General features: G+C 70.3%; 55 protein-coding genes (2 of these 55 only partly in view). 36 read left to right on the top strand and 19 right to left on the bottom strand.

All coding sequences use genetic code 11. From position 1 onward, the window contains the following. The 4 genes from IEZ27_RS21335 to IEZ27_RS21320 all read left to right on the top strand — a co-directional run. Positions 1 to 349 carry the end of an allantoate amidohydrolase gene (locus tag IEZ27_RS21335; RefSeq protein WP_189648859.1) on the top strand. It extends 821 nt beyond the left edge of the window, so the window shows 349 of its 1,170 coding nt (coding positions 822-1,170); its start codon lies beyond the left edge, outside the window; the stop codon is at positions 347 to 349. Further along, positions 340 to 1,662, top strand: coding sequence for a formimidoylglutamate deiminase (locus IEZ27_RS21330; RefSeq protein ID WP_189648858.1), 1,323 nt, complete (start codon positions 340 to 342; stop codon positions 1,660 to 1,662). Before IEZ27_RS21335 ends, IEZ27_RS21330 begins: the two co-directional genes overlap by 10 nt. Beyond that, a complete protein-coding gene (gene hutI / locus IEZ27_RS21325; protein WP_189648857.1) occupies positions 1,659 to 2,801 on the top strand; it encodes an imidazolonepropionase in 1,143 nt (380 codons plus the stop codon). Before IEZ27_RS21330 ends, hutI begins: the two co-directional genes overlap by 4 nt. Positions 2,802 to 2,907: 106 nt before the next feature. Continuing rightward, positions 2,908 to 3,849, top strand: a complete 942-nt coding sequence (locus tag IEZ27_RS21320; protein ID WP_189648856.1) for a sigma-70 family RNA polymerase sigma factor — start codon at positions 2,908 to 2,910, stop codon at positions 3,847 to 3,849. A gap of 192 nt (positions 3,850 to 4,041) precedes the next feature. Here the strand turns inward: IEZ27_RS21320 and IEZ27_RS21315 are convergent, their stop codons facing one another. Next, positions 4,042 to 4,608, bottom strand: a complete 567-nt coding sequence (locus tag IEZ27_RS21315) for a TetR/AcrR family transcriptional regulator (protein WP_189648855.1) — start codon at positions 4,606 to 4,608, stop codon at positions 4,042 to 4,044. Positions 4,609 to 4,687: 79 nt separating this feature from the next. Here IEZ27_RS21315 and IEZ27_RS21310 point away from each other — a divergent pair, with 79 nt between their 5' ends. Then, positions 4,688 to 5,491 carry an alpha/beta fold hydrolase gene (locus IEZ27_RS21310; protein WP_189648854.1) on the top strand — a complete coding sequence of 268 codons (804 nt, stop codon included), beginning with the start codon at positions 4,688 to 4,690 and terminating at the stop codon, positions 5,489 to 5,491. 10 nt (positions 5,492 to 5,501) lie between these two features. Beyond that, positions 5,502 to 6,266 (top strand): MOSC domain-containing protein, encoded by a 765-nt coding sequence (locus tag IEZ27_RS21305; RefSeq protein ID WP_189648853.1) that lies wholly within the window; start codon positions 5,502 to 5,504, stop codon positions 6,264 to 6,266. Between the two features lie 71 nt (positions 6,267 to 6,337). On the opposite strand, the gene IEZ27_RS21300 is transcribed toward IEZ27_RS21305, so the two are convergent. Further along, positions 6,338 to 7,258 carry an ABC transporter substrate-binding protein gene (locus IEZ27_RS21300; protein WP_189648852.1) on the bottom strand — a complete coding sequence of 307 codons (921 nt, stop codon included), beginning with the start codon at positions 7,256 to 7,258 and terminating at the stop codon, positions 6,338 to 6,340. A 197-nt stretch (positions 7,259 to 7,455) separates the two neighbouring features. On the opposite strand from IEZ27_RS21300, the gene IEZ27_RS21295 reads away from it, so the two are divergent. The 7 genes from IEZ27_RS21295 (at position 7,456) to IEZ27_RS21265 (ending at position 15,747) form a co-directional block, all read left to right on the top strand. Then, positions 7,456 to 8,778: an ammonium transporter gene (locus tag IEZ27_RS21295; protein WP_189648851.1), complete on the top strand. Its 1,323-nt coding sequence runs from the start codon at positions 7,456 to 7,458 to the stop codon at positions 8,776 to 8,778. Beyond that, positions 8,775 to 9,113: a P-II family nitrogen regulator gene (locus IEZ27_RS21290; protein ID WP_189648850.1), complete on the top strand. Its 339-nt coding sequence runs from the start codon at positions 8,775 to 8,777 to the stop codon at positions 9,111 to 9,113. The genes IEZ27_RS21295 and IEZ27_RS21290 overlap by 4 nt, the downstream gene beginning before the upstream one ends. Next, complete coding sequence (locus IEZ27_RS21285; protein ID WP_189648849.1) at positions 9,110 to 11,335, top strand: [protein-PII] uridylyltransferase; 2,226 nt, start codon at positions 9,110 to 9,112, stop codon at positions 11,333 to 11,335. The genes IEZ27_RS21290 and IEZ27_RS21285 overlap by 4 nt, the downstream gene beginning before the upstream one ends. Before the next feature lie 224 nt (positions 11,336 to 11,559). Then, entirely contained in the window at positions 11,560 to 14,355 is a 2,796-nt protein-coding gene (locus IEZ27_RS21280) for a sensor histidine kinase (protein ID WP_189648848.1), read from the top strand. Between the two features lie 21 nt (positions 14,356 to 14,376). Further along, the gene (locus IEZ27_RS21275; protein WP_189648847.1) at positions 14,377 to 14,799 is read left to right on the top strand and encodes a roadblock/LC7 domain-containing protein; all 423 of its coding nucleotides are present in this window, start codon (positions 14,377 to 14,379) and stop codon (positions 14,797 to 14,799) included. Positions 14,800 to 14,825: 26 nt separating this feature from the next. Next, positions 14,826 to 15,188 (top strand): DUF742 domain-containing protein, encoded by a 363-nt coding sequence (locus IEZ27_RS21270; RefSeq protein ID WP_125631446.1) that lies wholly within the window; start codon positions 14,826 to 14,828, stop codon positions 15,186 to 15,188. Continuing rightward, on the top strand, positions 15,169 to 15,747 hold the full coding sequence (locus IEZ27_RS21265; RefSeq protein WP_125631444.1) for a GTP-binding protein: 579 nt from the start codon (positions 15,169 to 15,171) through the stop codon (positions 15,745 to 15,747). The genes IEZ27_RS21270 and IEZ27_RS21265 overlap by 20 nt, the downstream gene beginning before the upstream one ends. On the opposite strand, the gene IEZ27_RS21260 is transcribed toward IEZ27_RS21265, so the two are convergent. Next, a complete protein-coding gene (locus tag IEZ27_RS21260) occupies positions 15,744 to 16,145 on the bottom strand; it encodes a hemerythrin domain-containing protein (protein WP_189648846.1) in 402 nt (133 codons plus the stop codon). The genes IEZ27_RS21265 and IEZ27_RS21260 overlap by 4 nt on opposite strands. A 74-nt stretch (positions 16,146 to 16,219) precedes the next feature. Here IEZ27_RS21260 and IEZ27_RS21255 point away from each other — a divergent pair, with 74 nt between their 5' ends. Continuing rightward, complete coding sequence (locus tag IEZ27_RS21255) at positions 16,220 to 16,672, top strand: MarR family winged helix-turn-helix transcriptional regulator (protein ID WP_125631440.1); 453 nt, start codon at positions 16,220 to 16,222, stop codon at positions 16,670 to 16,672. Here the strand turns inward: IEZ27_RS21255 and IEZ27_RS21250 are convergent. After that, positions 16,661 to 17,428: a TetR/AcrR family transcriptional regulator gene (locus IEZ27_RS21250; RefSeq protein WP_189648845.1), complete on the bottom strand. Its 768-nt coding sequence runs from the start codon at positions 17,426 to 17,428 to the stop codon at positions 16,661 to 16,663. The genes IEZ27_RS21255 and IEZ27_RS21250 overlap by 12 nt on opposite strands. 80 nt (positions 17,429 to 17,508) lie before the next feature. Here IEZ27_RS21250 and IEZ27_RS21245 point away from each other — a divergent pair, with 80 nt between their 5' ends. Then, on the top strand, positions 17,509 to 18,447 hold the full coding sequence (locus tag IEZ27_RS21245; RefSeq protein WP_189648844.1) for an ATP-binding cassette domain-containing protein: 939 nt from the start codon (positions 17,509 to 17,511) through the stop codon (positions 18,445 to 18,447). Further along, the gene (locus IEZ27_RS21240) at positions 18,444 to 19,232 is read left to right on the top strand and encodes an ABC transporter permease (RefSeq protein ID WP_189648843.1); all 789 of its coding nucleotides are present in this window, start codon (positions 18,444 to 18,446) and stop codon (positions 19,230 to 19,232) included. Before IEZ27_RS21245 ends, IEZ27_RS21240 begins: the two co-directional genes overlap by 4 nt. Before the next feature lie 7 nt (positions 19,233 to 19,239). On the opposite strand, the gene betA is transcribed toward IEZ27_RS21240, so the two are convergent. The 5 genes from betA to IEZ27_RS21215 all read right to left on the bottom strand — a co-directional run bounded on the left by betA (position 19,240) and on the right by IEZ27_RS21215 (position 25,805). Continuing rightward, a complete protein-coding gene (gene betA, locus IEZ27_RS21235) occupies positions 19,240 to 20,883 on the bottom strand; it encodes a choline dehydrogenase (protein WP_229824183.1) in 1,644 nt (547 codons plus the stop codon). Continuing rightward, on the bottom strand, positions 20,859 to 21,794 hold the full coding sequence (locus IEZ27_RS21230) for an ABC transporter substrate-binding protein (RefSeq protein WP_189648842.1): 936 nt from the start codon (positions 21,792 to 21,794) through the stop codon (positions 20,859 to 20,861). Before IEZ27_RS21230 ends, betA begins: the two co-directional genes overlap by 25 nt. A gap of 71 nt (positions 21,795 to 21,865) precedes the next feature. Continuing rightward, a complete protein-coding gene (locus IEZ27_RS21225) occupies positions 21,866 to 22,843 on the bottom strand; it encodes an ABC transporter substrate-binding protein (RefSeq protein ID WP_189648841.1) in 978 nt (325 codons plus the stop codon). Next, positions 22,840 to 24,753 carry an ABC transporter permease gene (locus IEZ27_RS21220; RefSeq protein WP_189648840.1) on the bottom strand — a complete coding sequence of 638 codons (1,914 nt, stop codon included), beginning with the start codon at positions 24,751 to 24,753 and terminating at the stop codon, positions 22,840 to 22,842. The genes IEZ27_RS21225 and IEZ27_RS21220 overlap by 4 nt, the downstream gene beginning before the upstream one ends. After that, positions 24,750 to 25,805 (bottom strand): quaternary amine ABC transporter ATP-binding protein, encoded by a 1,056-nt coding sequence (locus IEZ27_RS21215; RefSeq protein ID WP_125631420.1) that lies wholly within the window; start codon positions 25,803 to 25,805, stop codon positions 24,750 to 24,752. Before IEZ27_RS21215 ends, IEZ27_RS21220 begins: the two co-directional genes overlap by 4 nt. 341 nt (positions 25,806 to 26,146) lie before the next feature. Here IEZ27_RS21215 and IEZ27_RS21210 point away from each other — a divergent pair, with 341 nt between their 5' ends. From IEZ27_RS21210 to IEZ27_RS21195, 4 genes are all read left to right on the top strand, one after another. Next, positions 26,147 to 28,924, top strand: coding sequence for a sensor histidine kinase (locus IEZ27_RS21210; protein WP_189648839.1), 2,778 nt, complete (start codon positions 26,147 to 26,149; stop codon positions 28,922 to 28,924). Next, positions 28,924 to 29,346: a roadblock/LC7 domain-containing protein gene (locus IEZ27_RS21205; protein ID WP_189648838.1), complete on the top strand. Its 423-nt coding sequence runs from the start codon at positions 28,924 to 28,926 to the stop codon at positions 29,344 to 29,346. The genes IEZ27_RS21210 and IEZ27_RS21205 overlap by 1 nt, the downstream gene beginning before the upstream one ends. 66 nt (positions 29,347 to 29,412) lie before the next feature. Continuing rightward, entirely contained in the window at positions 29,413 to 29,727 is a 315-nt protein-coding gene (locus IEZ27_RS21200) for a DUF742 domain-containing protein (protein ID WP_229824241.1), read from the top strand. After that, entirely contained in the window at positions 29,708 to 30,277 is a 570-nt protein-coding gene (locus IEZ27_RS21195) for a GTP-binding protein (protein ID WP_189648836.1), read from the top strand. Before IEZ27_RS21200 ends, IEZ27_RS21195 begins: the two co-directional genes overlap by 20 nt. Here the strand turns inward: IEZ27_RS21195 and IEZ27_RS21190 are convergent. Beyond that, on the bottom strand, positions 30,271 to 31,230 hold the full coding sequence (locus tag IEZ27_RS21190; protein ID WP_125631410.1) for an SIS domain-containing protein: 960 nt from the start codon (positions 31,228 to 31,230) through the stop codon (positions 30,271 to 30,273). The genes IEZ27_RS21195 and IEZ27_RS21190 overlap by 7 nt on opposite strands. Beyond that, positions 31,227 to 32,348: an aminoglycoside phosphotransferase gene (locus IEZ27_RS21185; RefSeq protein ID WP_189648835.1), complete on the bottom strand. Its 1,122-nt coding sequence runs from the start codon at positions 32,346 to 32,348 to the stop codon at positions 31,227 to 31,229. The genes IEZ27_RS21190 and IEZ27_RS21185 overlap by 4 nt, the downstream gene beginning before the upstream one ends. A 128-nt stretch (positions 32,349 to 32,476) precedes the next feature. Here IEZ27_RS21185 and IEZ27_RS21180 point away from each other — a divergent pair, with 128 nt between their 5' ends. From IEZ27_RS21180 to IEZ27_RS21160, 5 genes are all read left to right on the top strand, one after another. Next, entirely contained in the window at positions 32,477 to 32,803 is a 327-nt protein-coding gene (locus IEZ27_RS21180) for a hypothetical protein (protein ID WP_189648834.1), read from the top strand. A 310-nt stretch (positions 32,804 to 33,113) separates the two neighbouring features. Next, positions 33,114 to 34,235: a polyamine ABC transporter substrate-binding protein gene (locus IEZ27_RS21175; RefSeq protein ID WP_189648833.1), complete on the top strand. Its 1,122-nt coding sequence runs from the start codon at positions 33,114 to 33,116 to the stop codon at positions 34,233 to 34,235. Positions 34,236 to 34,246: 11 nt separating this feature from the next. Then, positions 34,247 to 35,101 (top strand): ABC transporter permease, encoded by an 855-nt coding sequence (locus tag IEZ27_RS21170; protein WP_229824182.1) that lies wholly within the window; start codon positions 34,247 to 34,249, stop codon positions 35,099 to 35,101. Next, complete coding sequence (locus IEZ27_RS21165) at positions 35,094 to 35,900, top strand: ABC transporter permease (protein WP_189648832.1); 807 nt, start codon at positions 35,094 to 35,096, stop codon at positions 35,898 to 35,900. Before IEZ27_RS21170 ends, IEZ27_RS21165 begins: the two co-directional genes overlap by 8 nt. Next, on the top strand, positions 35,887 to 36,936 hold the full coding sequence (locus tag IEZ27_RS21160; RefSeq protein WP_189648831.1) for an ABC transporter ATP-binding protein: 1,050 nt from the start codon (positions 35,887 to 35,889) through the stop codon (positions 36,934 to 36,936). Before IEZ27_RS21165 ends, IEZ27_RS21160 begins: the two co-directional genes overlap by 14 nt. Here IEZ27_RS21160 and IEZ27_RS21155 read toward each other — a convergent pair. Further along, on the bottom strand, positions 36,930 to 37,535 hold the full coding sequence (locus IEZ27_RS21155) for a TetR/AcrR family transcriptional regulator (RefSeq protein ID WP_229824181.1): 606 nt from the start codon (positions 37,533 to 37,535) through the stop codon (positions 36,930 to 36,932). The two genes, IEZ27_RS21160 and IEZ27_RS21155, sit on opposite strands and share 7 nt — an antisense overlap. A 128-nt stretch (positions 37,536 to 37,663) precedes the next feature. Between IEZ27_RS21155 and IEZ27_RS21150 the strand changes: the two genes are divergently transcribed. The 6 genes from IEZ27_RS21150 (at position 37,664) to IEZ27_RS21125 (ending at position 45,253) form a co-directional block, all read left to right on the top strand. Then, positions 37,664 to 38,935 carry a glycosyltransferase gene (locus IEZ27_RS21150; RefSeq protein ID WP_125631399.1) on the top strand — a complete coding sequence of 424 codons (1,272 nt, stop codon included), beginning with the start codon at positions 37,664 to 37,666 and terminating at the stop codon, positions 38,933 to 38,935. A gap of 17 nt (positions 38,936 to 38,952) precedes the next feature. Further along, positions 38,953 to 40,350: an aminobutyraldehyde dehydrogenase gene (locus IEZ27_RS21145; protein WP_189648830.1), complete on the top strand. Its 1,398-nt coding sequence runs from the start codon at positions 38,953 to 38,955 to the stop codon at positions 40,348 to 40,350. Between the two features lie 252 nt (positions 40,351 to 40,602). Continuing rightward, complete coding sequence (locus tag IEZ27_RS21140; protein WP_189648829.1) at positions 40,603 to 43,851, top strand: sensor histidine kinase; 3,249 nt, start codon at positions 40,603 to 40,605, stop codon at positions 43,849 to 43,851. Next, positions 43,848 to 44,270 carry a roadblock/LC7 domain-containing protein gene (locus tag IEZ27_RS21135; RefSeq protein WP_090935862.1) on the top strand — a complete coding sequence of 141 codons (423 nt, stop codon included), beginning with the start codon at positions 43,848 to 43,850 and terminating at the stop codon, positions 44,268 to 44,270. The genes IEZ27_RS21140 and IEZ27_RS21135 overlap by 4 nt, the downstream gene beginning before the upstream one ends. 19 nt (positions 44,271 to 44,289) lie before the next feature. Next, entirely contained in the window at positions 44,290 to 44,694 is a 405-nt protein-coding gene (locus tag IEZ27_RS21130) for a DUF742 domain-containing protein (RefSeq protein WP_055507219.1), read from the top strand. A gap of 7 nt (positions 44,695 to 44,701) precedes the next feature. Further along, on the top strand, positions 44,702 to 45,253 hold the full coding sequence (locus IEZ27_RS21125; protein WP_125632602.1) for a GTP-binding protein: 552 nt from the start codon (positions 44,702 to 44,704) through the stop codon (positions 45,251 to 45,253). 73 nt (positions 45,254 to 45,326) lie between these two features. On the opposite strand, the gene IEZ27_RS21120 is transcribed toward IEZ27_RS21125, so the two are convergent. Both IEZ27_RS21120 and IEZ27_RS21115 read right to left on the bottom strand, forming a co-directional pair. Then, the gene (locus tag IEZ27_RS21120; RefSeq protein WP_189648828.1) at positions 45,327 to 46,172 is read right to left on the bottom strand and encodes an ABC transporter ATP-binding protein; all 846 of its coding nucleotides are present in this window, start codon (positions 46,170 to 46,172) and stop codon (positions 45,327 to 45,329) included. A gap of 105 nt (positions 46,173 to 46,277) precedes the next feature. Further along, entirely contained in the window at positions 46,278 to 47,510 is a 1,233-nt protein-coding gene (locus IEZ27_RS21115) for a flavin-dependent oxidoreductase (protein WP_189649065.1), read from the bottom strand. Positions 47,511 to 47,650: 140 nt separating this feature from the next. Between IEZ27_RS21115 and IEZ27_RS21110 the strand changes: the two genes are divergently transcribed. Next, on the top strand, positions 47,651 to 48,082 hold the full coding sequence (locus IEZ27_RS21110; protein WP_125631392.1) for a PNPOx family protein: 432 nt from the start codon (positions 47,651 to 47,653) through the stop codon (positions 48,080 to 48,082). Here IEZ27_RS21110 and IEZ27_RS21105 read toward each other — a convergent pair. Genes IEZ27_RS21105 through IEZ27_RS21095 form a run of 3 tightly spaced genes read right to left on the bottom strand, consistent with a single transcriptional unit; the run spans position 48,069 to position 50,589 of the window. Continuing rightward, positions 48,069 to 48,899, bottom strand: a complete 831-nt coding sequence (locus tag IEZ27_RS21105; protein WP_229824180.1) for an ABC transporter permease — start codon at positions 48,897 to 48,899, stop codon at positions 48,069 to 48,071. The two genes, IEZ27_RS21110 and IEZ27_RS21105, sit on opposite strands and share 14 nt — an antisense overlap. Beyond that, the gene (locus IEZ27_RS21100; RefSeq protein WP_189648827.1) at positions 48,896 to 49,717 is read right to left on the bottom strand and encodes an ABC transporter permease; all 822 of its coding nucleotides are present in this window, start codon (positions 49,715 to 49,717) and stop codon (positions 48,896 to 48,898) included. Before IEZ27_RS21100 ends, IEZ27_RS21105 begins: the two co-directional genes overlap by 4 nt. Then, a complete protein-coding gene (locus tag IEZ27_RS21095) occupies positions 49,714 to 50,589 on the bottom strand; it encodes an ABC transporter substrate-binding protein (protein ID WP_185844482.1) in 876 nt (291 codons plus the stop codon). Before IEZ27_RS21095 ends, IEZ27_RS21100 begins: the two co-directional genes overlap by 4 nt. Positions 50,590 to 51,350: 761 nt before the next feature. Between IEZ27_RS21095 and IEZ27_RS21090 the strand changes: the two genes are divergently transcribed. The 4 genes from IEZ27_RS21090 (at position 51,351) to IEZ27_RS21075 (ending at position 55,579) form a co-directional block, all read left to right on the top strand. After that, on the top strand, positions 51,351 to 54,167 hold the full coding sequence (locus tag IEZ27_RS21090) for a sensor histidine kinase (protein ID WP_189648826.1): 2,817 nt from the start codon (positions 51,351 to 51,353) through the stop codon (positions 54,165 to 54,167). Further along, the gene (locus IEZ27_RS21085) at positions 54,164 to 54,586 is read left to right on the top strand and encodes a roadblock/LC7 domain-containing protein (protein WP_020546542.1); all 423 of its coding nucleotides are present in this window, start codon (positions 54,164 to 54,166) and stop codon (positions 54,584 to 54,586) included. Before IEZ27_RS21090 ends, IEZ27_RS21085 begins: the two co-directional genes overlap by 4 nt. Positions 54,587 to 54,657: 71 nt before the next feature. Beyond that, positions 54,658 to 55,005 (top strand): DUF742 domain-containing protein, encoded by a 348-nt coding sequence (locus IEZ27_RS21080; RefSeq protein WP_125632598.1) that lies wholly within the window; start codon positions 54,658 to 54,660, stop codon positions 55,003 to 55,005. 7 nt (positions 55,006 to 55,012) lie between these two features. Next, positions 55,013 to 55,579, top strand: coding sequence for a GTP-binding protein (locus IEZ27_RS21075; protein WP_125632596.1), 567 nt, complete (start codon positions 55,013 to 55,015; stop codon positions 55,577 to 55,579). A gap of 34 nt (positions 55,580 to 55,613) precedes the next feature. Here the strand turns inward: IEZ27_RS21075 and IEZ27_RS21070 are convergent, their stop codons facing one another. Together IEZ27_RS21070 and IEZ27_RS21065 are read right to left on the bottom strand one after the other, a co-directional pair. Next, entirely contained in the window at positions 55,614 to 56,618 is a 1,005-nt protein-coding gene (locus tag IEZ27_RS21070; RefSeq protein ID WP_189648825.1) for a methyltransferase, read from the bottom strand. Positions 56,619 to 56,633: 15 nt separating this feature from the next. Continuing rightward, on the bottom strand, positions 56,634 to 56,669 hold the end of the coding sequence (locus IEZ27_RS21065) for an ABC transporter permease (RefSeq protein ID WP_189648824.1). The gene runs 756 nt beyond the window's last position; the window shows 36 of its 792 coding nt (coding positions 757-792); its start codon lies off the right edge, out of view; the stop codon is at positions 56,634 to 56,636.

The following is a 56,669-nucleotide window of genomic DNA, read 5'->3' as shown; positions in this document are numbered from 1 at the left end:
CGACGCCCGGGGTCCGGCCGAGCCCGCGGTCCGCGCCCTGGTCGAGGAGCTGACCGCGGCGGCCGGGGCGGGCGTGCGCGAGGAGTCGTGGACGCCCGAGGTCGGCTTCGAGACCACGCTCAGGGACCGGGTGGCGCGCGTCGCGGGCGGCGACACGCCCGCGCCGATCCTGCCCACGGGAGCCGGTCACGACGCCGGAATCCTCGCCACGGCGGGCATCCCGAGCACGATGTTGTTCGTACGCAACCCCACCGGCGTCTCCCATTCTCCCGAGGAGCACGCCGACCAGGCAGACTGCCATGCGGGAGTGGTGGCACTCGCGGACGTGCTGGAGGATCTGTGTCGCTGACCTACTGGTGCGAGCAGGCCTGGTTGCCCGACGGGGTCGTCCACGGCGTCCTGATCGAGGTCGAGGGCGCCAGGATCGCCAGGATCGAGCGGGGCGAGCCGGGCTCGGCCGAGCGGCTGGCCGGCCTGACCATCCCCGGCCTGGCCAACGCCCACTCCCACGCCTTCCACCGGGCCCTGCGCGGCGCCACCCAGCGCGGCAAGGGCGACTTCTGGACCTGGCGCGACCAGATGTACGAGGTGGCCGCCAGGCTCGACCCCGACACCTACTACCAGCTCGCCAAGGCCGTCTACTCCGAGATGGCGCTGGCAGGGGTGACCTGCGTGGGCGAGTTCCACTACCTCCACCACGCCCCCGACGGCCGCCCGTACGAGGACCGGAACGTGATGGGCCACGCGCTCGTCCAGGCGGCGCGCGAGGCGGGGCTGCGCATCACGCTGCTCGACACCTGTTACATGTCCGGCGGCATCGGCGTGCCGCTGGCGGGCACCCAGCTCCGGTTCAGCGACGGCAACGCCGAGGGCTGGGCCGTCCGGGCCGACGACCTGGCCGCGGCGTACGAGGGGCAGCCCGACGTGGAGATCGGGGCCGCCATCCACTCCGTGCGCGCGGTGCCGCCCGACCAGATGCCGGTGGTGGCCGAGTTCTCCCACCGGCACGCCGCGCCCCTGCACGTACACGTCTCCGAGCAGCGCGCCGAGAACGCGGCCTGCGCCGAGACGTACGCCGCCACGCCGGTCCAGATCCTGCACGAGCGCGGCGTGCTCGGCCCGCGTTCGACCGCGGTCCACGCCACCCACCTGACCGAATCCGACGTGGAGCTGCTCGGTCAGTCGGGCACGTACATCTGCATGTGCCCCACCACCGAGCGCGACCTCGCCGACGGCGTCGGCCCGGCCAGGGCGGCGGCCGACCGGGGCACGCCGATCACGCTCGGCTCCGACGGCCACGCGGTGATCGACCTGTTCGAGGAGGCCCGCTCGGTCGAGATGGACGAGCGGCTGACCAGCGAGCGGCGCGGCCACTGGAGCGCCGCCGACCTGCTCACCGCCGCCACCGGCGCCGGCCACACCTCGCTCGGCTTCGCCGACGCCGGCCGGCTCATCCCCGGCGCGTGGGCCGACCTGGTGTCGGTCCGCCTCGACTCGGTGCGTACGGCGGGCATCGGCGGGCTGGAGGCCGTGGTGTTCGCGGCCACGGCGAGCGACGTGCACTCGGTGGTCTCGGGCGGCCGCAGGGTGGTCGCGCAGGGCCGCCACCAACTGGGCGATGTCGGATCCATGCTCTCCGAGGCGATTGGAAAAGTGCGATGACCACGCTGATCGACGGGATCGGCCTGCTCTACACCGGCGACCCCGAGTGCGAGGAGATCACCGACGCGGCGCTGGTGATCGAGGACGGCCTGGTGGCCTGGACCGGCCCCGCCGCCCAGGCGCCCGACGCCGACGAACGGGTGCACGTCGGTGGCCGGGCCGTGCTGCCCGGGTTCGTGGACAGCCACGCCCACCTGATCTTCGCCGGCGACCGTACGGCCGAGTTCCAGGCCCGTATGTCGGGGGAGTCGTACACCGGCGGCGGCATCAGGACGACCGTCGCCGCCACCCGCGCCGCGAGCGACGCCGACCTCGCCACACGGGCCCGCTCCCTGGTGGAGGAGATGCTCGCCCAGGGCACCACCACCGTGGAGATCAAGAGCGGCTACGGCCTGTCCACCGAGCACGAACGCCGCTCGCTGGAGATCGCCACCACCCTCACCGACGAGACCACCTACCTGGGCGCGCACGTCGTCCCCGCGGGCGTGGACGCCGACGACTACGTCCGCCTGGTGGCAGGGGAGATGCTCGAAGCCTGCGCGCCCTACGCCAAATGGGTGGACGTCTTCTGCGAGCGCGGCGCGTTCGACGGCGACCAGACCAGGGAGATCCTGAACGCCGGGATCAAGGCCGGGTTGCAGGCCCGGGTGCACGCCAACCAGCTCACCGAGGGGCCCGGCGTGCGCATCGCCTGCGAACTGGGCGCGGCCTCGGCCGACCACTGCACCCACCTGTCGGCGGCCGACGTCGACGCGCTCGCCGGCGGCGAGACGGTGGCGACGCTGCTGCCGGGGGCCGAGTTCTCCACGCGGTCGCCGTACCCGGACGCGCGGCGGCTCATCGACGCGGGCGCCACGGTCGCGCTGGCCACCGACTGCAACCCGGGCTCGTCGTTCACCTCGTCGATGCCGTTCTGCGTGGCGCTGGCCGTACGGGAGATGGGCATGACGCCGCTGGAGGCGGTACGTGCGGCCACGTACGGCGGGGCCCGCGCGCTGCGCCGTACGGACGTAGGCTGGTTGCGGCGGGGAGCGCGGGCGGACCTGGTCGTGCTCGACGCCCCTTCCTATGTCCACCTGGCGTACCGACCCGGTGTTCCCCTTGTCCACCAGGTGTTTCAGGCCGGTCTCCTCCTTTAGGAGGACGTCCAAGACCCTCCCTCGGGCGTAGCTGTTTAGGGAATCTTTGCTTCCGGCCGGACGTTGGCCGGATATAGGACGCAGCTGCGGAACGAGGTGCCAGGGGATGGCAAGGCCTACGGGGAGTCGCACGCAGGAGCAGCACGTCGCCGAGCGCGACCTGCTGGGGACATATTTGGCCGAGATCGGCCGGGTCCCGCTGCTCACGGCGGAGGAAGAGGTGGAGCTCGCCAAGCGGATCGAGGCGGGCCTGTTCGCCGAGCAGCTTCTTGACAGCGGAGGCTCCGAGCCGCGGATCGGGGACGCGGCCGACGAGGAGCTGGAGCGTCTGGCCGTCTCGGGCAGGCGGGCGAAGGACGAGTTCATCCAGGCCAACCTGCGCCTGGTGGTCGCGGTGGCCCGGAAGTACTCCGGGCGGGGGATGCCGCTCATCGACCTGGTCCAGGAGGGGAACCTGGGCCTGGTGCGGGCGGTCGAGAAGTTCGACTACCGGCGGGGGTACAAGTTCTCCACGTACGCCACGTGGTGGATCAGGCAGTCGGTCGGACGGGCCATCCACGAGCAGGCCCGTCCGGTCCGGCTGCCGACGCACGCCGGCGAGCAGATGACCCGGCTGATGCGGGTGCGCCGGGACATGCTGGCCGAGTACGACACCGAGCCGACCGACAACGATCTCGCCGAGATCCTCGACCTGCCGATCGAGCGGGTGCGTGAGCTGCGCCGCTGGGCCTCCGACCCGGTGTCGCTGCAGCTCGGCGTGGGTGACGAGGACGAGACCGAGCTGGGCGACATGATCGCCGACGAGACGTGGGCCGATCCCGAGCAGCAGGCCATCGACATCCTGGAGCGCGAGCGGCTCGACCAGTGGCTCACCGGCCTGGAGGGTGACACCAGCGAGATGCTGCGGTGGCGCTACGGGCTGGTCGACGGGCGCGAGCACACACTGACCGAGGTGGGGGAGCGCTACGGCATCGGCCGCGACCGCGCCCGCCGCATCGAACGCGACGCCCTGGCCCGCCTCCGCCGCATGGCCAACGCCGCCGCCTGACCCGCCCGTACTGCGCCGCATGGCCGGCGCGGCCGTCTGACCCCCTCCCGCCATCGCCGCCACCCGCCTTCGGGGGGCGGCGTGGCGCGTTCTGAGGGCCTCCAGAGGCTTGGGGTGCGTTTTGGGTGGGTCTTCAGGGGGGCGGGGGGTTCTAGGGGGCCAGGGGGTTTCTGCGGGGTTTCCAGAGGGTTTCTACGGGGTGAGGACGCGGCGCAGGAACTCCTCCACGGCCGCCTCCGCCGTCGCCGTGTCGCCGCCCCTGGCCACCAGCAGGGCGCTCTCGTTGATCGCGGCCAGCAACATGTGGGCGTGCAGGTCGACGAAGCCCTCGGGCACCGCCCCGGTCGCCTCCAGGGCCGCCTTGAGCATGCCGAACGAATACCGCTCCTCCACCGCCCGCCACTGCTCCCACCCCAGCACCGAGGGTGCGTCGATGAGCACGATACGGCGGATCACCGGGTCGCCCGCGAGCCTGATCCAGGCCAGCGCCCCCGCCCGTAGCGCCGCCGCCGGATCGGCGATGCCGCGCACGGCCCGCGCGATCTTGACGCCGATGGCCGACTCCGTGGCCTCCAGCACCGCCTCGAACAGCGCGTCCTTGCCCGCGTAGTGGTGGTAGAGCGCCCCGCGGCTCAGCCCCGACTCCTGCAGCACGGTCTCGATCGAGGTGTCGTCGTAGCCCCGCTCGGCGAACAGCCGCGTGGCGATGGCCAGGACCTTGTCGCGGGTGGCCGCGCCGCGCTCCGCCTTGAGGTTCATGCTCCCACTCTAGACAGACCGACCGACGGTCGGTAATTTCATAGACCGACAGTCGGTCTGTAATCGGGGAGGAGCCCCCATGGACGGCATCACCTACGTGGACGTGGGCCAGGGCCCGGCGACCTTGTTCGTGCACGGTGTGGGCACCAGCTCGTACCTGTGGCGCAACGTCATCGCCGAGCTGCGCGACGAGCGCCGCTGCGTGGCCCTCGACCTGCCCCTGCACGGCGGCAGCGAGCCGCGGGCGGACCTGTCGATCCCCGCGCTGGCCGAGGCCGTGGAGGAGCTGTGCGCCGGGCTCGGCCTGGACGAGGTGGACCTCGTGGCCAACGACACCGGCGGCGCCGTGGCCCAGGTCTTCGCCGTACGCCATCCGGAGCGGCTGCGTTCGCTCACCCTCACCAATTGCGACGTGCACACCAACACCCCGCCCGAGGCGTTCGCGGACACGGTCGAACTGGCCGTCAGAGGCGAGCTGGCCGGGCTCGTGGCGGCCGTGCTGGACCATCCCGAGCTGCTGGCCAGGACCGCGCTCGGCGCCGGCTACGAGCGCATCGACGACCACGCCGAGTTGGTCGACGCCTATCTGCGCCCGATCCTGGCCAAGCCCGGGGGCGGGCGCGCCTTCGAGCGCCTGCTGGCCTCGATCGACGCCAAGGACATGGTCGCCATCGAGCCCCGGCTCACCGTGCTCACCGTGCCGACGCTGGTTGTGTGGGGCACCGGCGACGTGTTCTTCGACGTGAGCTGGGCCCACTGGCTGCGTGACACGATCCCCGGCGTCAGGGAGGTCGTCGAGATCGAGGGCGGCCGGCTGTTCTTCCCCGACGAGCGGGCCGCCGAACTGGTCCCCCATCTGCGTCGTTTCTGGGGCCGGCCGTAAGCTCTCGATCATGTACGTCGAGACGCTGCGCCGCTACCCGGTCAAGTCCATGCTGGGCGAGGAGGTCGCCGGGAGCGAGGTGACCGAACGCGGCCTGGCGGGCGACCGGGTCCGGGCGGTGCTCGACGTCGCGACCGGGAAGATCGCCAGCGCCAAGAACCCGAGGCTCTGGCGTGACCTGCTGACCGTCGAGGGCGCCCGCGTGCCGGGGGACGAGGAGCTGTCGAAGCTGCTCGGCCGCGAGGTGCGGCTGATCGACGTGCCGCCGGAGGGGGCCCAGCTGGAGCGTTCGGTGCCCGAACGGGTGCTGGCCGAGGGCATCGAGGCGGAGGTGCCCTACACGGTCGGCACGCTCGGCGGCGCCTCACCCGAGGGCACGTTCTTCGACTTCGCGCCCCTTCACCTGATCTCGACGGCGACACTCGACCGGATCGGCGAGCTCAGTCCCCGGGGGCACGTCGAAGCCCTCCGCTACCGGCCCAACCTGGTGATCAGGACGGCCGCGGAGGGCTTCGCCGACAACGACTGGGTGGGGCGCGAGCTGCACGTCGGGGACGAGGTCGTGCTCCAGGTCATCGTGCCGAGCCCGCGTTGTGCCATACCGACGCTCGCCCACGGCTCGCTCGGCCGCGACACCGAGGCGCTGCGCGTGGTGGCCCGGCACAACCGCGTCCAGGTGATGGACGCGGGGCTCCAGGCGTGCGCGGGCGTCTACGCCAGGGTCCTGCGCCCCGGCCGGATCGCCCAGGGCGACCCGGTCGAAGTGGCGGGTTGAGGCGCTTCCGGGGAACGGCCGGGGTCGGTGCGGTGGGCTGAGGCGCTTCTTCGCTGAGCGGGGCGGGGTGGTCAGGCCAGCGGGGTGAGGTACTTCTCCAGGTCGTCGAGGATCTTGCCGGCGGCGGTGACGCCGATGCCGGTCATCCAGACCTCGTCGTCCACGTTGTGCGCGTGCTCGGCCTTGACCGCGGCGAGGTTCTTCCACAGCGGGCCGCCGGTCACCGTGGCCTGCGACTTGGCGGCGGCGTCGCCGTACGCGCTGTAGAAGATCGCGTCGCCGTCGGCCTTGGCGATGTTCTCCTGGCTCAGCTTGCCGAAGCGCTTGTCCTGCTGGTCGGCCAGCCGCTGCGCCTCGGGCCGCTGGATGCCGGCGTCGCCGACGACGATGCCGCTGAACGACTCGGGGCCGTACATGCGGATCTCGGTGGGCATGAAGCGCACGATGCTGACCGACAGCTTGGAGAACCGGCCGCCGACCTCCTTGGCCCGCTTCTCGTAGCCCGACAGCAGCCCGGACGCCTGCTCCTTCTTGCCCAGGGCCTCGGCGTCCAGCAGGAAGTTCTCCTTCCAGGTGACACCCACCTTCTCGGTGAAGACGGTCGGGGCGATCTTGCTGAGCTTGTCGTAGAAGGCGGCCTGGCGGAACTTCGAGCCGAGGATGAGGTCGGGCTTGAGCGCCATGATCGCCTCGATGTTGGGCTGCTGGAGCGTGCCGACCGGCTTGGTGGCCGACAGCGCCGAGCCCAGGTACTCGGGCCAGGTCTGGTTCTCGCCCGCCTGGGCGGCGCCCACGGGGGCCAGTCCGAGGGAGATCATCGTGTCCAGCTTGTCGGTGTCGAGTACGACGACCCGCTTGGGGGTCATCGGCACCTTGGTCTCACCCATGGCGTGCTTGACGGTCCGGGTGGGGCCGGCGTCCTCCGTGCCGGTCGAGGTGCCGCAGGCGGCGAGGGCGAGGACGGGAAGCAGGGCCAAAAGCCGGAGACGCATGAGGGAATCCTTGATCTATTAGGTAAGGCAACCCTAAGTATGGCATGTCATGGCCGGAACGAAACGTGTGAAGGGCCCGAAACGTACCCGAAACACCGCGCCAGCGAGATTCACGAACGCGAAACACCCCTGGTCGAGCCACGAAACCCCGGCCGAAGACGCTGTGGCGACACGTCACATGTAAGGAGGGTCGCGTCGTGAAGATCGATAGCGGCACCACAGCCTGGATGCTCGCGGCCACCGCGCTGGTGTTGCTGATGACTCCGGGGCTCGCGTTCTTCTACGGAGGCATGACCAGGGCCAAGAGCGTCCTGAACATGATGATGATGTCGTTCGGCGCCATCATCACGGTCACCGTGGCCTGGGTGCTGTTCGGCCACTCGATCGCCTTCACCGACAACGGCAGCTCGGTGCTCAACAACATCGTCGGCGGCTTCGACGCCCTCGGCCTGCAGAGCCTGGTGGACACGGCCACCAAGGACGACGGCACCGGCATGCCGAGCCTGGTCTTCTCGGCCTTCCAGCTGACGTTCGCCATCATCACCGTGGCCCTGATCAGCGGCGCGATCGCGGACCGGGCGAAGTTCGGGGCCTGGATCCTGTTCACCGTCATCTGGGCGACCGTCGTCTACTTCCCGGTCGCCCACTGGGTGTGGGGCACCGGCTGGCTGAACACCATGGGCATCGAGGACTTCGCGGGCGGAACCGTCGTCCACATCAACGCCGGCGCCGCGGCGCTGGCCCTGGCCCTCGTGATCGGCAAGCGCCACGGCTGGCGCAAGGAGCCGATGAGGCCGCACAACCTCACCCTGGTCCTGCTCGGGGCGGGCCTGCTGTGGTTCGGCTGGTTCGGCTTCAACGCGGGCTCGGAGCTGGCCGTGGACGGCACCGCCGGGCTGGCGTTCATGAACACCCAGATCGCCACCGCGGTCGCCGCCGGCGCCTGGCTCGTCGTGGAGAAGCTGCGCGACGGCCACGCCACCAGCCTCGGCGTCGCCTCCGGGGCGGTCGCCGGGCTGGTCGCCATCACGCCGGCCTGCGGGTTCGTCGACCCGTGGGCCGCGATGCTCATCGGCCTGGTCGCGGGCGCCGTCTGCGCCTACGCCGTGGGCCTGAAGTACCGGCTGGGCTTCGACGACTCGCTCGACGTGGTCGGCGTGCACCTGGTCGGCGGCGTCATCGGCGCCGTCTCGCTCGGCTTCCTGGCCGCCTACCCCTTCCTCGAACAGCAGAGCAAGGGCCTGTTCTACGGCGGCGGCATCGGCCAGCTCGGCCTTCAGGTGCTCGGCCCGGTCGCGGTCGGCGGCTACTCGTTCATCGCCACCTGGATCATCGGGAAGATCATCGACAGGACGATGGGCTTCCGCGTCTCCACCGAGAACGAGATCACCGGCATCGACGTCACCACGCACGCCGAGACCGGGTACGACCTCGGCACGGTCTACGCCTCCGGCATGACCACCCCGAACGGTCCCCTCACCCCGGCTCCGGCCCCGGCTCCCAAGAAGGTGGAGGCATGAGGCTCATCACCGCGATCATCAAGCCGTTCAAGCTCGACGACGTCAAGGCCGCGCTGGAGCAGTTCGGCATCAAGGGCATGACGGTCAGCGAGGCCAGCGGCTACGGTCGCCAGCGCGGCCACACCGAGGTGTACCGCGGCGCCGAGTACCAGGTGGACCTGGTGCCGAAGGTACGTCTTGAGGTGCTGGCCGAGGAGGACGACGCCGACGACGTCGTCGAGGTCATCGTCAAGGCGGCCCACACCGGCAAGATCGGCGACGGCAAGGTGTGGTCCGTCCCGGTCGACACCGTCGTGCGCGTACGCACCGGGGAGCGAGGGCCGGAGGCCCTGTGAGGGGAGAGGCGCGTTCGTACGCCGCGGCCCGCAAGGAGCGGACCGCGGACACCGACCGCTGGCTCAAGGACCTCTTCAGGACGGCGAGCGACGGCGACCAGGTCTCCCTGGTCGCCGTCGGGAGCCTCGGCCGCGGCGAGCCGGCCCCCGGCAGCGACCTGGACCTGGTCCTGCTGCACGCCGGCCGGCCCGACGTGGCGCGGATCGCCGACCGCGTCTGGTACCCCATCTGGGACTCCGCCGTCGGCCTCGACCACTCGGTGCGCACGGTGGCCGAGGCCGTGGCCGTGGCCCGGCAGGACCTCAAGGCCGTGCTCGGGCTCATCCAGGCCAGGCACGTCGCCGGCGACCCCGAGCTGACCAGGAGGACCAGGGAGGCGGTGCTGGCCGACTGGCGGGCCGACTCGCGGCGCAGGCTGGGCGAGCTGCGCGCCGCCGCCGACCACCGGGCGCAGGTCAGTGGCGAGCTGGCCTTCCTCCTCGAACCCGATCTCAAGGACGGCCGCGGCGGGCTGCGCGACGTCCAGGCCATGCAGGCCGTGGCGGCGGCCTGGGTCGCCTCGGCGCCGGGACCGAGGGCGCGCGAGGCGTACGAGTTCATCCTCGACGTCCGGCACGCGCTGCACGTGGTCACCGCGCGCGGCACCGACCGGCTCGTGCTCCAGGAGCAGGACGCGGTGGCCGGGCTGCTCGGCCTGCTCGACGCCGAAGCGCTCATGCGCAGGCTCGCCGAGGCGGGCCGGACCGTCTCCCACGCCTTCGACGCCACCTGGCGCACCGTTGACAGACTCCTGTCAGGACCGGCCCCGAGGGGGCGCCGCCCGCTGGCCGACGGCGTGGTCGAGCACGGCGGCGAGGTCGTGCTGGCCAGGGGCGCCGACCCGCGCAAGGACCCCGCCCTGGTGTTGCGGGCCGCCGCCGCTGCGGCCGAGGCCGGGCTGCCGCTGGCGCCCGCCACGGTGTCCGTCCTGGCTGCTCAGACGCCTTCCATGCCGGTGCCGTGGCCGGAGAAGGCACGGGATGCGCTGGTGTCGATCCTCGGGGCCGGACGGGCCGCCGTGCCCGTGTGGGAGGAGCTCGACCAGGCGGGTGTCATTGTCAAGCTGCTTCCTGACTGGGAACGCGTACGGCATCGTCCGCAGCGCAACCCCATCCACCGCTTCACCGTCGACCGGCACCTGATCGAGGCCGCCGCGAACGCGGCCGGCCACACCCGTGAGGTCTCCCGTCCCGACCTGCTGCTGATCGGCGCGCTCCTGCACGACATCGGCAAGGGCTGGCCGGGCGACCATTCGGCGACCGGGGAGGTCGTGGTCCGCGACATCGCCACCCGTATCGGGCTGCCCGCCCGTGACGTCGAGACGCTGGCCACCGTCGTACGCCACCACCTGCTGCTGCCCGAGACCGCCACCCGCAGGGACCTGGACGACCCGGTCACGATCGAGAAGGTCGCCGCCACGGTCGGCTCGCGCGAGGTGCTCGACCTGCTGGCCGCGCTGGCCGTGGCCGACGGCAACGCGACCGGCCCCGCCGCCTGGAACGCCTGGAAGGCCGGGCTGGTCGCCGACCTCGTCCGCCGGGTGAGGTCCGTGTTGTCGGGCTCGCCCCCGCCGAAGGCGCCCTCGATCTCGCCCGAGCAGGCCGCGCTGGCCCGGCACGGCGGCGGGGCGGTCCGCGTCAACGGGGGAGCGGTCACGGTCGTCGCGCCGGACCGGGCCGGGTTGTTGTGGAGCGCCGCCGGCGTGCTGGCCGCCCACCGGATGGTCGTGCGCTCGGCGTCGGCCGCCTCCGCGGGCGGTACGGCGGTGATCGAGTTCGCCGTCGTCCCCGAGTACGGCTCTCCGCCCGACCCCGCCACGCTGGAGGCCGACCTGCGTCTCGTCCTTGCCGGCCGTCTTGACATCGAGCAGCGGCTGGCCCGCCGGGGCAGGTCCGTGCGGCCGTCCCGGGTACCTGTGGCTCCACCTCGGGTGACACTGGTCGACGACGCCTCCGCGACGGCCACGGTGGTGGAAGTCAGGGCCCATGACAGGCCGGGGCTCCTGTGGCGCATTGGACGGGCGTTCGGTGAGTGCGCTCTTGACGTGAGAGCCGCCCGCGTGGAGACTCTCGGCGCGGAGGCGGTGGACGTCTTCTACGTCGTGGACCGCGCCGGTCGCCCCCTCAGCGACAGCGCGCAGCGAGTTCAAGTCCGCGATCAGGTGCTGGCCGCACTGCGATAACCAACAGTGAACAACTGTCGGTCACATATGTAACGATTGTGTCCGAAATGCCTGTTAAGTCGGATACTGCGGATACCTTGTGGACGGCTTGGACACCCGTCGTTGAACGGGACGATTGAGGGGTAGCGAAAGCAGTGACAACGGGGAATTCCGACAGCGGCCATGCCGCGAGGCGGGACCGCGGGAAGCGGTCGCTGCCTCGTCTAGGCCTACGCAACTGGCGCGTGAGATGGCGTCTGACGGCGCTCATCCTCGTGCCCACCATCGCCGGCGTCGTGCTCGGGGGAGCGCGTGTCGTCGGTTCGGTCCAGAGCATCGGCGACTACGACCGCACGGCCACCGCGGCCGAGCAGGCGGGCCGGATCCGCGACCTGGTGCAGGCACTCGGCCTGGAGCGTGACACGGGGGGCTGGATCGGCGCCTATCCCAAGCTGCGCAAATCGAAGGCCGCCGAACTCAACGAGTACAAGACCGCCGTCGACAAGCTGGTCAAGGGCGTCCGCGAGGACCTCGACACGATGGACGAGTCCTACGGCGAACGCGTCGTCAAGGCCGCCGGCCAGGCCAAGTACGACCTCAACCGGCTGGCGAAGATCCGGGTCGAGGGCCAGGCCGACACCATCCGCTACGACTTCCTGACCGACACCCTGCTCAAGCTGCACGACGAGCTGGCCCTGCTGTCGGACGACTCCCAGATCATCGGCCACTTCCGCGCCCTGAGCGCGCTCGCGCAGGCCAAGGAGGAGATCTCCCGCCAGCGCGTGCAACTGCTGAAGAACTCCTACAACGTCGACCGCGTCGACGCCAAGGAGGTCGAGCGGTTCATCGCCTCCAACGCCCGCGAGCAGAGCGACATCGCCACTGTGGGCGCCGAGGCCGGAGCCGAGATCGGCCTGCAGCTGTCCAAGCTGCTGACCGGCAAGAACGAGTACGTCAACGTCCAGCTCACCAAGGCCCGCGCGGTCACGCTGGCCAGCGGCCGGGCCCCGGGCGTACGGATCGCCGACAACCTGATCTCCTCCCGGTCCAACGCCCGCGAGCAGTGGTTCAACGACAACAAGGTCGCGGTCGGCGTCCTGCACGAGATCGAGAAGGACCTCGCCGACAAGGTGAACCTGCGCAGCCAGGAGCTGCGCGAGTCCGAGATCCGCAACGCCATCATCGCCGGCGCCCTGATCCTGGCGCTGCTGCTGATCGTCCTGCTGCTCACCGTGGCGATCGCCCGTTCGATGGTCGGCCCGCTGCGCCGGCTGCGCACCGAGGCTCTGGAGATCGCCGGCTTCCGGCTGCCCGACGTGGTGCGCCAGCTCCGCGTCTCGGGCGAGACCAGCACCGAGGTGCGCCCGATCGAGGTCGAGGGCCAGGACGAGATCGGTGAGGTCGCGCGGGCCTTCGACCAGGTCCACCGCCAGGCCGTACGCCTGGCGGGCGAGGAAGCCGACCTGCGCAGCAACATCAGCTCGATGTTCGTCAACCTCTCGCGCCGCACCCAGACGCTGGTCGAGCGGCAGATCTCGCTGATCGACGGCCTGGAGAAGGGCGAGCAGGACGGCGGCCGCCTGGCCGACCTGTTCAAGCTCGACCACCTGGCCACCCGCATGCGCCGCAACTCCGAGAACCTCCTGGTCCTCGCCGGCCACGAGGCCACCCGCCGCCGCAGCCAGCCCGCCAAGCTGGTGGACGTCGTCCGTGCCGCGCTGTCGGAGGTCGAGGGCTACGAACGCGTCCAGGTCAAGGTCCACCGAGCCACGTCCGTCCAGGGCAGCGCCGCCAACGACCTCGTCCACCTGGTGGCCGAGCTGGTCGAGAACGCCATCCAGTTCTCCCCGAGCAACTCCCAGGTCCTGGTCTCCAGCAGCCTCATCGAGGGCGGCGGCGCGCTGCTGTCGGTGAGCGACTCCGGCATCAGCATGACCGAGGAGGAGCTGGCCGAGGCCAACCGCCGCCTGGCCGAGCCGCCCGTCGTGGACGTGTCGGTCTCCCGGCGCATGGGCCTGTTCGTGGTCGGCCGCCTGGCACTGCGCCACGGCATCCGCGTCCAGCTCAGGAAGGGCGAGGGCGCCGGCCTGATCGCCATGGTGCTGCTGCCGCCCACGCTGATCGCCGACGGCATGCAGCAGCCGCTGCCGCAGCGCCCGGCGTTCGGCGGCGGGACCGTGACCCCGCCCCCGCAGAACGGCTCGTTCCGGTCGTTCGGCAGCTTCGACTCCATCGAGGCCAACGGGACGCGGCCGGGCTCCGGCGACTCTGCCAGGTTCGGCACCGGGCCCGCGAGTCCCTTCGGCGGCGCCCCCTCCGGGCCGTCCTCCTTCGACAGCCCGCCGCCGCAGCCCAGGCAGGGGCTCGGGGCGTTCAACTCCGATCCGGGCCGGCCGGTCAACGGGTTCACCGCCGACACCGACGGTGGTTCCTACCGGCGGCAGCCGTCCTCGTTCGACTCCGGGGCCTACCCGTCGTTGTCGTCGGGCACCGGCTCGTTCCCCCCGTACCCGGCGAACGGCGGGAGCGCGTTCCCGACGCCGCCGCCGTACGGGACGAACGAGGTGCGCCGGCCGGATCCTACGCCGTCGGTGGATGTCTCGCCGATGGAGCCGGAGCAGGAAGAGTTTCTGCCGATCTTCGCGTCGGTGGAGTCCGCGTGGTTCCGCAGGCCGCCGGGGGAGTCCGCGCCCGAGGCGCCCTCCTCCGGGAAGCCCGGCGGTGAGGCCGGGCCCGTGCAAGCCGTACCCTCTGGGGAGGAAGCGTGGCAGACAGCCGCGGACGCCGGTTGGCGTGCGGCGGCCAAAGCCAGCGAGCCCAGCCTCGGCGGCGTGACCGCCGCGGGGCTCCCCAAGCGCACCCCCAAGGCCAACCTGGTTCCGGGCACGGCGAGCCAGCCCGCTCAGCAGCAGGCGCAGCAGCCGCAGCCGCCGGTTCCTCCGGTCTCAGCCGACCGGATACGCAGCCGGATGGCCGGCTTCCAGCAGGGTGTGCGACGGGGCCGCCAGGAAGTACGTGGACAGGAGGAACAGAGTGAGTAAGCGTCCCGCTGGGGAGGATGCGTGACAACGCTGAGCCATGAGGCACACCGCTTCGACTGGCTGATCACCGATTTCGTGCGCAACACGCCGGGGGTGGCGCACGCCGTGGTCGTCTCGGCGGACGGCTTGTGCCTGGCCGCCTCGGAGGGCTTCCCACCGGACCGCGCCGACCAGCTCGCCGCCGTCTCGGCTGGTCTGCTGAGCCTGACCGTGGGCGCGTCGCGGGTGTTCGAGGGCGGCGCGGTGTCGCAGACCGTCGTCGAGATGCAGCGCGGGCTGCTCCTGGTCATGGCGATCAGCGACGGTTCCGTGCTCACGGTGCTGGCGGGTCCCGATTGTGACATGGGGCTGGTGGCGTACCAGATGACGCTGCTGGTAGACAGGGCGGGACAGGCGCTCACGCCGTCCCTGCGCGCGGAGCTCCAGGCCGCGAGGACCCGGTGATGTGATGGAACTGATGGGAGAGGGCCGTGTACGGAAGTGACGGGACCGGGGACGACGAGCCCCTGTTCCGTCCTTACGCGGTGACCGGCGGTCGTTCCGAGCCGCGGTATCACCTCGCGATGGAAACGCTGATCTCGTCGATGTCGATCCCGGACGACGAGATGGCCATGCTCACCCCCGAGCAGGAGGCCATCATGCAGCTCTGCAGGACGTTCCGGTCGGTCGCCGAGATCTCGGCCCTGCTCCGCGTCCCGCTGGGCGTGGCGAGGGTGCTCGTGGCGGACATGTCAGACGAAGGACTTGTCCGCCTGCACCAGCCGCGCCTCAGCCAGGGACAGCCAGACCTCAACATGCTCGAAAGGGTGCTCAGTGGACTTCGCAGGCTCTAGCCCCGGCCTCACGTCGACGAAGATCGTCGTCGCCGGTGGCTTCGGCGTCGGCAAGACGACGTTCGTGGGGGCGGTGTCCGAGATCCTCCCGCTCACCACGGAAGCGGTGATGACCGACGCGTCCGCGGGCATCGACGACCTCGGGTTGACGCCGAACAAGCAGACCACGACGGTCGCCATGGACTTCGGCCGCCTCTCGCTCGACCGCGACCTGATCCTCTACCTGTTCGGCACGCCCGGACAGCACCGGTTCTGGTTCATGTGGGACGACCTGGTACGCGGCGCGATCGGCGCGGTCGTGCTGCTCGACACCCGCCGCCTGGCCGACAGCTTCCCCGCGATCGACTACTTCGAAGAGGCCAAGCTGCCGTTCGTGGTGGGCATCAACGGCTGGGACGGGCAGTTCATGCACACCGACGACGAGGTGCGCGAGGCGCTGGCCCTGGGGGCGCACGTGCCGATCGTGCGCACCGACGCGCGTAACCGCGAGTCGGTCAAGTCGACGCTGATCTCGCTCGTCGAGCACGTCGTACGCCTGCGCGCGGCCCCCGTCCGCTAGCCGCCGACCGCCCACGGGACGCTCTCCAGCGAGTTGAGCACGGGCACCAGCACCTTCTCCTCGTAGTCGAGATGGGCCTCCAGCTCGGCGGCGACGCGTTCGACCGCCGCCGGGCCGGTGGCCGCGCGCAGCTCCCCGACCAGCGCCGCGATCACCTCGTGCTCCTCGCGCAGCCGGTCGAGGGGCTCTTTCAGTTCCGGACGCAGCCGCTCCAGGTACGGGAACGCCACCCGGTCCTCCCCCGAGTGGTGGAAGTTCAGCGCGTCGCAGAACGTCAGGCAGTGTGCCCGAAGGTCGTCGGCGACCTCCCCGCCCGCCCGCAGTTTCGCCAGCTCGCCTCTGAACCAGTCGTGCACCTTGACCAGTTCGTCCCCGAAAGCCCGTACCCGCTCGTCCATGTCACTATCCTTTGCTCAGACGACGACGTATTTGCTTTGCAAGCAAAGCTAATTTAGACAGCAAGGTATTGGTGATGTCAACCGACGGCTTGAGCGTGGACGAAGGCATCAGGACGCTGCTGCTCCTGATGCCGCGCATGGTGGGCCGGGCCAAGCGGCTGAAGGTGCCCGAGGCGCTGCGGTCGTTGTCGCTGGCACCCCGGCACCTGTCGTTGCTGGCCTACCTGCTGTTCGACGGCCCGACCACGGTCAACGAGCTGGCCGGGCGCCTTGAGGTGGCGCCGGCGACGGTGAGCCTGATGGTGGGCGAGCTGAGCAGGAAGGGCGTCCTGGAACGCCGCGAGGACGACGCCGACCGGCGCCGTACGATCGTCAGCATCGCCCCCGACCACCAGGAGGCGATCACCGAATGGCTCGGCTACGGCGCCACGGCATGGCGGACCGCGCTGGAGCCGCTGACACCGGGGGAACGGCACACGTTCGTGCGCACCCTGCTGGCCTACGAGCAGGCGTTGTCAGGCCGATGACCGGCTGTTGACCAGCACCTCGACGCCGTCGAGCACCCGCTGGAGGCCGAACTCGAAGGCGTGCTCGGGGCTGTAGGCGGCCTGCAGCGCCTCCCCGGCCGCCTGGCCGACCCGCGAGGCCGTCGGGAACCTCGCGGGGTCGCTGATCCGGCTGAGGAAGGGCGCGTGCGCGGCCCACCACTGCATGTCCGTCATGCCGGTCTCGCTCTCGGCCTGGGCGGCCTCGACCGCGCCCCTTGCCGTGCCGTGCACGAAGCCGGTGATCAGCGTGATCACCGAGTCCATCTCCAGGTCGGTCAGGCCGATGCCGTCGATGGCGCGCAGCTCGTAGTCGTACTTGGCGGTGACGTTGGGGCCGAGGGGCGGGCGGCTCACCGCCACCTGGAGCATCCACGGGTGGCGCAGGTAGAGCGCCCAGTTCTCCCTGGCGATCAGATCGAGCCGGGCCCGCCAGCCGCCGGGCACGTCGTCGGGACGGGCGGTCTCGCCGTAGACCGTGTCGAGCATGACGTCGAGCAGCTCGGGCTTGCCCGGCACGTACGTGTAGAGCGACATCGTGCCGACGCCCAGTTTCTCCGCCACCCGGCGCATGGACAGGGCCTGCAGCCCTTCGGCGTCGGCCACCTCGATGGCGGCCCGGACGATGCGGTCGACGCTCAGCTCGGGCTTGCCCTTGCGGCTGGCCCGCTCGCTCGTCCGCCACAACAACGCCAGGCTGCGCGCCGGGTCGCCTTTACCAGGGTACTCAACAGTCACTCTCGTACGGTACACCGTACGGTTGCCAACTCTAATCGTATGTTGTACGGTACGCCGTACGATTCGACTGGGAGGTGGCCATGTCCGCAGTGCTCGCCAAGGGCCTGCGTAAGACGTACGGCTCGAAGAAAGCCCTGGACGGCATCGATCTCGACGTGCCCGCCGGCACGGTCTGCGGCCTGCTCGGTCCCAACGGCGCGGGGAAGACCACGGCCGTCCGCATCCTCACCACGCTGTTGCGGCCGTCGGAGGGCCGGGCGGAGGTGGCCGGGTTCGACGTGGTGGCCGAGCCCCGGCGTGTGCGCGCCGCCATCGGCCTGGTCGGCCAGCAGACGGCCGTGGACGAGATCCTGACCTGCGCGCAGAACCTGGAGCTGTTCGGCCGGCTCCACCACCTGAGCGCGTCCGCCGCCCGCGCCAGGGCCGCCGAGCTGCTGGAACGCTTCGGCCTGGACGGGCACGACGGCCCAGCCAAGGATCTGTCCGGCGGCCTGCGCCGCAGGCTCGACCTGGCCGCGAGCATGATCCTGGCGCCGCCGGTGCTCTTCCTCGACGAGCCCACCACGGGCCTCGACCCGCGCAGCCGCGCCGGGATCTGGAGCGCCGTGCGGGAGCTGGTGGCGGGCGGCACGACCGTGTTGCTGACCACCCAGTACCTGGAGGAGGCCGACCGGCTCGCCGACCGGATCGCGGTGATCGACGCGGGCCGGGTGGTGGCCGAGGGCACGCCGGACGAGCTGAAGTCCACGCTCGGCGGCGACCGGCTCGACGTGGTCGTGCACGACGCGGCCAGGCTCGACGAGGCGGCCGTGATCGTCTCGGCCACGGCCTCGGGGCCCGCCGAGGTCGACCGGGACACCCGGCACGTGAGCGTGCCCGTGGGCGACCGCGTGACGGCGCTCACGCGGGTCCTGCCCGCGCTGGCGGCGGCCGGCATCGAGGCCGAGGACGTCGCGCTGCGCCGTCCGACCCTCGACGAGGTCTTCCTGAACCTGACGACCGCGGGAGGCGATCGATGACCGCACTCAGATGGGCGCTGGCCGACGGCTGGACCGTCGCCCGCCGCGACCTGATCCACTGGGCCAACCAGCCCATGACGGTGCTCTTCGGGGTGCTCTTCCCCGTGGTGATCACCCTGGCGTTCGGCTACCTGTTCGGCGGCGCGGTCGAGGTGCCCGCGGGGGCGGACTACTTCGCCTTCCTCATGCCCGGCATGTACGGCATGACGATGCTCTTCGGCCTGAGCTCCACCATGATCGCCGTGTCCACGGACGTCTCCAAGGGCGTCACCGACCGCTTCCGCTCGATGCCCATGGCGCCGTCGGGCGTGCTGATCGGCCGGGCGGTCGCCGACCTGCTCAACTCGGTCCTGATCCTGGGCGGCCTGCTGCTCTGCGGCCTGGCGGTGGGCTGGCGGCCGGCGACGGCCCAGGGCGCGCTGGGCGCGGTGGCGTTGCTCCTGCTGCTGCGCTTCGCCCTGCTGTGGGCGGGCGTCTACCTCGGCCTGCTCGCCCGGGACCCGGGCGCGGCGGTCGCGATCCAGACGATGGAGTTCCCGATCGGCTTCCTGTCCAACGCCTTCGTCGCGCCCGCCACCATGCCCGGCTGGCTGGGCGCGATCTCGGAGTGGAACCCGCTCTCCTCCACGGTCGCCGCCGCCCGCGAGCTGTTCGGCAACCCGGGCTGGGGCGGCGGGTCGTGGGTGGCCCAGCACGCCGTGCCGATGGCCGTCCTGTGGCCCGTCGTGCTCACCGCCGTCTTCTTCGTCCTGTCCGTACGCCGGTACCGGCATCTGGACCGGTGAGACCGGGTCAGGCGCGGTGGAAGTCCACCGGGTCGGGCGGGAGGGGGGTGTTGCCGAGGACGAGGTCGGCGGACTTCTCGGCGAGCATCATGACCGGGGCGTAGATGTTGCCGTTGGTGACGTACGGCATGGCGGAGGCGTCCACGACGCGCAGGCCGTCCAGGCCGTGCACGCGCATGGTGGCGGGGTCCACGACGGCCGTCTCGTCCACGCCCATCTTGCAGGTGCACGACGGATGGAGTGCCGTCTCGCCGTCCTTGGCGACCCAGGCCAGGATCTCCTCGTCAGTCTGGACGTCCGGGCCGGGGGACAGCTCGCCGCCGTCGAGGCCGGACCAGGCGGGCTGGGACAGGATGGCGCGGGCGTGCCTGATGGCCTCCACCCACTCGCGGCGGTCCTGCTCGGTCGAGAGGTAGTTGAAGCGGAGGGCGGGCTTGTCGCGGGGGTCGGCCGACGTGATACGCACCGAGCCCCGGGCGTCGGAGTACATCGGGCCGATGTGCACCTGGTAGCCGTGGCCGCCGGCCGGGGCCGAGCCGTCGTAGCGCACGGCGATCGGCAGGAAGTGGAACATCAGGTTCGGGTAGGCCACCTCGTCGTTCGAGCGGATGAACCCGCCCGCCTCGAAGTGGTTGGTGGCCCCTGGACCGCGGCGCAGGAACAGCCAGTCGGCGCCGATGAACGGCCGCCGCCACATCGCCAGCGAGGGCTGCTGCGAGACCGGCCGGGTGCAGGCGTGCTGGACGTAGACCTCCAGGTGGTCCTGGAGGTTCTCGCCGACGCCCGGCAGGTCGTGCACCACCTTGACGCCCGCCGATTCCAGCACCGCCTTCGGGCCGACGCCGGAGAGCTGGAGGAGCTGGGGGCTGTTGATCGCGCCGCCGCACAGGATGACCTCGCGGGCCTCGATGCGCTCGCCGCCGCACTGCACGCCCACCGCCCGCGTGCCCTCGAAGAGCACCTTCTCCACGTGGGCCCGCGTCCTGACCGTGAGGTTGGGACGGCGGCGTACGGGATGCAGGTAGGCGCGGGCGGCGCTGAGCCGGCGGCCCCGGTGGATGTTGCGGTCGAAGGCCGCGAATCCCTCCTGGCGGTAGCCGTTCACGTCGTCGGTGAGGGGGTGGCCGGCCTGCTGGACGGCCTCGAAGAACGCCTCGAACAGCGGGCCGCGGGCCGGGCCGCGTTCCAGCTTCAGCGGGCCGTCGTCGCCGCGGAAGGGCGAGCCCGGGTCGGCCAGGCAGTTCTCCATGCGCCGGAAGTACGGCAGGCAGTGCGCGTAGTCCCAGTGCTCCATGCCGGGGTCGGCGGCCCAGCGTTCGTAGTCGAGGGGGTTGCCGCGCTGGAAGATCATCCCGTTGATGCTGCTGGAGCCGCCCAGGACCTTGCCGCGCGCGTGGTAGATGCGCCGGCCGTTCATGTGCGGCTCGGGCTCGGACTCGTACTTCCAGTCGTAGAAGCGGCTGCCGATGGGGAACATCAGCGCGGCCGGCATGTGGATGAAGACGTCCCAGAGGTGGTCAGGGCGGCCCGCCTCCAGCACCAGCACGGACACCGACGGATCGGCGCTCAGCCGGTTGGCCAGGGCACAGCCGGCCGAGCCGCCGCCCACGATGACGAAGTCGAAGCTCAACGCGGAATCCAGTCCTTCCACACGATCTTGTTCTCCTCCACCCACTGCCGGGCGGCCTGCTCGGCGGACTTCTTCCCGTTGATCATGTTGCTGGCCACGGCGTTCTGGTTGTCATTGGTCCAGGTGAAGTTGCGCACCAGCTCGTACGCCTTCCCGCCGCGCTCGGCGAACCGCCGGCTGACGATCTTGTCCAGCAGGTACGGCGGGTAGTCGCAGGCGACCTTGGCGGGCACGTTGTCGCACCCGATCGCGTACGCGGGCAGGTTGACCTTGACCAGCTTGACCCTGGTGAACAACCATTGCGGCTCGTAGAAATACATGAGCAGGGGCGTACGGTTCTTCGTCGCGGACTGTGCGGCCCTGATCAGCGCGTCCTCGCTGCCCGAGTAGACGACCTTGTAATCGAGGCCGAGATTCTTGATGAGAACCTCGTCGTTGGTGACGAATGTCGGGTCGCCGTCGAGCACCTGACCCAAATTTCCGGTTTTGGCTGTCCTAAAGAGGGGCGCGTACTTATTCAGGTTCCGATAGTCGGTTATGTCGGGATATTTCTTGGCCATCCACTCGGGGACGTACCAACCGATCACCCCTTTGTTGCCGGTGAGACCGGCCGACAGCGCCACCTTCTTCTGCTCGATGTACTCCTTCTTCAGATCGTTGTGTCCCCAGTTCTCGACGATCACATCGACCTTGCCGCTTTCGAAATCGCGCCAGGAATCGCTCTCGTTGTTCTTGCGTGTGCTGACCTTGTATCCCAGCTCGTGTTCGAGCAGGTAGGCCAGCACGGCGGCCTGGGCCTCGTAGCCGACCCAGGCGTGCACGTCGATGTTGACCGTGCCCTTGCCCGCGGCGCCGCTCTCGGGGGTGCCGCCGGAGCAGGCCGTCAGGAGCAGGGCCGCGAGCAGCGGCCCGATGAGCTTCTTGGTTCGCATGAGAGGTCTCCGCGACCGCGTCTCCCCCGCCCCCTCCGGCGGGCGGCCGGAGGGGGCGCGGTCAAGAGGGGTCACTTGGGGATCCAGGCCTGCCACTTGGCGGTGTTCGCCTCGACCCACTTCTTGGCGGCCTGCTCGCCGGTCAGGCCGTTGTTGGTCATGTCGTTGGCGACCGCGTTCTGGTCCTCGTTGGTCCAGCTGAAGTTCTTGACCAGCTCGTACGCCTTGCCGCCGGTGTCGGCGAACTTCTTGCTGACGATCTTGTCGAGGTCCAGCTCGGCGTAGTCGCAGGCGACCTTCTTGGCGTCGGCGTCACAACCCTCGCTGTACGCGGGCAGGTTCACCCGGGTCAGCTCGACCTTGTCGAACAGCCAGTGGGGCGTCCAGAAGTAGAACAACAACGCCTTCTTCTGCGCCTGCGCCTGCTCGGCGGCCTTGAGCAGGGCCGCCTCGCTGCCGCCGGTCACCACCTTGTAGTTCAGCTTGAGGTTCTTGACCAGGGCCTCGTCGTTGGTGACGTAGCTGGGGTCGCCGTCGAGCAGCTGGCCCTTGCCCCCGGACTCCGACGTCTTGAACAGGTCGGCGTACTTGTTCAGGTTCTTGGAGTCGGTGATGTCCGGGTACTTGTCGGACATCCACTTGGGGACGTACCAGCCGATGACACCCTTGTTGCCGGTTGAGCCCGCCGAGAGCGCGACCTTCTTCTCGTCGATGAACTTCTTCTTCAGGTCCGGGTGGCCCCAGTTCTCGATGATGACGTCCACGTCGCCGGTCTCGAAGCCCTCCCAGGCGACCTGCTCCTTGATCTCGGGCAGCTCGACGGTGTACTTGAGCTCGTTCTTCAGCAGGTAGGCGACGACGTTCGCGCTGGCCTCGTACCCGACCCACGGGTTGATCGCGATCTTGACGGTGCCCGTCGCCGGCGCGCCGGAGCCGGTGCCGGCCGCCGGGGCGGCGGCGCTGGGGGAGGTCTCCACCTTGGCGCCACCGCCGCAACCCACGGCGGTGAGGCCGAGAACGAGCAGGCCTGCGAGCAGGCGAATCTTCATGTGCGCTTCCTCTTTCGGGGGGAAGGGCGCCTGTCGGCGCCCTGCGTGATGCGGTCGAGCATGACTCCGAGCAGGACGGTCGCGATGCCCGCCACGAAGCCCATGCCGAAATCCGTGCGCTGGGAGAAGCCGACGACCACGTCGTACCCGAGCGCGCCCGCCCCGACCAGGCCGCCGACGACGACCATGGCCAGCGTCATCACGATGCCCTGGTTGGCCGCGAGCAGGATGGCCCGCCGCGCCATCGGGAGTTGTACCTTCCACAGGAGCTGGCCCGGAGTCGAGCCCGCCGAGGCGGCCGCCTCGACGACCGTGGCGGGCACGCCTCTGATGCCGTCCTCGACCAGGCGCACCACGGGTGGCACCGCGTAGATGACCGAGGCGAAGATGGCGGTGAACCGGGTGGTCTCGAACAGGGCCAGCGCCGGCAGCAGGTACACGAAGGCGGGCATGGTCTGGGCGGCGTCCAGCAGCGGGCGCTGGATCGCCGAGTAACGCGGCGAGCGCGCCGCGGCCACGCCCAGCAGCAGGCCGATGACCAGGGTGACGAGCACCGCCACCGCGACCGTGGTCATCGTCTGCATGGCGTGCTCCCACACGCCGAGCAGCGCGATCGCCAGCAGGCAGCCGAGCGCGGTCAGCGCCGGGCGTACGCCGCTCACCCACCAGGCCAGGGTCAGCACCGCGAGGGCGATCAGCCACCACGGGGCGGAGGTGAGCAGGCCCTCCAGCGGGTTGAGCAGGAAGGCCGAGGTCAGATCCTTGACGAACGTCGTGACCGGGTACCAGGTCGTCTCGGCCCAGCGGACCGCGTCGTTCACCGCGCCGGCGAAGGTGACCGTCAGGCCGTCCGGCCAGCCCACGGGCAACACGAACCCGGCCACGAGCCCCACGCCGGCCAGCGCCGCAGCGACCACCAGGTCGAGCCGTCCGACCGTGGCGTGCGCCTCGCGGCGGGCCATCGACATGAGCGTGCGGTCGAGCACCACGGCCATGACGACGATCGCGAGGCCCGCCGGGAGCATGATGCCGACCTGCGCCCGCGACAGGCCGCGGATGATGTCGCCGCCCAGGCCGGGGGCCGAGATCAGGTTCGCGATCACGACCATGGACAGCGCCATCATGATGGTCTGGTTCACCGCCAGCGCCATCGTCGGGCGGGCCAGCGGCAGGTGGACCTTGAACAGCGTCTGCCGGCGGGTCGCGCCCAGCGACGCCGACGCCTCGACGGCCGTGGGGGAGACCCCCTCGACGGCCAGCGCGGTGATGCGGATCGCGGGCGGGATCGAGTAGATCATCGTCGCGATCGCCCCGGCCGGCGCGCCGATGTGGAAGAACAGCACGAGCGGCGCCAGGTACGCGAACGTCGGCATGATCTGCATGACGTCGAGCACCGGCGTCAGCACCCGGCGCACCCGCGCCGACAACCCGGCCCACACGCCCAGCGGCACGCCGATCACCAGCGACAGCAGCACCGAGGCCGCGACCAGGGCCAGCGTGTCCACGCTCGACTGCCACAACCCGAGCACCCCGAACGCGCTCACACCCGCCGCCGCGAGCAGCGCGATGCGCCAGCCGCCGGCCAGCCAGGCCAGCGCGCCGAGGACGCCGATGAGACCGGGCCAGTTCAGGGCGTTCAGGACGGACTGGAAGAAGGTGTAGACCCCGTCGACGAACAGGCGGACGTAGTTGAGGAAGTACAGGAAGAGCGGGCTCTCGTTGCGGTTGTCGTCGATCCATTCGCGCAGGTCGGTGACCGCCAGGAACTGCGGCGCCTCCTTGTCGTGCGGCAGCGTGCCCGTGCCGCGGAAGACCAGGTACGCCGCGGCGAACACGATCGCGACCCCGGCGGGCGCGGCCCATCTCGGGATCCTGAGCTTGGTGGGGGCGCTGACCGCGGTGGTGCTCACGCGCCTGCCCTTGCCGCCGTGTCCTGCCCGGCGAGGAAGGACAGCAGGTCGACGCGGTCCACGACCCCGGCCAGCTCGTCGCCGTCCATCACCCGGATCGGGCGGGAGGAGGCCGAGGCCGCGGCGATGGCGTCCTTGATCAGGGTGGTGACGGGGAGCTGGGGGCCGTCCAGAGGCTCACCGGGCTCGGGGGAGCGGAGGATCCAGCGCAACGTCAGCACGTGGCTGCGCGGCACGTCGCGGACGAAGTCGGCCACGTAGTCGTCGGCCGGCGCGCCCACCAGCTCCTCGGCCGTGCCGAGCTGCACGATCGAGCCGTCCCGCATGATGGCGATCCGCTCGCCCAGCTTGAGCGCCTCGGACAGGTCGTGCGTGATGAACACCATGGTCTTGCCGACCTCGCGGTGGAGCCGGATCACCTCGGCCTGCATGTCGCGGCGGATCAGCGGGTCGAGCGCGCTGAACGGCTCGTCGAACAACATCACCTGGGGATCGACGGCCAGCGCGCGGGCCAGGCCGACACGCTGCTGCATGCCGCCGGAGAGCTGGTCGGGGTAGGCGTCGGCGTGTCCGTCGAGGCCCACGAGTGACAGGATCTCGGCGGCCCGCGCGTGCCGGGCGGCCTTGGCGGTGCCCTGGATCTCCAGACCGTAGGCAACGTTGTCAACGACCTTACGGTGCGGCAACAACCCGAAATGCTGGAAGACCATGCTCACCTGGTGGCGGCGCAGCTCGCGCAGCCGGGCGGGGGAGGCGCGGCCGACGTCCTCGCCGCCGATCCTGATCTCGCCGGCGCTGGGCTCGACGAGTCTGGTCAGGCAGCGTACGAGGGTGGACTTGCCGCTTCCCGACAGGCCCATGACGACGAAGACCTCGCCGGGGCGTACCTCGAAGCTCACGTCGCGGACGGCGGCGGTGCAGCCGGTCCTCTCTCGCAGCGCGGCCGGTTCGAGGTGCCTGTCCTCGCTGTCCAGCACCTTTTGTGCCCTCGACCCGAAGATCTTCCAAAGGCCCTCGACGCTGATAGCCGCGCTGTCGGGGGAATCCCGCACCCTCGCCTCCTCGTTTGCCGGGGCTCAACATATGCGGTGAATAACGCAAATCTCAACGCTGTGACCTGTGAGAGATCCGGCTGCTCCTCGCGTGTTATGTGGTTGGAACGCGCTAATCGCCCATACGTGGACATATAAACATATGAGGGATTATTTCTGGCTAGGTGAACGCCGGGATGGAGCTCCAGCTCGTTGTCTCACCGGACGCAGAAGTTGAATTTCGCCCCGTTATGCGCGGGTGGCCACGCCCGCTTAGGATGTGTTCCAATTACCCGCACTTGCTGATTTCTCTCAAGGGGCGCAGACCCCACAAATACGCCGATTCGGGCGAGGTGCGTTCGGTGACAACACAGCTGGGCGAAAGGCAGGCCAGCGAGGGCAACTGGCGCCTGCGCAATTGGCGCGTGCGCGCGCGGCTGGTCGCCCTCATCCTGGTGCCGACGGCCGCCGCCGTGCTGCTGGGCGGCGTCCAAGTGCTGTCCTCCACGGGCGCCGCCGCCGACTACGACCGTACGAACCGACTGGCCGCGCTGTCCGAGCAGGTGGGCGACCTGACCCACCAGCTCGCCGGCGAACGCGCCAAGACCGCCTGGTACATCGCCAGGAACCGGCCGGTGACCGGGATCGGCGGCGTCCAGGCCCAGATGGACCAGGTGGACGTCGCCATCAGACAGGTACGCGGCACCGCGCAGCAGATCCTCGCCGACATCGAGGGCCGCACCGCCGACCAGATCGAGAACATGCTCAGCCGCCTGGACGACCTGACCTCCCTGCGCCAGCAGGCGCTGGACGCCAACCTGCTCCCCGGCCCCGCCGTCGACCTCTACACGACGGTCGTCAACGAACTGCTCTCCATCCACACCGAACTGATCAAGGGCAGCTCCGACGACGAGCTGTTCCGCCAGACCCGCATGCTGGACGGCCTGGCCAGGGCCAAGGAGAGCGTCTCGTACCAGCAGGCGCTGCTCACCACGGTCCTCGTCGAGGGCGCGTTCGGCCAGGACCAGCTCAAACGTTTCCTGGGAGAGCTGTCCAGCGAGACCGCCGAGCGCAAGGGCTTCGCCGCCGAGGCCACCGCCGACGAGCGCCGCTTCTTCGACGAGACCGTGAACGGCCGCAGCGCCGACCGCATGCTCTTCCTGCGCGAACTCGTGCTCATCAGGGCCTCGGCCTCGCTGCCGCTGCGCGGGCTGGACCTGGCCAAACGCGACGACGCCAAGGAATGGTTCGAGGCGTCCAACGTGGTCGTGGACTCCATGCGCACGGTCGAGCAGCGGCAGTCCGCCGGGATCGTGGCGCGCAGCCGTACACTCGCCGCCGAGGAGCGGCAGCGTGCCATGGTCATCGCGGGCGCGGTGCTCGCGCTGCTGGTCGCCGTCCTGCTGATCACCACCGGCGTGGCCAGGTCGCTGGTCCGGCCGCTGCGCAGGCTGCGCGGCGAGGCGCTGGAGATCGCCGGGCACCGGCTGCCCGACTTCGTCCAGCACCTGCGCGAGTCGCGCGACGGCGCGGTCGACGCCGAGGTGCCGCCCATCGGCATCTTCTCCAGGGACGAGGTGGGCGAGGTCGCCCGCGCCTTCGACGAGGTGCACCGCGAGGCCGTACGGCTGGCGGGCGACGAGGCGCGGCTGCGCTCCAACGTCAACGCCATGTTCGTCAACCTGTCGCGGCGCAGCCAGACCCTGGTCGAACGGCAGCTCACGCTGATCGAACGCCTGGAGCGCGGCGAGCGCGACGACGAGCGCCTGGGCGACCTGTTCAAGCTCGACCACCTGGCCACCCGTATGCGCCGCAACAGCGAGAACCTGCTGGTCCTGGCCGGTCAGGAGGCCGCGCGCAAGTGGAGCGAGCCGATCGAGCTCATGGACATCGTGCGGGCGGCGCTCGGCGAGGTCGAGAGCTACGACCGGGTCAGCGTCCAGGTGCAGTCGGACGTCGCCATCGCCGGGCAGGCCGTCACCGACGTCGTGCATCTGCTGGCCGAGCTGGTCGAGAACTCGGTGTCGTTCTCCTCCAAGGACACCAAGGTGATCATCTCCAGCAGCCGCATCGACGGCGGCGGGCTGATGGTGTCGGTCACCGACAACGGGATCGGCATGACCCCCGAGGAACTGGCGGAGGCGAACTGGCGGCTGGCCAACCCGCCGGTCGTGGACGTGTCCGTGTCGCGGCGGATGGGATTGTTCGTGGTCGGGCGGCTGGCGTTGCGGCACACCATCAAGGTGCAGCTCCGCCGCCAGGACATCGGCGGGCTGACCGCGATGGTGCTGGTCCCGGAGATGTTGCTCACCGCGATCCCCGGCACAGGCCCGCTGGCGGGCTCGATGGCCGGTTCGATGGCCGGTTCGATGGCCGAACCCATGACCGGGCCTCTGGCGGGGTCCATGGCCGGGTCCGGGCACGCCCAGGCCACCGGCGCGGCCCGCCTGGACCAGGGCCGCCGCACCGGCTCCTTCCCCACCGCCGACCCGTTCTCCCCGAACCTGAGTGCGGAGCCGTTCCCCCCGAACCCGGCCGCGGATCCGTTCGGGCCGCCGCACGCGGGTGGCGAGCCGTTCGGGGCGGGGGGCGAGCCGTTCGCGCCGCCCACGGCGCCGATGCCCGCCTACGGGCATCCGTCGTTCGACGCCATGCAGGCGGAGTCCGAGGCGTCGTCGTGGTTCACCTCGACCTCCACACACTCGGTCGAGCTGCCGCAACCGGGCCCGGCCGGTCCGCCCGGCGCGCCGGACTCGTACCCGTCGTTCGCGACCGGGCCCGGGCCGGCCGCGAACGACCCGGCGGCCACGAACGAGTTCCTGCCGATCTTCGCCTCGGTCGAGGACAGCAGCTGGTTCAGCAAGTCGACGCCGACCGCCGACCGCCGGGATCCGGCCTGGACGTCGCCCGCCGACCAGGGCTGGGAGGCCGCGACCACGGCCGCCGAGCCCGCCAAGAACGGCACCACGAGCTCCGGCCTGCCCAAACGCACGCCGCGAGCGAACCTGGTACCGGGTACCGCGGTCCCACAGCCGCCGCCCCCGCCCGTTCCTCCGCTGTCCCCCGACCGGCTGCGTAACAGGCTGGCCAGCTACCAGCAGGGCGTGCGCAAGGGCCGGGCCGAGCTAGAGGAGGACTGATGAAGGAGCTGAGCCAGGGAGCCAGAGACATCAACTGGCTGGTCAGCGGGTTCGTCGAGGAGGTGCCCGGCGTGGCCCACGCCGTGGTCGTCTCCGCCGACGGCCTGCCGATGGCCTTCTCCCGCGGCTTCCCGAAGGACCGCGCCGACCAGCTCGCCGCCGTCGCGGCCGGGCTGGTCAGCCTCACGCAGGGGTCCGCGCGGGTCTTCGAGGGCGGCAGCGTCACGCAGACCCTGGTGGAGATGGAACACGGCCTGCTGCTGGTCATGTCGATCAGCGACGGGTCGTGCCTGGCTGTGCTGGCCGCGCCCGACTGTGACATGGGCCTGGTGGCGTACCAGATGACGATTCTGGTGGAGCGTACGGGGCAGGTGCTGACCCCTGCCGTACGGGCGGAGTTGTCATCCGCGCGCCCTTGGTGATGGGAGTGGACGTTGGCATCGTGGCATGACCGGGAGCCGGAACCCGAGCGCAGCTCGCTGGTACGCATGTACGCCGTCACCGGCGGCAGGACGGCACCGCGTACCGGCCTGGCCATGGAGGCGCTGGTCTCGTCGGCGACCTCGGCGCGACTCGGCATGACCTACACCCGCGAGTACCGCGCGATCAGCGAGCTGTGCCGTCAGGTGCGGTCGGTGGCGGAGATCTCCGCGCTGCTGGCCGTCCCGCTCGGCGTCGCGCGGGTGCTGGTCGCCGACATGGAGGCCGACGGGCTGGTCAAGGTCTACCAGCCGCAGCTCGAGGCGGGCCTCCCGGACCGGAGACTGCTCGAAAGGGTCCTGAGTGGACTTCGCCGGCTCTAGCACAGCGCTCACCTCGACGAAGATCGTCGTGGCGGGCGGGTTCGGCGTCGGGAAGACGACCTTCGTCGGCGCCGTGTCGGAGATCGTGCCGCTGACGACCGAGGCCGTCATGACGGACGCCTCCGAGGGCATCGACAACCTCTCGCACACGCCGGACAAGGCCACCACGACCGTCGCCATGGACTTCGGCCGCGTCTCGCTCGACCGCGAGCTGATCCTCTATCTGTTCGGCACGCCGGGCCAGCACCGGTTCTGGTTCATGTGGGACGACCTCGTACGCGGGGCCATCGGCGCGGTCGTGCTGGTGGACACCCGCCGCCTGGCCGACAGCTTCCCGGCGGTCGACTACTTCGAGGACGCCCGGCTGCCGTTCGTCGTCGGCCTGAACGGCTGGGACGGGCACTTCCCGCACGTGGAGAGCGAGGTGCGGGAGGCGCTGACGCTCTCGCCGCAGGTGCCCATCGTGCGCACGGACGCCCGTGCCCGCCAGTCGGTCAAGAACACCCTGATCACGCTGGTCGAGCACGTCCTCAGCGCCCGCTCCTACTGAGCGTTCCACCAGTAGGCGGCGACCAGTTCGGCCACCAGCGTCTCGGTGAGCAGCGCCACGTCGGGATCGTCGTCGTGGGCGTAGCGGACCGCCGCCGCGGCGTCCTTCACCTCGCCGCCCACGGAGATCACCGTGGAGCCGCGTTCGCGTACCCAGTCCATGGCCTGGGCGTCGTAGGCGGAGCCGGGGAAGAGCAGCGCGCGGTAGTCGAGCGTCTTGGTGAGGTAGACGTCCACGTGCGACCAGTCGCCCGCCTCGCAGGCGTCGGCCGCGCGGCGCGGGCCCTCGCGGAACATCAGCGCCGACTGCTCGGCCGACGACAGCCGTTCGGCGGGGGCGATCGTGTAGACGCCGTGTGGGCCGTCGAGGAGTTCGATGGTGAGCGGGAGCCAGTCGTCCCGGCGGTCCAGGAGGTCGCGGGTGGCCTCGGCGGCCCGCGTGAGCAGCGCGGGCAGGTCGCGTCCCGTTCCGGTGAGGCGGGCTTCGAGCGCCAGGAGCAGGGCCAGCGTGTGCTGGAACGTCCGGCAGGCCACGCCGCCGCGCTCCTCGCCCGCGTTCATGGGGACGACCAGGTCGGCCGCCTCGGTGACGGGCGAGCCGGGCACGTTGGTGATCGCGGCCACGTACGACGGGCCTCCCGCGTAGCGGGCGAGGGCGTCGAGGGTCTCGCGGCTGCCGCCGGTGGCCGAGATCGGCACGACCAGCGTGTCCGGACCGGCCGGGTACGTCGCCGCGGCCGAGGCGTAGTCGGCGTAGGCGTCCACGCCGGCCGCGCGCAGGCGCAGGGCCGCCACCCCGGCGGCGTACCGGGAGCTGCCCATGCCGAGGAACAGCACCCTGCGGACGCCCTCGGGCAGCCCGGCGAAGGGGTCGGCCGCGCGCAGCCCGTCGGCCAGGCCGGCCAGGGCGGCGGGTTTGGCCTCCAGGTCGGCCAGGTAGAGCTCGGAATTCACGGAACGATCTCCTCGGGGTACCAGGTGCGCAGCACGCCCATGGGGGCGTAGCGCCAGCGGGGCAGATGGCGGGCGGCGTAGATCAGCTCCCGGCACTCCTGCTCGACCTCGAACGGGCGGATCAGGGTCTCGTCCAGGAGGTCGGGCCTGCCCTGCTCGGACAGGCGGCGCCGGTAGGCGGCCAGCAGACCCGTACGGGCCGCGCCCGCCCAGGCCGCGGCGTCGGCGGGCGGCGTGCCCCGGCGTCTGATCGCGACCTGGGCCACGTGCTCCAGGCTCGTGGTGAGCTGGGCGACGTCCCTGGCCGCCGGCTGGCGGACGCCGGTGTCGGCGACCGTGGGGTTGCCGTCGAAGTCGATCACGGCGTAGCCGTCGCGCCAGCTGAGGATCTGGCCCACGTGCAGATCGCCGTGGATCCTGATCGCCGGGCTCGCGATGCCCGCCCGCAGCGGCTCCAGCTCGCGGGCCAGGGCGCCGGCCCTGGCGGCCAGCCACTCGCCGTCGGCGTCGCCGGTGAGGTCGAGCGCCTCGGCCAGCGCCCGCGCGGCCCGCGCCGCCGGGTCGGCCGACCGCGCGGACGAGCCGCCCGGCAGGGTGGACAGCGCCACGTGCAGGTCGGCGGCCAGGCGGCCGAGCTCGCCGGCGAACTCCGTGCGGCCCGACTCGGCCTCGTCCACGCACCACTCCCAGCCGTCGCGCGCCTCGGGCAGGTAGCCCGTCACCAGCGCCAGCAGCTCCTCGCCGGCGTCCGTGGCCCGCGTCAGGGCCAGGTACGGGGGCGCGGTGTCCGCGAAGCCGACCTCGACGAGGTGGGCGAAGATCTCGGGCGTCGGGTGGGGGAGCGGGACCGGCGGGGTCAGCCACTTCACGACCACCCGTTCGTCCACGACGACCGAGTGGTTGGTCTGGTCGACGTGCGGTCCGAAGCCGCGCTCGGCGGCCGTCGCACTCAGCGCGGGAAGGGGGTGGAAGCGGCGGATCCCGAAGGGGGCCGGCGGATCGCCCGCGAGGGCCCGCAGCAGGCTCGTGGACAGGCCGTGATCCCGGTCGGACACCGGCTCATCCGCCAGGGCGGCGAGCCTGCGCTCAATTGAATCCCAGTTCAGCAGATTGACCATGGTTCCCGTCCGACGTGTGGAAGGAAGTCTCGCTCATGTTGATATCCCCTGCAACTCCGCGATTCCGCCGGTAATGCGGGCGTACCGGGAAATGCCGCGGCGCCGGACAGGAGGGTACTGTCCGAACCGTGGTGGATCGCCCGGAGAAGCCCGAGCCGACAGGTGATGGCCGGCTCGCCGCCGTCACCGTGCCGGCGGTGATCGTCGTGCCGGCGGTGGCCGGTGTGGCGGTGGGCGTGTGGTGGTCGCTGAGGGCGAACGCGGAGGAGGTCCGGAGGGTGCAGGCCGCCAACCTGCGCGAGATGTCCGTGGTGATCGCGGGACGCCCGTACCGCGGCCAGGGACGGCTCGCTCTCCGACGCGGAGATCGACGACGTGGGTGTTCGGTGTCCGCGCCGCGGGAGAGCGGGAGCTGTCCGGAGGTGACTGCTCATCCCTGGCTGCGTGAATCCTGACTTGTCGCCTGTTTCCGGTGTACCCAACAGGGATCGCACGCTCCTGAGCCGCTAGATTACGGCTAGGAGAGATGGCGCTAAGAGCGCGGCCCAAAGGCGGTCCGGACGCGAGGTGGAGGTCCCTCACGGACCGGGATGAGGCGCATCCGTTATTGAATCCCGATTCAACACTGTGATCAAACTTCCAGGTAGCAATGTCGGGAAAAGTCTTGCTCATGTTGATTTCTGCTGCAACACTCCTGCTCTGGTCTGCCGTGTCCAGTAAGGTCGCGCGACCCCTCAACCCTCAGCACCAGAAGGAGTAGCGGCCGTGTCCCGTACCCGGTTCACCCGTCGACTTCCGGCCGCCGTGGCGGTGGCCGGCCTCGCGCTAGCCGTCGCGGCGTGCGGCGGTGAGTCGTCGAACAGCTCAGACGGCACGACCGCGGCCAAGGCCGAACAGCTCCAGCCCAACGCCGACCTGTCCAAGCAGTCGCTCCAGGTGACGGTCTGGGACGGTTACACGCCCAAGGAGCTGCCCGAGAAGGTCAAGTCGCAGCTCAAGGTCAAGGACATGAAGGTCGGCCTGCACGCGACCAACGAAGAGGCGATGGCCAAGCTGACCGCCTCCGGCGACAGCGGCATCGACGTGGCGTTCGTCTCCGGCCAGTACGCCCAGGCGCTCAACGCCCAGGGCCTGCTGGAGCCCATCCACGCCGAGCTGATCCCCAACCTGGCCAATCTCTACCCCGAGGCCACTCAGCTCTCCTACGACAAGGGCAACAAGTACTCGGTGCCCTACACCTGGGGCACCACCGGCATCTGCTACCGCAGCGACCTGGTGAAGACGCCGCCGACGAGCTGGAACGACATCCTCAAGCCCCCGTCCTGGGCCGAGAAGAAGGTCACCATGATGACCACCGAGCGCTGGCTGGTCCTGCCCGCGCTCAAGGCGCTCGGCTACTCGGTCAACACCGACAAGGACGAGGAGATCGCCAAGGCCAAGGAACTGCTGGTCTCCCAGAAGCCGCACCTGCTCGCCTACGACGACACCACCTTCGGCGACAAGCTAAAGTCCGGCGAGGCGCTGATGGTCGAGGCGTGGGACGGCTGGTGCCCGACCACGGACGAGAAGCAGAACATCAAGTTCGTGGTGCCGAAGGAGGGCAGCGACCTCTGGGTGGACACCATGGTGATCATGAAGTCCTCCAAGAACAAGGAGGCGGCCCACGCCTTCATCAACATGATCCTCGACCCGGAGACCCACCGCTGGGCGGCCGAGAACATCAACTACAAGGTCCCCAACAAGGCCGCCATGGACAAGGTGACCATCGCCAAGGGCTCGCTGCTCGACATCAAGCCGGCGGAGCTGCTCAACGGTGAGTCGATCATCGACCTGGGGCAGGCGTCGACCAAGTTCAGCCGCCTGTCGCAGGAAGTCACGGCCGGATAGTCGTTGGTGCAGTGAGATCCGAGGTCAAGGCCCGGCCGGTGTCCCGTACGCGGGGGCGCCGGCTGGGCGCGTTCGTTTTCCTGTCGCCAGGTCTGACGTACCTGGTCGTGCTGCTGCTGGTGCCGCTGGCGCTGGTGCTCAGCTACACGGTCTTCCAGCGGGGCCGCTTCGGCGGCGTGGTCTACGAGTTCACGCTGGAGAACTTCCAGCGCCTGGCCGACTCGCTCTACCTGGGCGTGGTCGGCGACTCGTTGAAGATCGCGGCGATCACGACGGTGATCGCGTTGCTGCTCGGCTACCCGACGGCGTACCTGATCGCCCAGCTCCCGGCGAAGTGGAAGACGATCGCCCTGGTGGCGATCGTGTTGCCCTTCTGGACGAACTTCATCATCCGCGTCTACGCGTGGATCATCATGCTCAGCGGCCCCGGGCTGATCAACTCGCTGCTGGGCACGAAGCTGGAGCTGCTCTACAACCAGGGCACGATCGTCACAGGCCTGCTCTACTCCTATCTGCCGCTCATGGTGCTGCCGCTGTACTCCACGATCGAGAAGCTCGACCCGCAGTTGCGCGAGGCGTCGGCGAACCTGGGGGCCTCGGCGTTCACCACGTTCAGGAAGGTGACGCTGCCGCTCACGCTGCCCGGCGTGCTGACCGGCGCGATGTTCGTGTTCGTGCCGAGCTTCGGCAACTTCGTCATCCCCGAGATGCTCGGGGGCAGCAAGTCGATCATGGTGGGGAACCTGGTCCGCAACCAGTTCCTGACCGCGCGCGACTGGCCGTTCGGCTCGGCGCTGGTGCTGGCGCTGATCGCGGTGCTGATCGTGTTGCTGCTCGTGCAGGCGTGGGCGGCCCGCCGTGCGTAGATCCAAGCTGCTGTACGTGCCCTTCTGGGCCACCTACGTCTTCCTGTACGTGCCGATCCTCGTCCTGGTCGCCATGTCGTTCAACTCCGGCAAGTCGGCCTACACCTACGAGGGCTTCAGCCTCAAGTGGTACGGCGAGCTGGCCGCCGACGAGAAGATCAGGGACGGCCTGGTCAACACGCTGATCGTGGCCCTGGGCTCGACGGCGATCGCCACCGTGCTCGGCACGCTGCTGGCCGTGGGCCTGGCCAGGTACACCAAGTCCAAGATCCTCGACGCGCTCTCGCTCATGCCCGCCGTGCTGCCCGACCTGGTGCTCGCGATCGGCCTGCTGCTCCTGTACGCGCTGATCAACCAGTTCCTGGCCCAGTGGGACGCCCAGTTCGCGCTCGGCCTGCCCACGGTGACGATCGCGCACGCCCTGTTCTCGATGGCGTTCGTCGCGGCCGTGGTGCGCACCCGGCTCACCAACGCCGACACCTCGCTGGAGGAGGCCTCGCGCGACCTCGGGGCCGGGCCGGTGGTCACGTTCATGAAGATCACGCTGCCGCAGCTCGTGCCCGGGATCGTGGCCGGGGCGCTGCTGGCGTTCACGTTGTCGCTGGACGAGTTCGTGATCGCCTTCTTCACGATCGGCAACGCGGAGCCGACGCTGCCGATCGTCATCTACTCAATGGTTCGTTTCGGGGTGACCCCGAAGATCAACGCGCTGGCCGCGATCCTGCTCCTCGTGAGCTTCACGGCGGTGATCGCCGGGCAGCGGATGACCAAGATCGGGGAGTCACGTGCTCAGGATTGACGGGATCACCCGCAGGTTCGGCGACGTCACCGCGCTCGACGGCGTGTCACTGGAGATCGAGCAGGGCGAGTTCTTCGCCCTGCTCGGGCCCTCCGGCTGCGGCAAGACCACGCTGCTGCGGATCATCGCCGGGTTCGAGTCGCCGGACGCCGGCACGGTCACGCTCGACGGCGAGGACCTGCTGGGCAAGCAGCCCAACCGGCGGCCGATCAGCCTCATGTTCCAGTCGTACGCGCTGTTCCCGCACATGACCGTGGCCAAGAACGTGGCGTACGGCCTGGAACGGGAGAAGTTGCCCCGGCAGGAGGTCAAGCAGCGCGTCGGCGAGGTGCTGGAGACGGTCGGCCTGTCGGCGCACGCCTCGCGCAAGCCCGCGCAGCTCTCCGGCGGGCAGCGGCAGCGGGTCGCGCTGGCCCGTTCCATCGTCAAGCGCCCGCGCCTGCTGCTGCTCGACGAGCCGCTGTCGGCCCTGGACAAGAAGGTCCGCGCCGACATGCAGCTTGAGCTCAAGCGGCTGCAGCACGAGGTCGGCATCACCTTCGTGGTCGTCACGCACGACCAGGAGGAGGCGATGTCGCTGGCCGACCGCATCGCGGTCTTCGACAGCGGCACCGTACGCCAGGTGGACGCCCCCGTGGCCCTGTACGAGCGCCCGCGCTCGCCGTTCGTGGCCGACTTCGTCGGTGCGAACAACCTCTTCGAGGGCGTCTTCACCGGCCTGGACGGGATCAAGAGCGACGAGTTCGGCATGCTGGCCGGCACGCCGCTCGGCGAACCGGCCGCCGACACCAAGGCGCTGCTCGCGGTGCGTCCCGAGAAGATCGAGCTGGCCGACGAGAGCGCGGCCAGGGGCCTGAAGGGCAGCGTCCTGGACGTGAGCTTCTACGGCGGCGTCTCGCACGTCTCCGTGGACGTGCCGGGCCGGGCCAAGCCCGTGCTCGCCGCGGTGCAGGGGGCGAGCACGGTGCAGCCCGGCGCGAAGGTCAAGGTGCGCTGGGAGGCCCAGGACGCCGTCATCATGACGGTCGATCAATGAGCCAGGTCGTTGCCCGTCGCCGCCCGCGCGTACGACAGGATCAGCTCGGCCGCCTCGTCGGGGCCGATCAGCGGGTGCCTGGCGGTGATGCGGTAGCCGTAGGCGTCCTCCAGCGCCACCAGGTTGCGCGAGACGGTCAGGGAGTCGGCCGTCAGCCGGAACACCCCCAACGCGGCCCCGGTGTCCAGGATCGCCTGGTACATCGACACCTGGCGGTCGTACAGCGAGGTGAGCAGCACGCCGTAGACCCGGTTGCGGCCGGCGGCGCCGCCCAGCTCGTTGAGCAGGCGCACGTCGGGGTCGAGCGGCCCGGTCGGCAATCCCGACCGGATCGTGACGACCAGCTTCTCGACCGGGTCGGTGAAGTCGGCCAGGCGGCGCATGCGCAGCTCGTAGAAACGTTCCATGCCCGCGTGCTGGGCCTCGACGAGCAGTTCCCCGAGGTCGGGGTAGTGGTACAGCACGGCTCCGGAGGTCAGACCGGCCTCCTCGGCCACGTGCGAAAGCTGTACACCGTCGATGCCGTGCCGGATGATGGCTCGGCGCGCAGCCTCGATCAAGTCGATGCGCCGGTCACTACGGCTTTTTCTCTGGGCCACGACCACCACCCCCCGTGCGTTTGGTCACCATTCAGATCGGCCGTGACCATAGTGCACTTAACTTGCGCTTCACGCTAGATGAGTATTTGAATTCCTCTTCAATTTGACGAGTTCCCCCGGAGTTCACGATGTCCCTCACCATCCTGTTCATGCCAGAGAGCGCGTACGGCCCCACGAACAACAGCATCGGCATCGGCGACATTCTCCGTCGCCGCGGGCACCGCGTCGTCTTCGCCGCCGAATCCTCCTGGAAGGGCAAGCTCGAAGCGCTCGGCTTCGAGGAGGACCTCGTCGACCTCGCCCCGCCGGCCGAGAACGCCGAGGAGCAGGACGCCGGCCAGTTCTGGAAGGACTTCATCCGCGAGACCGCGCCGGAGTACCGCAAGAGCACGCTGGAGCAGCTCGACACCGTCACCAAGCCCATCTGGGACTCCCTCATCGACGGCGCCAAGTACTGCGAGCCGCAGCTCAAGGCCATCATCGAGCGCGTGAACCCGGACGTGATCGTCGAGGACAACGTGATCACGTTCCCGGCGCTGCTCACGGCGGGCAAGAAGTTCGTCCGCATCGTCTCGTGCAACCCGCTGGAGGCGCGCGGCGAGAACGTCGCGCCGGTCTTCTCCGGCCTGCCCGCCGACGACCGCTCCGGCTGGGACGCCTTCCGCGCCGAGTACGACCGCACCCACCGCGAGATCTGGACCGCCTTCAACGAGTGGTGCGTCGAGCAGGGCACCGCCCCGCTGCCCGACCTGGACTTCATCCACGAGGGCGACCTCAACCTCTACGTCTTCCCCGAGATCCTCGACTACACCGACGCCCGCCCGCTCGGCCCGTCCTGGCACCGGCTGGACTCCTCGGTGCGCGAGACCGACGAGGACTTCACGCTGCCCTTCGAGCGCAACGACGGTTCGCTGGTCTACTTCTCGCTCGGCTCGCTCGGCTCCTCCGACGTGGAGCTCATGCAGCGCGTGATCGACATCCTGGCCGGCACGCGGCACCAGTACATCGTCTCCAAGGGCCCGCTGCACGAGGAGATCAAGCTCGCCGACAACATGTACGGCGCCGAGTTCCTGCCGCAGACGAAGATCATCCCGCTGTGCGACCTGGTCATCACGCACGGCGGCAACAACACCACCACCGAGGCGGCGCACTTCGGCAAGCCGATGATCCTGCTGCCGCTCTTCTGGGACCAGTACGACAACGCCCAGCGGGTGGACGAACTCGGCTACGGTGTCAGGCTTTCGACCTACACCTTCACCGACGAGGAACTGACCGGCGCGGTGGAGCGCCTGCTCGGCGACACCGAGATGCGCGCCAGGCTGGCCGCCGCGGGCGAGGAGATCCGCCGCCGCGACGGACTGCGCAAGGCCGCCGACCTGATCGAACAGCTCGGCCAGTAGGGATTTCGAGGACTTCCATGCGTGAACTGATCAACCCCGCCACCGGCCTCCCGTGCGCCGAGATCCCGGACACGCCGGTGGCGGACGTGGCGGCGGCCGTCCGGACCGCCCGGGGCGCGTTCGAGGAGTGGGGGCAGACCACCCCCGCCGAGCGGCAGCGGCTGCTGCTGCGCCTCGCCGACCTGGTGGAGGCCGACGCCGAGGAGCTGACCAGGCTGGAGGTGGAGGAGACCGGCAAGCCGGCGGCCGTGTTCAGGGACGGCGAGCTGCCGTTCGCCGTCGACAACCTGCGCTTCTTCGCCGGGGCCGCCCGCTCCCTGGAGGGCTCGGGCGCCGGGGTGTTCAGCCCCGGCTACACCTCGGTGCTGCTGCGCCGTCCCGTCGGGGTGGTGGGGTCGATCGCGCCGTGGAACTTCCCGTTCGTCATGGCGGTGTGGAAGGTGGGCCCGGCCGTGGCCGCCGGCAACGCCGTGGTGATCAAGCCGGCGCCGCAGACGCCGCGTACGACGCTGCGCCTGGCCGAGCTGTTCGCCGCGGCGGGCGCGCCCGAAGGGCTCGTCCAGGCCGTCACCGGCGACGCCGAGGTCGGCCAGGCGCTGGTGACCGACCCGGGCGTGGACATGGTCAGCGTCACCGGCTCGACCGGCACCGGCCGGGCGGTGATGAGCGGCGCGGCGGCCACGCTCAAGCGGGTGCACCTCGAACTCGGCGGCAAGGCGCCGGCGCTGGTGTTCGAGGACGCCGACCTGGCCGAGACGGCCCGCGGCGTGGCCATGGGGGCCACGTACAACACCGGACAGGACTGCACCGCGGCCACCCGCGTGTACGTCGCCCGCGAGGTCCACGACGACGCCGTCGAGGCCATCCGGGAGACGCTCGCCGGCATCACCGTGGGCGACCCCTGGGACCCGGCGACGGACATCGGCCCGCTGATCTCGGCCGCCCACCGCGAGCGCGTGCACGGCTTCGTCGCGCGCTCCGGCGGGCGGATCGTGCACGGCGGAGCGCCGGTCGAGGGGCCCGGGTTCTTCTACCCGCCCACGCTTGTGACCGATGTCGCACAGGAGAGCGAGATCGTCCAAGGTGAACTTTTCGGACCGGTCCTTGTGGTGCTCCCGTTCGACGGCGAGGACGAGGCGGTCCGGCTGGCCAACGACACTCCGTACGGGCTGGCCTCGTCGGTGTGGTCGCGGGACGTGGCACGGGCGATGCGCGTGGCGCACCGGCTCGACGTGGGTGTGACCTGGGTGAACGATCACCTGCCGATCGCCAGCGAGGCGCCGCACGGCGGCGTGAAGGGCAGCGGGTTCGGCAAGGACATGAGCCAGGAGGCGGTGCAGGAGTATTCGGTGACGCGGCACCTGATGGTCAAGCACGCGGCGCCCGCGGAACGGGATTCGTTCCGGCCTGCCTGAAAACGTGTACGGCGATATGTCGCCCAAAGCTTAGCTTTGGGCGCATTTAGTGGGAAATGTACGGTTGGCCGTCTGGTACGGACTGTGTTCCAATTACCCAGCCGGACAGAATCCCATGCGCCACACGCGTGTCTGATTTTCTTTCGAGCACGTACCGGCGAGAGGTTGCGAGAGTCAGTGAGGACGGAAAACCCCAGGCACACGAGGTCAGGGGAGTACACAGGCGGAAGGTTCCGGCTGGGGAACTGGCGTGTGCGCTCGAGGTTGATCGCGCTGATCCTCATCCCCACCATCGTGGGCGTGCTCCTCGCGGGCGTGCAGCTCGCCAACGCCATCGGGACGAGCTCCGAGTACCGCCGGCTGACCCAGGTCGCCGAGCTGGTGCAGCGCATCGGCGGGCTCAACCACGAGCTGGCCAAGGAGCGCACGCTCACCGCGTGGTACGTCACCGACCAGTCGAAGGCGGGGCGTTTCGTCCAGCTCAAGACCCAGCGCGCGGCCGTCGACGCGGCCAAGAAGAAGGTCCTGGCCTCGGCGAACGCCATCGACGCCGCGCACGCGGCCCGTATCCGCGACGGCGTGGAGAACATGCGCCGCTGGCTCAGCGGCCTCGACAGCCTCCGTACCTCGATGGTCGCCGAGGGCGTGCCCCCGCGAGCCGCGATCACCACGTACACGACGATGATCGGCGTCTTCTCCGCGATCCAGGGCGACCTGGGCGACGGCGTGAACGACGACGACCTCCAGGGTGACGTGGCCGCCCTCGGCTCGCTGCAGCGGGTCAAGGAAGAGGTCTCCAGGCAGCAGGCCATTCTCATGATCGCGCTCATCGAGCGTGAGCTGGACTACGACGACCTGTCGGAGTTCCTGGGCTCGTGGAGCCGCCAGCAGGCCGAACTGGCCGCCTTCGAGCAGGCGGCCGACCCGGCGGACCTGAAGGCGTACCAGAAGGGCATGCGCGGGCCGGACATCGACCGCGCCGACGCCATGCGCCAGCGCGCCCTGGCCCAGGTACGCGAGTACAACCGGATCAGGGACCTCGACGTCACCTCCGCGCGTGACCTGAGCCGCTGGTACGACAGCACCACCCTGGCCGGCAACGCCATGCGCAAGGTCGAGGACGGCCTGGCCACCAAGATCGTGACCAGGGCCCGCGAGCTGAGCGACACCGAGCAGCGCAACGCCATCATCAGCGGCGCGACCATCCTCGTCCTGCTGCTGCTCGTCCTGATCATCACCACCCGCGTGGCCGGTTCGCTGGTCCGCCCGCTGCGCCGGCTGCGTGCCGAGGCGCTCCAGGTGGCCACCACCCGGCTGCCCGAGACCGTCCGCATCCTGCGCGAGTCCGGTGAGGGCGCGCAGGTGCCCGAGGTGCCCTCGGTCGGCGTCAACACCCGTGACGAGATCGGTGAAGTGGCGCGGGCGTTCGACGAGGTCCACCGCGAGGCGCTCCGGCTGGCCGGCGACGAGGCCAAGCTGCGCGCCAACGTCAACTCCATGTTCGTCAACCTCTCCCGCCGCAGCCAGACGCTGGTCGAACGGCAGCTCCAGCTCATCGAGGGCCTGGAGCAGGGCGAGGAGGACGAGCAGCGGCTCGCCAACCTCTTCCGCCTCGACCACCTGGCCACCCGCATGCGCCGCAACAGCGAGAACCTCCTGGTCCTCGCCGGCCAGGAGGCCGCGCGCAAGTGGAGCGAGCCGGTGCCGCTGGTCGACATCGCCCGCGCCTCGCTGTCGGAGGTCGAGAACTACGAGCGGGTCCAGATCAAGATCCCGTCCGGGACGCTGATCGTCGGCCCGGCCGTCACCGACGCCGTCCACCTGCTCGCCGAGCTGATCGAGAACGCGATCTCCTTCTCGCCCCGCGAGAGCAAGGTCGAGGTCGCCAGCGTGGCCGCCGACGGCGGCGTCATGATCTCCATCAACGACCTGGGCATCGGCATGAGCCCCGAGGAGCTCTCCGAGGCCAACTGGCGCCTGGCCAACCCGCCCGTCGTGGACGTCGGCGTCTCCCGCCGCATGGGCCTGTTCGTGGTCGGCCGCCTGGCGCTGCGCCACGGCATCCGCGTCCAGCTCAGCATGCGGGAGAACGGCGGCCTGAGCGCGCTGGTGATGATGCCCGACATGCTCATCAGCGGCGGCGCCGGCATGCCGCAGCAGCCCGGCAGCCAGTACGAGGCGTTCACCACGTTCGACCCGAGCCAGTTCGGCGCCCCCGCCCAGCCTGCCCAGTCGAGCCAGAACGGCGGCGGCGCCTACGTCTCCGCGCCGGACTCGCCGGACCGGGTGATGGACACGCAGTGGCCGGGCTCGCTGCCCGCGCCGGGCACCGGCAACTGGCCGTCCTTCGCCGACGAGTCCGCCCAGGAGGAGACCCGCTGGGGCTCCTTCGCCGAGGAGCCGGCCAAGGACGAGCCGCGCTGGCCGTCGTTCGCCGAGGACCCCAACCCGTCGTCCTTCGGCGAGGACCCGAAGCCGTTCTTCGGTGACGAGCCCAAGCCGTTCTTCGGCGAGGAGCCCAAGCCGTTCTTCGCCGAGGAGCCGCCCGCGGCCCAGCCCGAGCCGCAGCCGCAGGCCCAGTGGGGCGAGCAGCGCTGGCCGTCCTTCGCAGAGCAGCCGCCGCCCCTCCAGGACGACGAGCCCCGCTGGCCCTCCTTCGCCACCGAGCCGCCGCAGGGCGGCACGGAGGAGCCCCGCTGGTCGTCCTTCGGCTCGCCGTCCTTCGGCGACACCTCGCTCGGCCAGTCGGCCTTCGGGGAGGAGCAGTCGCGGCGGTCCCTGTTCGAGTCGGTCGACCGGCCGCGCCCCCCGGCGTACGGCGAGGAGCCGTACCGGTCGGCGTTCGGCGACCTCCAGGGGTTCGGCGCGGAGGAGTCCAAGCCCGCCGACCAGTACGAGCAGAGCGGTCAGCCCGGCGCCTACGGCCCGTTCGGCCCCGGCGACTATTCCTCGCAGGACCTGACCGGCCCGCTCCCCGTGGTGCGCACCTCGCCCATGGAGGAGCAGAGCGAGGAGTTCCTGCCGATCTTCTCGTCGGTCGGCTCGGACTGGTTCCGCAGGCCCGACCCCGAGGAGCTCGGCCGGCAGGACGCCGAGCCCGAGCACGAGATCACCGCCGTGCACCCGGCCGTGCCCGCCGAGCCGCCCGCGCCGCCCGCCGCCGCGCCGGCGCCGCCGGTCGGCCGGTCCGGGCTGCCGCAGCGCAAGCCCGGCCAGTCCGGCGCCGGCGCGTCGTGGTCCTCGCCCGCCGACTCCGGTTTCCAGGCGGCCCAGGCCGCCGCGCAGCCCGCCCAGTCCGGCACCACGGCCTCGGGTCTGCCGCGGCGCGTGCCCAAGGCCAACCTGGTGCCGGGTACGGCCAGTCTCGCCGAGCCGCAGCCCACCTCACCGGCGCCGCAGATCTCGCCCGAGCGGTTGCGCAGCAGGCTCTCCAGCTTCCAGCAGGGAGTGCGGCAAGGCCGCGCGTTCACCCGCGGAGAAGAGAATGAGGAGGACAAATGAGAGAGATGAGCCAGGGAGCGCGTGGCATCAGCTGGCTGATCACCGACTTCGTGAACAACGTGCCGGGCGTCGCGCACACCGTCGTGGTGTCGTCCGACGGCCTGCCGCTGGCCTTCTCGGAGGGTTTCCCCAAGGACCGGGCCGACCAGCTCGCCGCGGTCGCCTCGGGTGTGATCAGTTTGACCCAGGGTGCCGCGCGGGTCTTCGAGGGCGGAATGGTGACCCAGACCGTCATCGAGATGCAGCGCGGGCTCTTGATGATCATGTCCATCAGCGACGGCTCCTGTCTGGCCGTCCTGGCGGCCCCCGACTGTGACATGGGCCTCGTGGCGTACCAGATGACGCTGCTGGTCGAGCGGGCCGGTCAGGTGCTCACCCCGGCCGTACGCGCCGAGCTGCAAGCGGCCCGCCCCCGCTAGCGGGCGGTGACAGGAGATCATGGTGTCAGGTCAGGGTTGGGCTGGTGATAGCACTCCGCCGCATCCGGCGGCCCCTCGTCCGCAGAAGCCGAGCTCCCTGGTACGGCCCTATGCCGTGACCGGGGGGCGCACCGCGCCGCGGATGAAGTTCGCCATGGAGGCTTTGGTGTCCTCCGTGACGTCGGAATACCAAGACATTTCCCTACTGAGTCCGGAGTATCAGGCGATCATTCAGCTGACCCGGAACGTCCGGTCGGTTGCCGAGATCTCCGCCCTTTTACGCCAGCCCCTTGGTGTGGTCCGGGTGCTGATCGCCGACATGGCGTCGGAGGGCCTGATCCGCGTGCACCAGCCTGCGCTGGACGCGGGAAAGCCGGACCTCAACTTGCTCGAAAGGGTGCTCAGTGGACTTCGCAGGCTCTAGCCCCGGTCTGACCTCGACGAAGATCGTCGTGGCCGGGGGCTTCGGCGTGGGGAAGACGACGTTCGTGGGAGCGGTCTCGGAGATCCTGCCGCTCACCACGGAAGCGGTCATGACGGACGCCTCGGCCCACGTCGACGACGTCTCGCTCACGCCGAACAAGACGACCACCACCGTGGCGATGGACTTCGGGCGTGTGTCGCTGGATCGCGATCTGATTCTGTACCTGTTCGGCACGCCCGGACAGCACCGGTTCTGGTTCATGTGGGACGACCTGGTACGCGGTGCGATCGGCGCCGTCGTCCTCGTGGACACGCGCCGTCTCGCGGACAGCTTCCCCGCGATCGACTACTTCGAAGAGGCCAAGCTGCCCTTCGTGATCGGCATCAACGGCTGGGACGGCCAGTTCGCCCACGCCGAGGACGAGATCCGGGAGGCCCTGTCCGTCGGCGGCCACATCCCGATCGTCCGCCTGGACGCACGCCAGCGCGACACGGTGAAATCCACCCTGATCACGCTGGTGGAACACGCGCTCACCCGCCACTCGCACACGCCGGCATAGGCGCGAGCGCCCCGGGCGCGCGCCCATCGATCCGCGCGCGCCCCGGACGGCCGCAGAAGGCCGGGCGGCGGGCTCAGGCGACGGGGTCGGAAGTGGGTTCCTCGGCGGGTTCGGCGTCCGGGTCGGAAGTGGGTTCGACGGCGGGTTCCGCGGCGGTGGCGTGGCCGCGCACCAGGCGGCCGACCTCGGCGCGCAGGTGGACGAAGTCGGGGTGCTCGCGGGTGGTGATCTGGTCACGCGGCCCGGGCAGGTCGACCTTGAGATCGCCGACCACGTGCGCGGGCGCCTTCGACAGGACCACGACGCGGTCGCCGACGTAGACGCTCTCGTCGATGTCGTGCGTGATGAGCACGATCGTCATCTGGTGGTGCCCGCGCACCTTCAGCACGAGGTCTTCGAGGTCCTCGCGGGTCTGGGCGTCGACCGAGCCGAAGGGCTCGTCCATGAGCATGAGCGAAGGCCGGTAGGCCAGCGCCCGCGCGATGGCCACCCGCTGCTGCATGCCGCCCGAGAGCTGGAACGGGTACTTCTTCTCGGCGCCCTGGAGCCCGACCGACTCCAGCGCCTCCTGCGCGGCCTCGCGGCGCTTCTGCTTGTCCATGCCCCTGCGGCGCAGCGGCAGCGCCACGTTGTCGGCCACCGACATCCACGGGAACAACGAGCGGCTGTAGTCCTGGAAGACCACCGCCAGGTTGTCCGGCGTCTGGCGGACGAGCTCGCCCTCCACCCTGACCTCGCCGCCCGTCGGCCTGATCAGCCCGGCGATGGAGCGCAGCAGGGTCGACTTCCCGGCGCCCGACGGCCCGACGATGCACAGCAGTTCGCCCGCGGCGACGCTCAGGTTCAGGCCTTCGATGGCGTGGTGAGCGTTGGGGCCACCGCCGCCGTACACGTGGGAGAGGTTCTCTATCTCGAGCATGGATGTCCTAGGTGGCGAGACCGCGTGCGGAGGGCCGGCTCAGGGAGCCGGAAATGTCGGTATGGCTCTACGGTGTCGGATCTTACCCCTGAGGCTTCGCGGCTGTCATGGGATGCGTACGCTCCACGACTCCCGCTCGTTCAGCGCCCGGACGTCGGCGTCGGAGATCCGTCGTTGCGCGCCGGCCATGGTGGCCAGCTCGGCCTCCGTCAGCACGTCGGCGATGTCGGCGAACCCGTCGGGCGCCCGTTCGGTCACCAGCCTGATCGTGTCCTCGATCGGCAGCGCCCGATGGGCCAGCACCAGCGCCGACGTGGGCGGACGCCGCTCCTCCTCGTACGCCTTGAGCGCCGTCGCCGGGTCGTCGAAGGTCGCCAGGCACCTGGCCAGCACCCGCGCGTCGAGCACGGCCTGCGAGCCGCCGTTCGACCCGATCGGGTACATCGGGTGCGCGGCGTCGCCCAGCAGCGTCACCCGGCCCTCGCCCCAGGTGGGCAGCGGGTTCCGGTCCACCATCGGGTACTCCAGGATGCGGCCGGAGGCGGCGAGCAGTCCCGGCACGTCCACCGGCCGGTACCGCCAGTCCGCGAAGTGCGCGGCGACCTCGTCCGGCCGGCCCTCGCGCGACCAGTCGGCCTCCGCGACGACGCCCGGCTCGGCCACCCGTACCTCGGCCACCCAGTTGACCAGCCGGGGATTTCCGGCCGAGATGTGATACGTCACGAACTTCCCGGCCAGGTTGGAGCCGCCCACCAGCACCGTGGCGCCGTCCAGGATCGGGTCGGCCTCGGCCAGCCCGCGCCACATCCTGATGCCCGCCCACAGCAGCGGGTCGCTGGACGGATGCAGCAGGGCCCGTAACGAGGACTGCACCCCGTCCGCGCCGACCAGCACGTCCACCCGTTCCTCCAGGAGCTCGCCGCCGCGCCGGAGCCGGACGAGGACCTGGTCGCCGTCCTGTTCGAAACCCTCCAGGCGCACACCCGTACGGACCGGGCCCACCCGTTCCTCGACCGCGGCCAGCAGCGCCATCTGCAACTCGCCCCGATGGATGCTGTACTGCGGCCAGCGGTATCCGGCCGAGCGCCCGCGCGGCAGAGCCAGGATCGTGTTGCCGTGCCGGTCGGCGAAGGTCATGAAGCTCGTCTCCACGCCCAGCGCGGCCAGCTCGCCGGCCAGTCCCAGCTCGGTCAGTTCCCGTACGGCGTGGGGTTGCAGGTTGATCCCGACACCCAGCGGCCTCAGCGTGGAGGCGGCCTCCACCACCACGCACTCCAGCCCGGCCGCCGCCAGGCTGAGCGCGGTGGTGAGCCCGCCGATCCCGCCGCCCACGATCATCGTCCGCACGTCGCCCCCAGTGGTCTCGATCCGATCGCGTGCTCCTGACGCGGAACATGACAGTAAGTTTCTCCTCCTATGACGGCCGAAGACCAGATTTATCCCACTAACCTCGTTCCTATCTGGCTGTGAGGTGTCTGATGCACGGATTCAGCGACGGCGAGTTCGCGTACCTGCTTGAGCACGACCTGGCCCGGCTGGCCACCGCGGCCGGGGGAACGCCGCACGTCGTGCCCGTACGGATCCATCTCCAGCCGGACCGCGGCATGATCGCGGTCGGCTCGCGCATGTTGCCCGGTGGCGTACGTCCCCGGCGGTACCGTCGCGACGTCCGGAGCAACCCCGAGGTGTCGCTCGTCGTGGACGACTTCACCGAGGACGGACCGCGCGGCGTCCTCGTCCAGGGGATCGGGCGCGTCCACCCCAAGGGCGGCGAACGGCTGAAACCCGGGTACGAGCCCGTATGGGTGGAGATCATGCCGCTCGCCGTCGCGTCCTGGGGCATCGACACGGCCGCCTACGACCCGCCGCGCAGCCGCCCGGTGGCCGCGGGCACGTTCACCGCTCCGTGAGCTGCTGCGCGCCGAGGTGCCAGGCCAGCACGCGCCGCTCGGCCACCAGGAACAACTCGTTGAGCAGGTAACCGAGCACGCCGAGCAGCACGATCCCGGCCCACATCGCGGGCAGGTCGAACGTCGAGTACGCGGTGGTGAGCTGGAACCCGATGCCGTTCGAGGCCCCCGGCAGCAACTCGGCGAAGACCATGACGATCAGCGACAGGGACAACGCCAGCCGCAGCCCGGCGAACATCTTGGGCAGCGCCGACGGCACGACGACCCGCACCAGGCGCTCGGCCCTGGACAACCGGAACACCCGGCTGGTGTCCAGGTGCAGCGGATCGACCGCCCGCGCGCCGTCGGCCGTGTTGAGCAGCACCGGCCACACGACGCTGAACACGATGAACGCGAGCTGCATCCGCAGCCCGAAGCCGAACACCACCAGGAACACCGTGACCAGCGCGGGCGGCGGGATCGCGCGCAGGAACTGCAGCACGCCGTCCAGGTAGTCGTAGACCCGCGCCGACAACCCGAACGCCAGCCCGAGCACCACTCCGGCCAGCGCCCCGCCCGCGAACCCGGCGGCCATCCTGCCCAGGCTCGGCAGGATGTTGTCCACCGCCTCGCCGGTCAGGAACAGGCTGCCGGGCGGCCCGGAGAACCACATCTGCCGCATCCGGTCCACGATCGCCGTGGGCGGGGGGAAGAACGCGCTGCCCGCCAGGCGCGTAGCCGCCTCCCAGGCCAGCAGGAGCACGACCAGCACGGCCACCCGGAACGCCGCGCCCCGCGTGCGGTCCCGCGCCGCGGGCCCGCGCCCGGCCCTGGTCACGCCCCCTCCGCGAGCCGGGCGTGGTGCCAGCGGAAGGCGCGCCGCTCGGCCGCCACCAGCAGCGCGTTGACCAGTACGCCGAACATCCCCACCCAGAACACGCCGGCCAGGATGTCGGTCATCCTGGCCGGGACCGCGATCCCGGCGAAGAAGATGAACACGCCGATGCCCTCCCCGCGCCCGGCCACGATCTCGGTGCTGACGGTCAGGATGAGCGCCACGGACGCCGCCAGCCGGACACCCGTGGTGATGAACGGCGCCGCCGACGGCAGGCTGACGCGCAGCAACACCGACGGCGGGCCGAAGCCGTAGGAGCGCAGGGTCTCCTTGGCCACGGGGTCGACGCCGCGCAGGCCGTACATGGTGTTGTAGAGGATGGGCCACATGGCGGCGTAGACCACGAGGGTGACGCGGAGCTGCAGGCCGGTGCCGATCACGAGGGCGACCAGCGGGATCAGCGCCACCGACGGGATCGGCCGCAGGAACTCCACCACCGAGCGCGTGGCGGCGTCGATCACCGGCACGCTGCCGAGCAGCAGGCCGAGCGGCACCGCCACCAGCACCGCGATGCCCAGCCCGAGAGCCCAGGCGAGCAGGCTGGTGAGGGCGTGCTCGCGGAAGGCGGGATCGGCGAGCAGCGCCGCGCCGCGCCCGACGATCCGGGTGGCGGGCGGCAGCACCTCGGCGTCCACCAGCCCCGACCGGCTCACCAGCTCGACGAGGACGGCGAAGCCCACCGCCCCCGCCACCCGGCGCGACCACCGCGTGGCGGGGCCGGCCGGACGGCGGGCTGCCAGGCCCGTGGTGCTGACGCTCACCCCGACGTCGTCGGCGACATCAACGTCTTGACGTCGATCTCCTTGGTGAGCCACTTGGCCTCCCACATCCAGTCGGCCACCCGCTGCAGCCGCACCGGGTTGTCGGAGCTGGAGAAGTAGGGGAAGGTGACCGTCGCCGCCGTGGACGCGTCGATCTGCGTGAAGTTCGGCAGCACCTTGGCCACCACCTCACGGTTGTTCTCCATCAGCTTGGCCGCGTTGTGGATGGCCCGCTGGAAGGCCGCCGCCGTCTTCGGGTTCTTCTCGTACCAGTCCTGCGTGCTGATGTACCCGGAGATCGGGAACTCGGCCGCGGGGCCGGAGGCCGGGTCGAGGATCTTGCGGGCGCCCATCTGCGAGGTCGCCGCGGTGACCAGCGGCTCGCCCAGGTAGGCGGCGTCGATCTGGCCGTTCTTCCACGAGGCCATGATGTTCTGGAACGTCACGGGGACGTACTTGATCGTGGCCGGGTCGACGTTGTTGGCCTTGAGCACCTGGGTGAGCGCGAGCTCCTGGAAGTTGTGCAGGACGTTGACGTTGATCGTCTTGCCTTCGAGGTCTTTCGCCGTCTTGATGGGGGAGTTGGGCAGCGCCATGATGCTGAGCGAGTCGGGGGCGGCCCGCGAGCCCTCGGCGAGCACGTGGATCTTGAGTGCGCCCTTGTCGTGCGCCTGGAACATCGACACGTAGTTGCCGAACATGGCGTCGATCTCGCCGTTGACCATCATGGGGATCGCCTCGGGCGCGGCCTGGACGACCTGCGGGGTGACGTCGAGCCCTTCCTGTTCGAAGAGCTTCTGGTCGATGGCGACGTAGATGGCGGCACTGTCGATGGCGGGCAGGGTAGCGATCTTGATCTTCGTCTTCTCCAAGGCGCCGCCACCGCCGCTGGCGGAGGCGGAGGGTGGTGCGCTGGCGGTGGTTGAGCCGCCGGTGCTGCACGCTACGGCGCCTAAAGTCACAGCGAACCCGATGATGGCGGCCTTGGCGGAGCGGCCAAGCCTCATGTCAGGGACTCCCTTCGAGACGTGGAGAGCCGGGGGTACCGGGTGGCTGTCTGCCCCCGGGGCTGAGTGCCTGACGAACAAGCAGGAAACGACCGTAGCACCACATTGCTAGTCATTATCAAGAAAATGACTCTTGTGGTTGCAATGTCCGTTTGTCGCTCTATCGTAAATAGAGGCGAGAGATGTCTTTGTCCGTTTTGCGAAAGAGGGTGGCGAGCGGGGCCTCTGTTACTGGTGGGACTACTCGGATCAATCCGCGGGCTGAAGGGGGCTTGCGGAATCATTTGGGCTGCCCGTTTGTGCAGGTAGGCGGCGGTCTACCAATTCTGTCACAATTTTTGGACAATCAGGGATATAAGCCTCAAGGGGGCACTATAGGTGGTTGGTCCTGACCGGTACCTGTGCTCCAATGGCCCTCATCTCGGATTGTACATATTGCCCCACGTGCATTTACCTGCATGGTCTTCGAGAATTCCCCTCCGGGGCGAGAGGTTGCGAGGCAAGTGAGAACGCAGAGCGCTGAAGCTTCCGCTGACCGCGAGCCGCACGGGCACCAGAAGCGCCGGCTGCCCAAACCTGCTTCAAACAGGTTCGGATTGGGCAATTGGCACGTACGGTCGCGCCTCGTGGCGTTGATCGTCGTCCCCACGGCCGTCGCGGTGGGCCTGGGCGGGCTGAACGTGATCACCTCCCTCAGGGACGCCAACACCTACCAGACACTCAGAGAGGTCGCCGAGCTCAGCGAGCAGCTCGGCGCCGTCACGCACGAACTGGCCTTCGAGCGCGACCAGACCGCTCTCTACATCGCCCAAGGCCGTCCGGAGAGTCGCGCGGCCCAGCTCCGCACCACCTACAGCGGGGTCGACAACCTCATCGACGAGGCCAAGGTGCGGGCCGGCGCCCTCACCGACAGCCACGCCGATTCCGTACGCCCGGTGTTGCGCCGCCTGGAGGAGATCCAGACCCTGCGCGACACCGCGGTCAAGGGCAAGATCCAGCCCCTGCCGATGATCCAGAAGTACTCGCAGATCATCTCCACCCTCCTGCAGTTCCACGACCAGGTGGGTCAGGTCGCGGTGGACGACGACATCTCCCACAGCGCCAGCTCCATGGCGGCCATCGCGCGCGCGAAGGAGCAGGCGTCCAAGCAGCGCGGCATCCTGGCCAGCGCCCTGGACAAGAAGAGCTTCGACAGCGGCGAGCTCGACGCCCTGTCCGACGCCAAGGCACGCGAGGAGAGCGAGGAGACGCTGTTCGGCACCCTCGCCAGCCTCGACCAGCTTGAGCTCTACCGCGACACCGTCGTGGGCAGGGACGTCGACCAGACCGACCTGTTCCGGCTGCGGGCCATGGCCCAGTCCGTCGAGGCCAAGCCCCTGAGCATCGGCATACGGCCGGACAAGGACGTCGGCACCTGGTTCGACGTCAGCACCGGCAAGATCGACGCCCTGCGCAGCGTGGAGAAGTCGCTGGCCTCCTCGGTCATCCTGCGGGCCCGCGCCCTGGAGGAGGGGGCCAACCGCTCGGCGCTGATCTCCGGCGTGCTCATCATGATCCTGCTGATCGTGGTGCTGATCATCATCACCTTCATCGCCCGCTCGCTCATCCGGCCGCTGCGCCGGCTGCGCGGCGAGGCCCTCGACATCGCCGGCAAACGCCTGCCGGAGACCGTGCAGCAGCTCCGCGAGGCGGGTGACGGCAAGGTCGGGCCCGTACCGCCGATCGGGGTGGACACCCACGACGAGATCGGCGAGGTGGCCCGCGCCTTCGACGAGGTCCACCGCGAGGCCGTACGGCTGGCCGGTGAGGAGGCGCGGCTGCGCTCGAACGTCAACGCGATGTTCGTGAACCTGTCGCGCCGCAGTCAGACGCTGGTGGAGCGGCAGATCACCCTGATCGACGGTCTGGAGCAGGGCGAGCAGGACGAGCAGCGGCTCGGGAACCTGTTCAAGCTGGACCATCTGGCGACCCGCATGCGGCGTAACAGTGAGAACCTGCTGGTTCTGGCCGGTCAGGACCCGCCGCGTCGCTGGAGCCAGCCGGTCAAGATGGTGGACGTCGCCCGAGCCTCCCTTTCGGAGGTCGAGAGCTACGAGCGTGTCGTGCTCCAGGTGCCCGACGGCGTGTCCATCGCCGGTCAGGCCGTCAACGACGTCATCCACCTGCTGGCCGAGCTGGTGGAGAACGCGTTGTCGTTCTCGCCGCGCGAGACGCGGGTCGCGGTGTCGGGCAGCAGGATCGACGGCGGCGGCGTGATGTTGTCGATCACCGACTCCGGCATCGGGATGACCCCCGAGGAACTGGTCCAGGCCAACGAGCGCCTGACCGACTCGCCCAGCGTGGACGTGTCGGTCTCGCGCCGGATGGGCCTGTTCGTGGTCGCCAGGCTGGCCCACCGGCACGGCATCCGGGTGCAGTTACGCCCCCACAGCTCGGGTGGCCTGACCGCCATGGTGCTGGTCCCGGAGAACATGCTCGGCTCGCAGCCGCCCGGCTTCGCCGGCATGCAGCCCGCCGCGTCCGCCGACAGCATGGCGGGGAGCGAGCCGTACGTGGGGCCGCACGCGGCGCCGCCGGCGACCGACTGGCCGCCGGTCTCGGCTCCGCCCGAGGCCGACTGGCCCGCGATCCCCTCTTCCACCGGGGCCGACTGGCCGCCCGCGCCGCCCGCGCCCGGGGCCGACTGGCCGCAGGCGCCGCCGGCCGCGCAGGACTGGCCGCAGCCCACGTACCAGATGGGGCCCGCGCATCCGTCGTACCCGTCCAACCCGGAGGCTGGGGGCAACTGGCCGCAGTGGCCGTCCGACGGCTGGCCGTCCGACTCGCCGCACAACGGCAGCGGCGGCTTCGACACCCACGACGTCTGGATGCCGCCGCGCTCGAACGGCGAACGCGGTCTGCCCAAGCGTCCGCCCGCAGAACCGCCGCCCCCCTGGAAGCCGGACTGGAAACAGCAGGACGGCGTCCAGCGTCCGCGGCTCGGCCTCCCGGACGGCGAGCCGGCGGCCACCGGCCCGATCCCGCCGGTGCCGCCCGCCTCCGCAGGCGACGACTACCTGCCGATCTTCGCCGCCGTCGAGTCGGCCTGGTTCGGGCGCAACGAGGGCGGCGGGAACTGGACCTCCACGAAGGCCGACGCCGGCTGGACCGCGGCCGAGGCGGCGGCGGAGCCCGTACGCGACGGAACGACGGCCGCCGGCCTGCCCAAACGGGTGCCCAAGGCCAACCTGGTGCCCGGCTCGGCCGACACCGCCGCCTCGCCCAAGGGCGTCAGCCCGATGCCGTCGGTCTCCCCGGACCGGGTGCGGAACCGGTTGTCCAGCTTCCAGCAGGGCTTCCGGGCCGCGCGCGACGACATCACCGAGGGCAAGGCGTTCCAGCCGGGTCCTCGCGGCTCCTACAACGGTGAACCCCACAACAGTGACAGGGAGGAGGGCGCATGAACGACCTGAGCCACGCGGCGCGCGGAGTCGACTGGTTGATCACCGACTTCGTCAGCACGGTCCCCGGTGTGGCACATGCGGTGGTCGTCTCGTCCGACGGGTTGCCGCTTGCGGCCTCGTCGGGTTTTCCGGCTGACCGGGCTGATCAGCTGGCTGCGATCGCGTCGGGACTGGTGAGCTTGACGCAGGGTGCGGCCAGGGTGTTCGAGGGTGGTGCGGTCAATCAGACGATCGTGGAGATGCAGCGCGGGCTGATGCTGATCATGTCGATCAGTGATGGTTCGTGTCTGGCGGTGCTGGCGGCCCCTGACTGTGACATGGGGCTGGTGGCGTACCAGATGACTTTGATGGTGGATCGCGCCGGTCAGGTGCTCACTCCGGCGGTGCGTGCCGAACTGCGCGCCAGCCAGACCAGGTGATGTAGGTGACGGACCAGAGATGGAACAGCGGCGGCTGGGCGCCCCCGCCTCGGCCCCAGCCCCAGTCGCCGTTGCAGCCCGACCCCGCCTCGCCCGTCCGCCCGTACGCGGTGACGGGCGGACGGACGGCCCCCAGGGTCAAGCTCGCGATGGAGGCCCTGGTGTCGTCGGCGACCGCCGAGCACCGGGAGTTCTCGCACATCACACCGGAGTATCAGGCGATCAGCCAACTGTGCAGGCAGGTTCGATCCGTGGCCGAGGTGTCGGCGCTGCTGCGGATCCCGCTGGGCGTGGTGCGCGTGCTGATCGCCGACATGGCGGCCGAGGGCCTGGTCCGCGTGCATCAGCCACAGCTGGACGCCGGCAGGCCGGACGTTAATCTGCTCGAAAGGGTGCTCAGTGGACTTCGCAGGCTCTAGCCCCGGTCTGACCTCGACGAAGATCGTGGTGGCCGGCGGTTTCGGGGTGGGCAAGACGACGTTCGTCGGCGCGGTCTCGGAGATCATGCCGTTGACCACGGAGGCGGTGATGACCGACGCCTCCGCGGGGATCGACGACCTGGGCATGACGCCGCTGAAGTCGACGACGACCGTCGCGATGGACTTCGGCCGCGTCTCCCTTGACCGTGACCTGATCCTCTATCTGTTCGGCACGCCGGGCCAGCACCGGTTCTGGTTCATGTGGGACGACCTGGTACGCGGCGCGATCGGCGCGGTCGTGCTGGTGGACACCCGCCGCCTGGCCGACAGCTTTCCCGCGCTCGACTACTTCGAGGAGGCGCAACTGCCGTTCGTGGTGGGCGTCAACGGCTGGGACGGCCAGTACCCGCACAGCGACGCCGAGGTCCGCGACGCCCTCACGCTGGCCCCCCACATCCCCCTCGTACGGCTCGACGCCCGTTCCAAGGACTCCGTCAAGAGCGCTCTGATCCACCTGGTCGAGCACGCCCTGTCGATCAGGATGGCGGTGCCGGGCTGGAGCGGCGGCGGCTGAACCACGCCGCCGCCCCGGCCTCGGCAGGCACGGTTCAGCGGGGTCGTGCCTCGATGAGGCTGGCTCCCGCCCCCAGCTCGACGACCTCGGCCAGCCGCAGGTCCGCCCGGTCGAGCAGGGCCGCGTACTCCTCCCGGCTGCGCTCCGTGCCGCCGTCGAAGATGGCCAGCATGCGCATGTCGATGTCCTTGCCCAGGTGCGGCGCCTCGTCGTCGGGCAGCACCACCTCCAGCACCAGGACGCGCCCACCGGGGTCCATGGCCCGGCGGACGTTGCGCAGGATCGTCACCGCGTCGTCGTCGTCCCAGTTGTGCAGGACGCTGGCCAGCAGGTAGACGTCGCCGCCGGCCGGCACCCCGGCGAAGAAGTCGCCGGTGACGACCTCGCTCCGCTCGGCCAGGCCCTCGGCGGCCAGCAGCTCCCTGGCCCGGTCGGCCACGTGCTCCAGGTCGAACAGGATGCCGCGCATGTCCGGGTTGGCGTGCAGCACCGTGGCCAGGATGTGGCCCTTGCCGCCGGCCACGTCCACCATGGTCGCGGTGTCGGGGAAGTCGTACCGCTTGGCCAGGCCCTCGGTGAAGGGGATGGCGCGGGCGGTCATGTAGTCGTCGAACAGCTTGCCCGCGCCCGGGTTCGCCGCCAGGTACTCGTACAGGTGGCCGTAGCGGGCGGCGAAGGCCGAGCCGCCGTTCCGCACGGTGGCCGGCAGGTTGCCCATGGCGTGCCAGAAACCCTCTTCGCCGAGCATGCGGATCGACGAGCGCACCGAGTCGGGCACGTCCGAGCGCAGCGCGGTGCCGCGCTCGGTCAGGTCGTACGCGTCCGGCCCCGCGCCGCGTACGACGCCCATGCCGGCCAGTTCCCGCAGGACGCGGCGGAGCCTGGGGGCGTCGGCGTCGCACCGGGCGGCCAGGTCGGAGGTGCTTAAGGGACCGTGCGCGAGATGGTCGGCCAGGCCGAGCTCCGCCATGGTCAGCAGAGCGGCGAAGCGCGAGATGTCGGCCACGGCCCCCCAAAGGAGGTCATCCGAGTGGGGCATGGGGTCCTTCCAGAGTCATACGTTGCGGTTGGCTTGCCTGTGCCAGACCAG

It is taken from the genome of Nonomuraea spiralis (assembly GCF_014648435.1).
GTDB classification, from domain to species: Bacteria; Actinomycetota; Actinomycetes; order Streptosporangiales; family Streptosporangiaceae; genus Nonomuraea; species Nonomuraea spiralis.
This window is presented reverse-complemented; position numbering and strand designations above follow the sequence as displayed.

What these genes read in the sequence shown, in the direction of transcription:
- IEZ27_RS21200 (WP_229824241.1), top strand. Translation starts at nt 29,413, where the DNA reads ATGTACGCCGTCACCGGCGGCAGGACGGCACCGCGTACCGGCCTGGCC.
- IEZ27_RS21305 (WP_189648853.1), top strand. Translation starts at nt 5,502, where the DNA reads ATGTACGTCGAGACGCTGCGCCGCTACCCGGTCAAGTCCATGCTGGGC.
- IEZ27_RS21230 (WP_189648842.1), bottom strand. Translation starts at nt 21,794, where the DNA reads ATGCGAACCAAGAAGCTCATCGGGCCGCTGCTCGCGGCCCTGCTCCTG.
- IEZ27_RS21135 (WP_090935862.1), top strand. Translation starts at nt 43,848, where the DNA reads ATGAGAGAGATGAGCCAGGGAGCGCGTGGCATCAGCTGGCTGATCACC.
- IEZ27_RS21085 (WP_020546542.1), top strand. Translation starts at nt 54,164, where the DNA reads ATGAACGACCTGAGCCACGCGGCGCGCGGAGTCGACTGGTTGATCACC.
- IEZ27_RS21130 (WP_055507219.1), top strand. Translation starts at nt 44,290, where the DNA reads ATGGTGTCAGGTCAGGGTTGGGCTGGTGATAGCACTCCGCCGCATCCG.
- IEZ27_RS21070 (WP_189648825.1), bottom strand. Translation starts at nt 56,618, where the DNA reads ATGCCCCACTCGGATGACCTCCTTTGGGGGGCCGTGGCCGACATCTCG.
- IEZ27_RS21315 (WP_189648855.1), bottom strand. Translation starts at nt 4,608, where the DNA reads ATGAACCTCAAGGCGGAGCGCGGCGCGGCCACCCGCGACAAGGTCCTG.
- IEZ27_RS21115 (WP_189649065.1), bottom strand. Translation starts at nt 47,510, where the DNA reads ATGATCGTGGGCGGCGGGATCGGCGGGCTCACCACCGCGCTCAGCCTG.
- IEZ27_RS21245 (WP_189648844.1), top strand. Translation starts at nt 17,509, where the DNA reads ATGTCCGCAGTGCTCGCCAAGGGCCTGCGTAAGACGTACGGCTCGAAG.
- IEZ27_RS21205 (WP_189648838.1), top strand. Translation starts at nt 28,924, where the DNA reads ATGAAGGAGCTGAGCCAGGGAGCCAGAGACATCAACTGGCTGGTCAGC.
- IEZ27_RS21310 (WP_189648854.1), top strand. Translation starts at nt 4,688, where the DNA reads ATGGACGGCATCACCTACGTGGACGTGGGCCAGGGCCCGGCGACCTTG.
- IEZ27_RS21255 (WP_125631440.1), top strand. Translation starts at nt 16,220, where the DNA reads ATGTCAACCGACGGCTTGAGCGTGGACGAAGGCATCAGGACGCTGCTG.
- IEZ27_RS21290 (WP_189648850.1), top strand. Translation starts at nt 8,775, where the DNA reads ATGAGGCTCATCACCGCGATCATCAAGCCGTTCAAGCTCGACGACGTC.
- IEZ27_RS21260 (WP_189648846.1), bottom strand. Translation starts at nt 16,145, where the DNA reads ATGGACGAGCGGGTACGGGCTTTCGGGGACGAACTGGTCAAGGTGCAC.
- IEZ27_RS21300 (WP_189648852.1), bottom strand. Translation starts at nt 7,258, where the DNA reads ATGCGTCTCCGGCTTTTGGCCCTGCTTCCCGTCCTCGCCCTCGCCGCC.
- IEZ27_RS21120 (WP_189648828.1), bottom strand. Translation starts at nt 46,172, where the DNA reads ATGCTCGAGATAGAGAACCTCTCCCACGTGTACGGCGGCGGTGGCCCC.
- IEZ27_RS21185 (WP_189648835.1), bottom strand. Translation starts at nt 32,348, where the DNA reads ATGGTCAATCTGCTGAACTGGGATTCAATTGAGCGCAGGCTCGCCGCC.
- IEZ27_RS21150 (WP_125631399.1), top strand. Translation starts at nt 37,664, where the DNA reads ATGTCCCTCACCATCCTGTTCATGCCAGAGAGCGCGTACGGCCCCACG.
- IEZ27_RS21110 (WP_125631392.1), top strand. Translation starts at nt 47,651, where the DNA reads ATGCACGGATTCAGCGACGGCGAGTTCGCGTACCTGCTTGAGCACGAC.
- IEZ27_RS21320 (WP_189648856.1), top strand. Translation starts at nt 2,908, where the DNA reads ATGGCAAGGCCTACGGGGAGTCGCACGCAGGAGCAGCACGTCGCCGAG.
- IEZ27_RS21240 (WP_189648843.1), top strand. Translation starts at nt 18,444, where the DNA reads ATGACCGCACTCAGATGGGCGCTGGCCGACGGCTGGACCGTCGCCCGC.
- hutI (WP_189648857.1), top strand. Translation starts at nt 1,659, where the DNA reads ATGACCACGCTGATCGACGGGATCGGCCTGCTCTACACCGGCGACCCC.
- IEZ27_RS21145 (WP_189648830.1), top strand. Translation starts at nt 38,953, where the DNA reads ATGCGTGAACTGATCAACCCCGCCACCGGCCTCCCGTGCGCCGAGATC.
- IEZ27_RS21225 (WP_189648841.1), bottom strand. Translation starts at nt 22,843, where the DNA reads ATGAAGATTCGCCTGCTCGCAGGCCTGCTCGTTCTCGGCCTCACCGCC.